General features: G+C 58.4%; 46 protein-coding genes, 1 tRNA gene, 1 pseudogene and 1 riboswitch (1 of these 49 cut by a window edge). Of the genes and pseudogenes, 27 read left to right on the top strand and 21 right to left on the bottom strand.

Features of this window, described 5'->3' with window-relative positions; translation table 11 throughout:
- Positions 1-11 precede the first annotated feature (11 nt).
- From secD to clpA, 5 genes are all read left to right on the top strand, one after another.
- Positions 12-1,841 (top strand): protein translocase subunit SecD, encoded by a 1,830-nt coding sequence (gene secD, locus ACWXTG_RS13645; protein ID WP_480220204.1) that lies wholly within the window; start codon positions 12-14, stop codon positions 1,839-1,841.
- 35 nt (positions 1,842-1,876) lie between these two features.
- The gene (gene secF, locus ACWXTG_RS13640) at positions 1,877-2,812 is read left to right on the top strand and encodes a protein translocase subunit SecF (protein ID WP_309564420.1); all 936 of its coding nucleotides are present in this window, start codon (positions 1,877-1,879) and stop codon (positions 2,810-2,812) included.
- Positions 2,813-2,858: 46 nt separating this feature from the next.
- Positions 2,859-4,124, top strand: coding sequence for an HlyC/CorC family transporter (locus tag ACWXTG_RS13635; protein ID WP_480220203.1), 1,266 nt, complete (start codon positions 2,859-2,861; stop codon positions 4,122-4,124).
- Between the two features lie 108 nt (positions 4,125-4,232).
- Positions 4,233-4,544 (top strand): ATP-dependent Clp protease adapter ClpS, encoded by a 312-nt coding sequence (clpS, locus tag ACWXTG_RS13630; RefSeq protein WP_230343275.1) that lies wholly within the window; start codon positions 4,233-4,235, stop codon positions 4,542-4,544.
- A 20-nt stretch (positions 4,545-4,564) separates the two neighbouring features.
- On the top strand, positions 4,565-6,862 hold the full coding sequence (gene clpA / locus ACWXTG_RS13625; protein WP_480220202.1) for an ATP-dependent Clp protease ATP-binding subunit ClpA: 2,298 nt from the start codon (positions 4,565-4,567) through the stop codon (positions 6,860-6,862).
- A 98-nt stretch (positions 6,863-6,960) separates the two neighbouring features.
- On the opposite strand, the gene ACWXTG_RS13620 is transcribed toward clpA, so the two are convergent.
- From ACWXTG_RS13620 to cysS, 8 genes are all read right to left on the bottom strand, one after another.
- Positions 6,961-7,578, bottom strand: coding sequence for a glutathione S-transferase (locus ACWXTG_RS13620; RefSeq protein WP_480220201.1), 618 nt, complete (start codon positions 7,576-7,578; stop codon positions 6,961-6,963).
- 1 nt (position 7,579) lies between these two features.
- Positions 7,580-8,593 (bottom strand): quinone-dependent dihydroorotate dehydrogenase, encoded by a 1,014-nt coding sequence (locus tag ACWXTG_RS13615; protein ID WP_309564416.1) that lies wholly within the window; start codon positions 8,591-8,593, stop codon positions 7,580-7,582.
- A 122-nt stretch (positions 8,594-8,715) separates the two neighbouring features.
- Positions 8,716-9,054 carry a P-II family nitrogen regulator gene (locus ACWXTG_RS13610; protein WP_480220200.1) on the bottom strand — a complete coding sequence of 113 codons (339 nt, stop codon included), beginning with the start codon at positions 9,052-9,054 and terminating at the stop codon, positions 8,716-8,718.
- A gap of 16 nt (positions 9,055-9,070) precedes the next feature.
- Positions 9,071-12,172 (bottom strand): efflux RND transporter permease subunit, encoded by a 3,102-nt coding sequence (locus ACWXTG_RS13605; protein WP_480220199.1) that lies wholly within the window; start codon positions 12,170-12,172, stop codon positions 9,071-9,073.
- A gap of 3 nt (positions 12,173-12,175) precedes the next feature.
- On the bottom strand, positions 12,176-13,345 hold the full coding sequence (locus ACWXTG_RS13600) for an efflux RND transporter periplasmic adaptor subunit (RefSeq protein ID WP_480220198.1): 1,170 nt from the start codon (positions 13,343-13,345) through the stop codon (positions 12,176-12,178).
- Positions 13,345-14,571, bottom strand: a complete 1,227-nt coding sequence (locus tag ACWXTG_RS13595; RefSeq protein WP_480220197.1) for a TolC family protein — start codon at positions 14,569-14,571, stop codon at positions 13,345-13,347. The genes ACWXTG_RS13600 and ACWXTG_RS13595 overlap by 1 nt, the downstream gene beginning before the upstream one ends.
- A 360-nt stretch (positions 14,572-14,931) precedes the next feature.
- On the bottom strand, positions 14,932-15,216 hold the full coding sequence (locus tag ACWXTG_RS13590; protein WP_480220196.1) for a hypothetical protein: 285 nt from the start codon (positions 15,214-15,216) through the stop codon (positions 14,932-14,934).
- A gap of 147 nt (positions 15,217-15,363) precedes the next feature.
- Entirely contained in the window at positions 15,364-16,731 is a 1,368-nt protein-coding gene (gene cysS, locus ACWXTG_RS13585) for a cysteine--tRNA ligase (protein ID WP_407995672.1), read from the bottom strand.
- A 140-nt stretch (positions 16,732-16,871) separates the two neighbouring features.
- Here cysS and ACWXTG_RS13580 point away from each other — a divergent pair, with 140 nt between their 5' ends.
- The 5 genes from ACWXTG_RS13580 to ACWXTG_RS13560 are packed head-to-tail and all read left to right on the top strand — an operon-like array spanning position 16,872 to position 21,127.
- Positions 16,872-17,945, top strand: a complete 1,074-nt coding sequence (locus ACWXTG_RS13580) for a nuclear transport factor 2 family protein (protein WP_480220195.1) — start codon at positions 16,872-16,874, stop codon at positions 17,943-17,945.
- 11 nt (positions 17,946-17,956) lie between these two features.
- Entirely contained in the window at positions 17,957-19,171 is a 1,215-nt protein-coding gene (locus tag ACWXTG_RS13575; RefSeq protein WP_480220194.1) for a L,D-transpeptidase family protein, read from the top strand.
- A complete protein-coding gene (locus ACWXTG_RS13570; RefSeq protein ID WP_480220193.1) occupies positions 19,168-19,884 on the top strand; it encodes a peptidylprolyl isomerase in 717 nt (238 codons plus the stop codon). The genes ACWXTG_RS13575 and ACWXTG_RS13570 overlap by 4 nt, the downstream gene beginning before the upstream one ends.
- Positions 19,881-20,372: a peptidylprolyl isomerase gene (locus ACWXTG_RS13565; RefSeq protein ID WP_309564406.1), complete on the top strand. Its 492-nt coding sequence runs from the start codon at positions 19,881-19,883 to the stop codon at positions 20,370-20,372. The genes ACWXTG_RS13570 and ACWXTG_RS13565 overlap by 4 nt, the downstream gene beginning before the upstream one ends.
- 8 nt (positions 20,373-20,380) lie before the next feature.
- Positions 20,381-21,127: a UDP-2,3-diacylglucosamine diphosphatase gene (locus tag ACWXTG_RS13560; protein WP_309564405.1), complete on the top strand. Its 747-nt coding sequence runs from the start codon at positions 20,381-20,383 to the stop codon at positions 21,125-21,127.
- Positions 21,128-21,147: 20 nt separating this feature from the next.
- Here ACWXTG_RS13560 and ACWXTG_RS13555 read toward each other — a convergent pair whose 3' ends face one another.
- The 6 genes from ACWXTG_RS13555 to ACWXTG_RS13530 all read right to left on the bottom strand — a co-directional run bounded on the left by ACWXTG_RS13555 (position 21,148) and on the right by ACWXTG_RS13530 (position 26,958).
- Positions 21,148-22,770 carry an HD domain-containing phosphohydrolase gene (locus ACWXTG_RS13555; protein ID WP_309564404.1) on the bottom strand — a complete coding sequence of 541 codons (1,623 nt, stop codon included), beginning with the start codon at positions 22,768-22,770 and terminating at the stop codon, positions 21,148-21,150.
- A 28-nt stretch (positions 22,771-22,798) separates the two neighbouring features.
- The gene (locus ACWXTG_RS13550; protein WP_309564403.1) at positions 22,799-23,503 is read right to left on the bottom strand and encodes an FHA domain-containing protein; all 705 of its coding nucleotides are present in this window, start codon (positions 23,501-23,503) and stop codon (positions 22,799-22,801) included.
- A gap of 222 nt (positions 23,504-23,725) precedes the next feature.
- Positions 23,726-24,208, bottom strand: coding sequence for a transcription antitermination factor NusB (nusB, locus tag ACWXTG_RS13545; RefSeq protein ID WP_309564402.1), 483 nt, complete (start codon positions 24,206-24,208; stop codon positions 23,726-23,728).
- Positions 24,205-24,654 carry a 6,7-dimethyl-8-ribityllumazine synthase gene (gene ribH / locus ACWXTG_RS13540; protein ID WP_309564401.1) on the bottom strand — a complete coding sequence of 150 codons (450 nt, stop codon included), beginning with the start codon at positions 24,652-24,654 and terminating at the stop codon, positions 24,205-24,207. Before ribH ends, nusB begins: the two co-directional genes overlap by 4 nt.
- A 76-nt stretch (positions 24,655-24,730) precedes the next feature.
- Positions 24,731-25,324: a DNA-3-methyladenine glycosylase I gene (locus ACWXTG_RS13535; RefSeq protein WP_309564400.1), complete on the bottom strand. Its 594-nt coding sequence runs from the start codon at positions 25,322-25,324 to the stop codon at positions 24,731-24,733.
- Positions 25,325-25,344: 20 nt separating this feature from the next.
- Positions 25,345-26,958, bottom strand: a complete 1,614-nt coding sequence (locus tag ACWXTG_RS13530) for an OFA family MFS transporter (RefSeq protein ID WP_309564399.1) — start codon at positions 26,956-26,958, stop codon at positions 25,345-25,347.
- A 184-nt stretch (positions 26,959-27,142) separates the two neighbouring features.
- On the opposite strand from ACWXTG_RS13530, the gene phoB reads away from it, so the two are divergent.
- Together phoB and phoR are read left to right on the top strand one after the other, a co-directional pair.
- Positions 27,143-27,829, top strand: a complete 687-nt coding sequence (gene phoB / locus ACWXTG_RS13525) for a phosphate regulon transcriptional regulator PhoB (protein ID WP_309564398.1) — start codon at positions 27,143-27,145, stop codon at positions 27,827-27,829.
- A 37-nt stretch (positions 27,830-27,866) separates the two neighbouring features.
- Positions 27,867-29,198 carry a phosphate regulon sensor histidine kinase PhoR gene (gene phoR, locus ACWXTG_RS13520; protein WP_309564397.1) on the top strand — a complete coding sequence of 444 codons (1,332 nt, stop codon included), beginning with the start codon at positions 27,867-27,869 and terminating at the stop codon, positions 29,196-29,198.
- Here the strand turns inward: phoR and ACWXTG_RS13515 are convergent.
- The gene (locus tag ACWXTG_RS13515; protein WP_309564396.1) at positions 29,185-30,219 is read right to left on the bottom strand and encodes a trypsin; all 1,035 of its coding nucleotides are present in this window, start codon (positions 30,217-30,219) and stop codon (positions 29,185-29,187) included. The two genes, phoR and ACWXTG_RS13515, sit on opposite strands and share 14 nt — an antisense overlap.
- Positions 30,220-30,397: 178 nt before the next feature.
- Complete coding sequence (locus tag ACWXTG_RS13510; protein WP_309564395.1) at positions 30,398-30,724, bottom strand: YnfA family protein; 327 nt, start codon at positions 30,722-30,724, stop codon at positions 30,398-30,400.
- Positions 30,725-30,940: 216 nt separating this feature from the next.
- A riboswitch (cyclic di-GMP riboswitch) is annotated at positions 30,941-31,036 on the top strand.
- A 128-nt stretch (positions 31,037-31,164) separates the two neighbouring features.
- On the opposite strand from ACWXTG_RS13510, the gene ACWXTG_RS13505 reads away from it, so the two are divergent.
- The gene (locus tag ACWXTG_RS13505; protein WP_309564394.1) at positions 31,165-32,889 is read left to right on the top strand and encodes a ShlB/FhaC/HecB family hemolysin secretion/activation protein; all 1,725 of its coding nucleotides are present in this window, start codon (positions 31,165-31,167) and stop codon (positions 32,887-32,889) included.
- 27 nt (positions 32,890-32,916) lie between these two features.
- Positions 32,917-39,042, top strand: a complete 6,126-nt coding sequence (locus tag ACWXTG_RS13500) for a hemagglutinin repeat-containing protein (protein ID WP_309564393.1) — start codon at positions 32,917-32,919, stop codon at positions 39,040-39,042.
- A gap of 145 nt (positions 39,043-39,187) precedes the next feature.
- On the opposite strand, the pseudogene ACWXTG_RS13495 reads toward ACWXTG_RS13500, so the two are convergent.
- Positions 39,188-40,327: pseudogene (locus tag ACWXTG_RS13495) on the bottom strand (IS3 family transposase).
- Between the two features lie 78 nt (positions 40,328-40,405).
- On the opposite strand from ACWXTG_RS13495, the gene ACWXTG_RS13490 reads away from it, so the two are divergent.
- Positions 40,406-41,767: an amidohydrolase gene (locus ACWXTG_RS13490; RefSeq protein ID WP_480220192.1), complete on the top strand. Its 1,362-nt coding sequence runs from the start codon at positions 40,406-40,408 to the stop codon at positions 41,765-41,767.
- A gap of 58 nt (positions 41,768-41,825) precedes the next feature.
- On the opposite strand, the gene ACWXTG_RS13485 is transcribed toward ACWXTG_RS13490, so the two are convergent.
- Positions 41,826-45,656 carry a DUF3683 domain-containing protein gene (locus ACWXTG_RS13485; protein ID WP_480220191.1) on the bottom strand — a complete coding sequence of 1,277 codons (3,831 nt, stop codon included), beginning with the start codon at positions 45,654-45,656 and terminating at the stop codon, positions 41,826-41,828.
- 201 nt (positions 45,657-45,857) lie between these two features.
- On the opposite strand from ACWXTG_RS13485, the gene ACWXTG_RS13480 reads away from it, so the two are divergent.
- From ACWXTG_RS13480 to ACWXTG_RS13470, 3 genes are read left to right on the top strand one after another with little or no spacing between them, the layout of a single operon-like run.
- A complete protein-coding gene (locus ACWXTG_RS13480; protein WP_480220190.1) occupies positions 45,858-46,364 on the top strand; it encodes a peroxiredoxin family protein in 507 nt (168 codons plus the stop codon).
- Position 46,365: 1 nt separating this feature from the next.
- The gene (hemJ, locus tag ACWXTG_RS13475; protein WP_480220189.1) at positions 46,366-46,779 is read left to right on the top strand and encodes a protoporphyrinogen oxidase HemJ; all 414 of its coding nucleotides are present in this window, start codon (positions 46,366-46,368) and stop codon (positions 46,777-46,779) included.
- Positions 46,780-46,792: 13 nt separating this feature from the next.
- A complete protein-coding gene (locus tag ACWXTG_RS13470; RefSeq protein ID WP_480220188.1) occupies positions 46,793-47,587 on the top strand; it encodes a hypothetical protein in 795 nt (264 codons plus the stop codon).
- Between the two features lie 61 nt (positions 47,588-47,648).
- Here ACWXTG_RS13470 and ACWXTG_RS13465 read toward each other — a convergent pair whose 3' ends face one another.
- Entirely contained in the window at positions 47,649-48,143 is a 495-nt protein-coding gene (locus tag ACWXTG_RS13465) for an SRPBCC family protein (RefSeq protein WP_480220187.1), read from the bottom strand.
- Positions 48,144-48,399: 256 nt separating this feature from the next.
- On the opposite strand from ACWXTG_RS13465, the gene ACWXTG_RS13460 reads away from it, so the two are divergent.
- The 5 genes from ACWXTG_RS13460 to ACWXTG_RS13440 all read left to right on the top strand — a co-directional run bounded on the left by ACWXTG_RS13460 (position 48,400) and on the right by ACWXTG_RS13440 (position 52,185).
- Positions 48,400-48,972 carry a TetR/AcrR family transcriptional regulator gene (locus tag ACWXTG_RS13460; protein WP_480220186.1) on the top strand — a complete coding sequence of 191 codons (573 nt, stop codon included), beginning with the start codon at positions 48,400-48,402 and terminating at the stop codon, positions 48,970-48,972.
- Between the two features lie 125 nt (positions 48,973-49,097).
- Complete coding sequence (locus ACWXTG_RS13455) at positions 49,098-50,060, top strand: carbohydrate kinase family protein (protein ID WP_309564385.1); 963 nt, start codon at positions 49,098-49,100, stop codon at positions 50,058-50,060.
- Positions 50,061-50,071: 11 nt separating this feature from the next.
- Complete coding sequence (locus ACWXTG_RS13450; protein ID WP_309564384.1) at positions 50,072-50,524, top strand: outer membrane lipoprotein; 453 nt, start codon at positions 50,072-50,074, stop codon at positions 50,522-50,524.
- A gap of 133 nt (positions 50,525-50,657) precedes the next feature.
- The gene (locus ACWXTG_RS13445) at positions 50,658-51,407 is read left to right on the top strand and encodes a GNAT family N-acetyltransferase (protein WP_480220185.1); all 750 of its coding nucleotides are present in this window, start codon (positions 50,658-50,660) and stop codon (positions 51,405-51,407) included.
- The gene (locus tag ACWXTG_RS13440; RefSeq protein WP_309564382.1) at positions 51,385-52,185 is read left to right on the top strand and encodes a lysophospholipid acyltransferase family protein; all 801 of its coding nucleotides are present in this window, start codon (positions 51,385-51,387) and stop codon (positions 52,183-52,185) included. Before ACWXTG_RS13445 ends, ACWXTG_RS13440 begins: the two co-directional genes overlap by 23 nt.
- Before the next feature lie 19 nt (positions 52,186-52,204).
- Here ACWXTG_RS13440 and ACWXTG_RS13435 read toward each other — a convergent pair whose 3' ends face one another.
- On the bottom strand, positions 52,205-53,038 hold the full coding sequence (locus tag ACWXTG_RS13435; RefSeq protein WP_309564381.1) for a symmetrical bis(5'-nucleosyl)-tetraphosphatase: 834 nt from the start codon (positions 53,036-53,038) through the stop codon (positions 52,205-52,207).
- Between the two features lie 53 nt (positions 53,039-53,091).
- On the bottom strand, positions 53,092-53,367 hold the full coding sequence (locus ACWXTG_RS13430; protein ID WP_309564380.1) for a hypothetical protein: 276 nt from the start codon (positions 53,365-53,367) through the stop codon (positions 53,092-53,094).
- A 120-nt stretch (positions 53,368-53,487) separates the two neighbouring features.
- On the opposite strand from ACWXTG_RS13430, the gene ACWXTG_RS13425 reads away from it, so the two are divergent.
- The 4 genes from ACWXTG_RS13425 to ACWXTG_RS13410 all read left to right on the top strand — a co-directional run.
- Positions 53,488-53,564 (top strand) — tRNA-Arg (locus ACWXTG_RS13425).
- Between the two features lie 526 nt (positions 53,565-54,090).
- The gene (locus ACWXTG_RS13420; protein WP_480220184.1) at positions 54,091-56,058 is read left to right on the top strand and encodes a TonB-dependent receptor; all 1,968 of its coding nucleotides are present in this window, start codon (positions 54,091-54,093) and stop codon (positions 56,056-56,058) included.
- A gap of 42 nt (positions 56,059-56,100) precedes the next feature.
- Positions 56,101-57,246, top strand: coding sequence for a pyridoxal phosphate-dependent aminotransferase (locus tag ACWXTG_RS13415; RefSeq protein WP_480220183.1), 1,146 nt, complete (start codon positions 56,101-56,103; stop codon positions 57,244-57,246).
- Between the two features lie 146 nt (positions 57,247-57,392).
- Positions 57,393-57,671, top strand: partial view of a DUF262 domain-containing protein gene (locus ACWXTG_RS13410; protein ID WP_309564377.1) — the 5' portion only. Its footprint extends 267 nt past the window's final position; 279 of the gene's 546 nt are visible here — the first part of the coding sequence; its start codon is at positions 57,393-57,395; its stop codon lies beyond the right edge, outside the window.

Here is a 57,671-nt window from a genome sequence, read left to right as displayed (position 1 = left end):
CGAGCCGCTTCATGAACCGCTACCCTTTATGGAAGTACCTGATGGTGCTGGTTGTCGTCCTGGTAGGCCTGCTTTATGCAGCCCCTAACCTGTTCGGCGAATCCCCGGCCGTGCAGATCACCGCAGCCAAGGCCAATACCAAGGTGGATGCAGCGCTGCTGGAAAACACGGAGAACATCCTGAAGCAGGAGAACATCCCGTTTGAGGCGCTGTTCCTCGACGTCACCGGCGTCAAGGTCCGCTTCCCCAGCACCGACATCCAACTGCAGGCCAAGGACGCGCTCCAGGCGCGGCTGGGCAAGGATTACGTGATTGCGCTCAACCTGCTTTCACGCTCCCCTGAATGGCTGCGCAGCATAGGCGCGCGCCCGATGTACCTGGGCCTGGACCTGCGCGGCGGCGTGCACTTCCTGCTGCAGGTGGACATGAAGGCGGCGCTCGACCAGGCGGCGGAACGCTATGTCGGCGATTTCCGCAGCGCATTGCGCACCGCCCGGCTCAGCTATCTCGGTGTTTCGCGTGATGGGCAGGCCGTCAATGTCCGTTTCAAGGACATTGCCGAGCTCAACAAGGCGCAACGCGCACTGGAAAAAGATTATCCCGACCTCGCCTTCCGCACTTCCGACCGCGGCGAAGACAAAGTCCTGACCGCCGTATTGAGCGAGCCTGCGAAAAAACGCATCCAGGAATTCGCCATCAAGCAGAACATCCAAACCCTACACAACCGTATCAACGAATTGGGCGTTGCCGAGCCCGTGATCCAGCAGCAAGGCATTGACCGTGTCGTCGTGCAACTGCCTGGCGTACAGGATACCGCCAAGGCCAAGGAAATCCTCGGCCGTACCGCCACGCTGGAAATCCGCATGGTAGACGAGGACAAGAGCAACGCCGTGAGCCTGGAAAACGCCTCCAAGGGCCAAGTGCCGTTCGGCACCGAGTTCTACACCGACCGTAACGGCATCCCCATGCTGGTCAAGAAAAACGTGGTGCTGACCGGCGACTACATCACCGATGCCGGTCCGGGCATGGACCAGCAAGGCGGCGGCGCAGTGGTGCACGTCACCCTGGACGGCCGCGGCGCGCGCATCTTCAAGCAGGCCACGCGTGAAAACGTCGGCAAGCGCATGGCGATCCTGCTGATCGAGAAAGGCCAGGCGGAGGTGATTACCGCTCCCGTGATCCGAGAGGAAATCGGCGGCGGACGCGTACAGATTTCCGGCATGGCGAATACGCAGGAAGCCACCGACGTCGCCCTGCTGCTGCGTGCCGGCGCACTGGCCGCCCCGATGGAGATCATCGAGGAGCGTACCGTCGGCCCCAGCATGGGCGAAGCCAATATCGAGCGCGGCATGCATTCCACCCTGTGGGGCTTTGTGGCGATCTCAGTATTCATGATTGTCTACTACATGCTGTTCGGCACGGTTTCCGTGCTGGCGCTGAGCATCAACCTGCTGTTGCTGGTTGCCCTGCTCTCCATGCTGCAAGCCACGCTTACATTGCCTGGCATCGCGGCGGTCGCGCTGACCCTGGGTATGGCGATCGATGCCAACGTGCTGATCAACGAACGTATCCGCGAGGAACTGCGCAACGGCAATACGCCGCAGGCTTCCATCCATGCGGGTTATGAGCGTGCATTCGGCACCATCCTCGATGCCAATGTCACCACCATGATCGCGGGCCTGGCGCTGTTCATGTTCGGCACCGGCCCGGTCAAGGGCTTTGCCGTCGTGCACGTGCTGGGCATCCTAACCTCGATGTTCTCGGCAGTGCTGGTTTCCCGTGCGGTCATCAACCTGATCTACGGCTATCGCCGCAAGATCAGCAAGCTGTCCATCGGCTAACTATCGATCAACAGGTAAACACTAGAGTAAACATCATGGAATTTTTCAGAATCAAAAAAGATATACCGTTCATGAGCTATGGCCGTCTCACGACGACCATCTCGCTCGTGACCTTCCTGTTGTCGGTATTCTTCCTGGCCACCAAGGGCCTGCACCTGGGCGTAGACTTCACTGGCGGCACGATGATGGAGGTCAGCTACCCGCAAGCGGCCAACCTCGACAGCATCCGCAAGTCGGTCGACGAGATCGGCCTCAAGGATGCCACCGTGCAGAATTTCGGTACCAGCCAGGACGTATTGATCCGCCTGCCGATCAAGCCCGGCCTGTCGACCGCGCAGCTTTCCGAAAAAGTGCTGGCGGCGCTTTCCGCCGACAATCCGGAGGTCAAGCTGCATCGCGTCGAGTTTGTCGGCCCGCAAGTCGGCCAGGAACTGTACGACAAGGGCGCGCTGGCGATGCTGTTCGTCTGCGTCGGCATCATGGCCTACCTGGCCATGCGTTTCGAATGGCGCTTTGCCGTGGCGGCCGTGATCGCCAACATGCACGACGTCATCATCATCCTCGGCTTCTTTGCCTTCTTCCAGTGGGAATTCAACCTCACGGTGCTCGCCGCGGTGCTCGCCGTGCTGGGCTACTCCGTGAACGAGTCCGTGGTGGTGTTCGACCGGGTGCGCGAGAATTTCCGCAAGATGCGCAAGGCCAGCGTGCCTGAGGTGATCAACAATGCGATCACCCGCACCATGTCGCGCACCATCATCACCCACTTTTCGACCGAGCTCATGGTACTGTCGATGCTGTTCTTCGGCGGCGAGGTGCTGCATAACTTCGCCTTGGCCCTCACCATCGGCATCCTATTCGGTATTTACTCCTCGGTACTGGTGGCCAGCCCGATCGCCATGTACCTTGGCGTATCGCGCGAGAACCTGATCGGCGGCGAAAGGAAACCCGAGGCGGAAGAAGCCCTGCCTTGACAAAGCCGGCGCTTCGCGCCGAAACTAGCGGTATCTCATTCCCCGATTGATACCGTTGGACAGTTCCTTACTATGGCAGCTGGGCATTCTTGCCCTGCTGCTATTCGCTTCCGCTTTTTTCTCCATGGCCGAAACCAGCCTGTTGATGCTCAACCGGCACCGGCTCACCATCCTCGCCAAAGAAGGATTACGCAGCGCCGAATTTGCCACCAGGCTGCTCAACGAGCGCGAGCAGTTTCTCGGCGCCATCCTGCTGGGCAATACCCTCGCCAATGCCGCAGCTGCAACGCTTGCCGCCTTCATCAGCATCCGCCTGTTCAACCTCGGCGAGCTGCTGATGCCGGTTTCCACCGTGCTCATTACCTTTGCCATCCTGGTCTTCAGCGAAATCACGCCCAAGGTCATCGCCTCCCGGCATGCCGAGCCTCTCGCCCTGTCGTTCAGCTATGTATTGCTGCCGTTGGTCAAGGCCGGCTACCCGTTGATATGGCTGGCCAACCTGTGCGCCAACAGCCTGCTGCGCCTGTTGGGCATGAAAGTCAGCTTCACCGAGAGCAACCATACCACCAGCATAGAGGAACTGCGCAGCATCTTCAGCGAAACCACCAGCCCCATCCCGCAAAAACACCGCGAGGTATTGCTGAACCTGCTGGATCTGGAGCAGACCACCGTCGATGAAATCATGACCGTGCACACGCAGCTTGAGATCATCGATTTCGAGGCGCCGATGGAGGAAATCCTCGCCCAGATTACCGAGAGCCAGCATTCGCGGCTGCCGGTGCGCAACGGGCCGAACGAGGAAATCATCGGCATGCTGCGCATCCGGGACATCATGAATGTCTTGCGTACCAAGCCCCTCAGCCAGCAGCTGCTGAGCCAGCATATGGAAGCGCCTTACTTCATCCCTTCCGGTACGCCTGTCTATACTCAGATGCAGGAATTCAAGCAGTGCCAGCAACGCATTGCCCTGGTCGTGGACGAGTACGGTGAACTCAAAGGCTTGGTCACACTCGAAGATATCATCAAGGCGATTATTGGCGATTTTGCAAATGTATCCGCGGAACAACGCCTGGCATACCGCAAGGAAGATGGGGGCAGTTGGCTCGTGGATGCAAGCAACAGTCTGCGCGACATCAACAAAAAACTGGGTATCGACCTGCCGCTCGATGGCCCGCGCACCCTGAACGGGTTGATTGTCGAACATTTCGAGGATATCCCGGAGCCTGGCATCGGGCTCAAAATCGGTGACTACAAGCTGGAAATCCTCAAAACCCAGGATCGCGCTGTAAAAACTGTAAGAATTCATCCGTAATAGTCATTACATGGCAAAAATCTTGCATGTAAAACTATGCAGCCGGTAATAACCCTACTCAATTCAGACTTGAAAATTTCTGCATTCGGCTCAAAATAGATCAAACGTATGGCTAGCATCAAACATCAGGACAATATCGTTGAGAAGGTAGGCAACGCAAAAACCAAGCCTCCCTCGATGTACAAAGTCATTCTGCTGAATGATGACTACACGCCCATGGAATTCGTGGTGGATGTCATGCAGCGCTTTTTTCAGAAAAACCGTGAACAAGCGACGCAAATCATGCTCCAAGTACATACCGAGGGCGCGGGCGTATGCGGCGTGTATCCGCACGGCATCGCCGAGACCAAGGTAAACCAAGTCATTAGTTATGCCCGTGAGCACCAGCACCCGCTGCAATGCACCATGGAAGAAGCCTGAAGAAAGCTGAGGAAGCTTAGATGATCGCGCAAGAACTTGAAGTATCCCTACACATGGCATTCATGGATGCCCGGCAGAAACGCCACGAGCTCATCACCGTGGAGCACCTGCTGCTGGCCATGATCGACAACCCGACTGCGGCGGACGTGTTGCGCTCGTGCGGGGCCAACCTTGACAATCTGCGCACCGAGCTCAACAACTATATCGAAGAGCATACGCCTACGGTGGAAGGCAACGAGGAAGTCGACACTCAGCCGACGCTGGGCTTCCAGCGCGTGATCCAACGCGCCATCCTGCATGTGCAGTCTTCCGGCAAGAAGGAAGTCACCGGCGCCAACGTGCTGGTCGCCATCTATGGCGAAAAGGATTCCCATGCGGTCTTCTTCCTGCACCAGCAGGGCATCACGCGCCTGGACGTGGTCAACTATATCTCCCATGGCGTCGCCAAGGTCACCGACGGCAGCAACGCCAAGCGCCCTGAAACCGAGCAGGAGGCCGAAACCGAGGCCTCCCCGTCCAGCGCGCTGGAAAACTACACCCAGAACCTCAATCAGCAGGTGCTGGCAGGCAAAATAGACCCCTTGATCGGCCGCGCCCAGGAACTGGAGCGCGTGATCCAGACCTTGTGCCGCCGCCGCAAGAACAACCCGCTATTGGTCGGCGAGGCCGGCGTCGGCAAGACCGCCATCGCAGAGGGCTTGGCACGCCGCATTGTGGAAGGCAACGTGCCGGAAGTGCTCGAGAACGCCGTGATCTACTCGCTGGACATGGGCGCCTTGCTGGCAGGCACCAAATACCGCGGCGACTTCGAGCAGCGGCTCAAGGCAGTGATGAAGAAGCTGGCTGACCAGCCTGATTCCATCCTGTTCATCGACGAAATCCATACCCTGATCGGCGCGGGCGCTGCCAGCGGCGGCACGCTGGATGCGTCCAACCTGTTGAAGCCGGCGCTTTCCAACGGCTCGCTCAAATGCATAGGCGCGACCACCTACCAGGAATTCCGCGGCATCTTCGAGAAGGACCATGCCTTGTCGCGCCGTTTCCAGAAGGTCGACGTGGTCGAGCCCAGCGTTTCCGAAACCGTGGAAATCCTCAAGGGCCTCAAGTCGCGCTTCGAGAAGCACCACAGCGTGAAATACACCGCCTCTGCCCTGAACACGGCTGCCGAGTTGTCCGCACGCTACATCAACGACCGTCACCTGCCCGACAAGGCCATCGACGTGATTGACGAAGCTGGCGCGGCGCAGCGCATCCTGCCGAAATCCAAGCAGAAGAAGGTGATCGGCAACAAGGAAATCGAGGACATCATCGCCAAGGTGGCGCGCATTCCGCCCAAGAACATCTCCAGCGACGACCGCAACGCGCTGAAGACGCTGGAGCGCGACCTCAAGGCCACCGTCTTCGGCCAGGACAAGGCCATCGAGGCGTTGTCCGCCGCGATCAAGATGGCGCGCAGCGGCCTCGGCAGCCTCAACAAGCCGATCGGCTCCTTCCTGTTCTCCGGCCCTACCGGCGTCGGCAAGACCGAAGTGGCCAAGCAGCTCGCCTATACCCTGGGCGTGGAATTGATCCGCTTCGACATGTCGGAATACATGGAGCGCCATGCCGTGTCGCGCCTGATCGGCGCGCCTCCCGGCTATGTCGGCTTCGAGCAGGGCGGCCTGTTGACGGAAGCCATCAACAAGACGCCATATTGCGTATTGCTGCTGGATGAAATCGAGAAGGCGCACCCGGACATCTTCAATATCCTGCTGCAGGTGATGGACCACGGGACGCTGACCGACAACAACGGCCGCAAGGCGGATTTCCGCAACGTGACCATCATCATGACCACCAATGCAGGCGCGGAAGCGATCAGCAAGACCAGCATCGGCTTCACCCTGGGCAGCAACACCGGCGACGAGATGGGAGACATCAAGCGCCTGTTCAGCCCCGAGTTCCGCAACCGCCTGGACGCGATCGTCTCGTTCGCCCCGCTCTCGGAAGAGATTATCGTGCGCGTGGTCGACAAGTTCCTCATGCAGCTTGAGGACCAATTGCACGAGAAGAAAGTGGAAGCCACGTTCAGCGATGCGCTCAAGGCCTATCTGGGCAAGAAGGGCTTCGACCCGCTCATGGGCGCCCGCCCGATGTCGCGCCTGATCCAGGACACCATCCGCCGTGCCTTGGCGGACGAGTTGCTGTTCGGCAAGCTGTCCAATGGCGGCCATGTGCATGTGGATATCGACAAGGACGACAACATCAAGCTCAGCTTTAACGAGTCGTCGAGCAAGCCCAAGGACAACAAGCCGGCTTTGGAAGCTGATGTCACTGGCTGATGCTCAATATTCAATATTGATGTCGAAAAAACGCCGCAGAAATGCGGCGTTTTTATTTGCATGTCTAACTTTAGATTTTCACTTGGAATGTCCAGCTTCTAACCGGCATAAACCGGATATTTCTGCATGACGGCGGCAAAGCGCGCACTTACCAGCCACGCCTGCAACCAGGCTCGCACCCGGGGATAAGGCGCGGCCTCGAACCAGGACTGATCCACCATGGAAAACTGGCGCACGAACGGGAATATCGCCACATCCGCCAAGCCCGCATGGGCTCCCAGTAAATAGGGCCGCTGCTGCAAGCGCGACTCCAATTGCTGCAGGAACGCTTCGCCCTGCGCACGATACGCCTCGGGCGGCTGTTCGGGAAAACGAATCGCGTATTTATATCGGTCCAACGCGCGTTTGAACGAGCCGTCGTTCTCGGCAATCAAGCTTTCCGCCTGCGCCAGCAGGGCCGGGCTGCCGAGCCAGTCCTCAGGGTCATGCCGTTGCAGCGCCCAGCGCATGATATCCAGGCTTTCATCGATTACGGAACCGTCAGGCAATACCAGCACCGGCACCGTGCCCTTGGGCGACACTTGCAACATATGCGCAGGCTTGGCCTTGAGCGCTATCTCGCGAATGTCCACCGCGATGCCGGCATAATGCAATGCCATGCGGGCGCGCATGGCATAGGGGCAACGCCGGTAGGAATACAGGACGGGCTGCGCCACATCAACCCAGCTTGCGGCAGATTTCGTCAACCAGTACCGGGCCGCGATAGACCAAGCCGCTGTAGACCTGCACCAGGCTGGCGCCTGCCGCGATTTTCTCTTCGGCGTCCTCGCCGCTGAGAATCCCGCCCACGCCGATGATCGGCAATGCGCCGGCAAGATGGACGGAAAGGGATCGGATCACCGCAGTGGAGCGATCGCGCACCGGGGCGCCGGACAAGCCGCCCGCCTCTTCCGCATGCGGCAGGCCCTGCACCGCATCGCGCGCCAGGGTGGTGTTGGTGGCGATCACGCCGTCGAACCGATATTCCATCAGCAATGCGGCAATATCGGCGATCTGCGCCTCGTCCAGGTCAGGTGCGATCTTGAGCGCGATCGGGACATATCGGCCATGCCGGTCGGCCAGCACCTGCTGCTCAAGCTTCAAGGCATGCAGCAACTGGCCCAAGGCCTCTTTCTCCTGCAGGGCGCGCAGGTTCTTGGTATTGGGCGAGGAGATGTTGACCGTGACGTAATGCGCATGGGCGTACACCTTGCGCAGGCAATGCAGGTAATCGTCGACCGCCCTTTCGTTCGGCGTGTCGAAATTCTTACCGATATTGATGCCCAGCACGCCCTTGTACCTGGCGGCAGCCACGTTTCTCAACAAGGCGTCCACCCCGAGGTTGTTGAAGCCGAAACGGTTGATCACCCCCTGCGCCTCGGGAAGGCGGAACATGCGCGGCTTGGGATTGCCGGGCTGGGGACGCGGCGTGATCGTGCCGATCTCGATAAAGCCGAACCCGAGCCCGGCCAGCGCATCGATATAGGCGCCGTTTTTGTCCAGTCCCGCCGCAAGGCCGACCGGGTTGGGGAAATTGATTCCCATCGCCTGGCGCTGCTTGCACTTGGAGGGCCGGGGGTAAAGGTTCAGCAGCCCGGAGCGTTCCAGCCGCTTCAGGTTCTTGAGGGTAAAGTCGTGGGCGCGTTCCGCATCCAGGCGGAACAACCAGGGTTTGGCAATGGAATAAAGCATGAGGGGATTCTACCGGAAAACCCACACCAGCTCACTGGCTATGAAGCCGAAGATCATGCGAATCGATGCCAATAAAAAGGCGCCTTCAAGGCGCCTTTGCGAAGCATCGTCAGATGCGCATTTCAGCAATCCAGCACCAACACCTGTTCGGAAAGCCGGATCATGCGCTCTACGGCGGCAGTGACCCACACGATGCCGTCGCCCACCTGGCCGGTATGCCCGACCTCGACGAGGACTTGCAATATGCCTTCCACCAGTTCATCCGGACAGACGATCTCGATGCGCACCTTGGGACTGTAATCCGTGAGTTCCTCCCGGATGCCGAGCGTAGGGCGCGCCATATGATGGCCGCACCCTTCCACCTTGCTCACCGTCATGCCCGGGAAACCTTTGATATTGCGCAGCCCGGAGCGGATCTTGGGCAGGCGCTGCGGCGGGATAATGGCTTTGATCTCTTTCATGTTCGGCTCCTTGTCATCATGCTTCTACGCGCTGTTCTTCAAACTTGCGATATAGCGTCGGCACCACGACCAGCGTCAGCAGGGTGGAAGTAATCAATCCCCCGATGACCACGATCGCCAGCGGACGTTGGATTTCCGAGCCAGGCCCCGTAGCGAAGAGGAAGGGCACCAAGGCCAGCATCGCCACCGTTGCCGTCATCATCACCGGCCGGAAACGCTGCGTGCACCCCTTGAGGATAGCCTCGTTCTGGCTCAGACCCTCGTCCCGCAGGCTGCGGATATAGGACACTAGCACCACGCCGTTGAGCACGGCGATCCCCCACAGCGCAATGAAGCCGACCGAGGCAGGCACCGAGAGGTATTCCCCGGTCAGGAACAAGGCAATGATGCCGCCAATCGACGCGAACGGCAGCACCATGATGATCATGGTGGCATAACGCACCGAATTGAACAGCAGGAACAACAGGAAGAAGATCGCCCCTATCGTCACCGGAATGATCACCATGAGGTGCCCCATCGCCCGCTCCATGTTCTGGAACTGGCCGCCGAACTCGAGATAGTACCCCTCGGGCAGCTTGAGCTTCTGCGTCAGCACCTGCTGCAACTCGGCCACGAACCCGCCCAGGTCGCGGTCCTTGACGTTGATGCCGACCACCACGCGGCGCTTGGCCAGCTCGCGGCTGATCTGCGCCGGGCCGTCGCGCACCTCGATTTTCGCGAGGTCGCGCAAGGCCACGCGCGAACCGTTGGGCGAGGTGATGAGGATATTGCTGATCGCCTCGATGTTGCCGCGGAAGTTCTCAGGGTAGCGCACCGCCGCGCTGAAGCGGCGCTGCCCTTCGTAGATTTCCGTCGCCACCTTGCCGCCGATCGCGGTCTCGATCACGTCGTGCACGTCCGAGGCATTGATGCCATGGCGCGCGATCGCATGCCGGTCCACGGTGATGTTCAGGTATTGCTGGCCGGAAACCTTCTCCACCTTGATTTCCGTGGCGCCGCGCACGCCGCCGGCAATCCGGGAAATCTCGTCCGCCTTGGCCTTGAGCAGGGTCATGTCCTCGCCGAACACTTTCACAGCCACGTCGGCCCGCACGCCGGTGAGCAGTTCGTCCACGCGGTCGGAAATCGGCTGCGCCATGACAATCTGCACCCCTGGCAGGGACTGCTCCAGCACCTCTCGCATTTTTTCCGCGATATCGTCCTGGGTCCAGCCATCCGGCCATTCTTCACGCGGCTTGAGGCTGATGATCGGCGTCGACTCGTTCTGCGCCTGCGGGTCGGCCGGGCTCTCGCCGCGGCCTACGCCGGATACCGCAGACTTCACGCCCGGCACCTTTTCCATGATCAGCCGCATCGCGTCGCTTTCCATCTTGGTCGATTCCTCGAGCGAGATGTTGGGCACGCGGTTGATCCCCGGCACGATGGAGCCCTCCTTCATTTCCGGGATAAAGGAAGTGCCGAGGAACGGCACCAGCAGGATGGTGCCGATGAACAGGGCGGTGGCGGCAATGATGGTGGTCTTGTCGTGCGACAATGCCCAGTTCAGCATCTTCAGGTAGGGCCGCTTGATCGCCTGGATCAGGCGCGTATCCTCGCCGCTGCCGCCCTTGAGGATGTAGGAGCACAACACCGGGGACAATGTCAGAGAAATCACCAGCGAAATGAACAGCGCGATCGCAATCGTCAACGCCAACGGCGCGAACATCTTGCCTTCCATGCCTTGCAGCGTCATCAACGGCAGGAACACCAGGATGATCACGCCGACGCCGAACAGCACCGGCGTTCCCACCTCGGCGGCGGCTTCCAGCACCACGCGCACCTTGCTTTCGCCAGGACGGTGCCCGAGGTGGTGGAATGCGTTCTCGACCACCACGACCGAGCCGTCGACCATCAGGCCGATCGCGATCGCCAGGCCGCCCAACGACATGAGGTTGGCCGAGATGCCGTAATAGTTCATCGCCATGAAGGTGATCAGCGGCGTGAGAATCAGCGTGCTCACCACGATCAGGCTGGAACGCACATCGCCGAGGAACAGGAACAGGATGATGATGACGAGGATGATGCCCTCGATCAGCACCTTGGTCACCGTGTGCAAGGCGGAATCCACCAGCTCGCTGCGGTCATAGTAAGGCACGATCTGCAATCCGCCGGGCAGCATGCCCTGCTCGTTGATCTCCTTGACTCTGGCCTTGACGCGGCTGACCACTTCCTTGGCGTTGCCGCCGCGCATCATAATGACGATGCCGCCGACGGATTCGGTATAGCCGTTCTTGACCACGGTGCCCACGCGCACCTCATGCCCGACCTGCACTTCCGCCACGTCGCGCATGTAGACCGGGACCCCGTTCTGCTCCTTGAGCACGATATTGCGGATATCGTCGAGATTCTCGATCAGGCCCACGCCGCGGATCAGATATTGCTCCGCATACTGCGGCAACACCCCGCCGCCGCTGTTGGCGTTGTTGCGCGCCAGGGCCATGTAAATGTCTTGCAGCTTCAGGCCGTAGTGGCTCATGCGGTCCGGATTGACCAAGGCTTGGTATTGCTTGACGTAACCGCCCTGGGAATTGATTTCCGCAATGCCCGGGATGCCGCGCAGCAACGGGCGCACCACCCAGTCCTGGATGGAGCGGCGCTCGGTCAGCTCCTCGCGCGACAACGGCTTTTCGCCGTCGGTCGGCTTTTCCAGGGTGAATTGATAGACCTCGCCCAAGCCGGTCGCCACCGGGCCGAGGATGGGCGTCACGCCTTCCGGCATGCGGTCCATCACCTCCATCAGGCGCTCCATCACCAGTTGGCGGGCAAAATACACATCCGTCTTGTCGGTGAACACCAGCGTGATCAACGACAATCCGTTGCGGTTCATCGAGCGCATTTCCTCCAGGCCCGGCAGGCCTGTCATGGCGATTTCCAGCGGTACGGCAATGAAGCGCTCCACCTCTTCCGGGGAACGGCCCGTAGCCTGGGTAGCGATCAGGACCTGGACGTTGGTGACGTCGGGAAACGCATCGACGGAAAGTTTCTTCAGGGCAAAGGCCCCGGCGGCCATCAAGGCCAGCGCCACGACCACGACGATCAGGCGCTGCTTGAGGGCAGCTCTAATGAGGGATTCGATCATGGCCTATTCCAGTTCCTTGCGCTTGCGCTCATTATTGACGTGGAAAGCGCCCTCGATAATGATGGTCTCGCCCTCTTCCAGGCCGGACGACACGGCTGCCATCTCGTTGTACTCGCTGCCCAGCTCCACTTCGCGCAGGCGGAAGCGGTTGGGGCCGATCTCGACATAGACATAGTCCTTGTCGTTCTCGCGCACCACGGCGCGCCTAGGCACTGCCAGTTGCATCGTCGGCTTGGACTGCACGAGCATGGAAACCAGCATGTCCGGCTTGATGGCCTCGTCGCTGTTTTCCAGGTCGGTACGCACCGTCACGGTACGCGTCAGCGGGTTCACCACATCGCCGACGAAAATCAGCTTGCCGGTGAATTTGCGGTTGCTCAGGGCCGGGATCTCGATCTCGACATCTTCCCCTTCCTGCACCAGCTCGACCTGCTGTTCAGGCACTTCAGCCACCGCCCATACGCGCGACAGGTCCGCAACGATGAACAACTCCTCCGCCGGCTGCACCACCTGGCCCAGGTTGACCCTTCGGCTGATCACCGTGCCCGAAAGGCGGGCATCCACGTTGCTGTAGGAACGCAATTGCCCCGAGCTGGCGATTTGCGCGATGGACTTTTCCGACATACCCAGCACCTGCAATTGCTCCTTCGCCGTATATAAGTCGGCCTGGGCAGCGCTCAATTCGGCCTCCCGGCGCTGCAGTTCTGCGGCCCCGATCACGTCGGCCTCGAGCAACTGGCGCGCGCGCTCCACCGCCTTGGTCTGCAACGCGATCTGTTGCGATGCCTTGATGTACAGCAACTGGTTCTGCGCGAGCTCGGTACTGTTCAGCGTTGCAAGCACCTCGCCCTGCTTGACGTCCTGCCCCAGGATCACGTTGATGTCGGTGATGCGCCCGGTGACCGAGGCGCCGATACGCGCCACGCGCTGCTCATCCACCTGGATGCTGCCGGGCACGCGCAAGACTTCCCGGATTTCGGCCTTGCCGGCCGGGGCAATCTTGATCTGGTTCTGCAACAGTTCGGAAAGCTCGACGATGTTGGGGTCTTTGGGCTCATCTGCCGCTTCGTCGGGCGTTGCGGCCGGCTTGCATGCCGAAAGCAGCAAGGCCAGCACGACCAGGCCACTTGTTGCGAAAGTGGAATACGGTTTCAATAGGGAATTGGGGAACATTACGGCTTAACCTCCAGAAGTTCTGTACCAAGCAGGCGCTCTATTTCCAGCATGCTGCTGACATAATCGAATTTTGCGGCAAGGTAATCCTTGCGCACGAGACGGAAAGTGCGCTGGGCATCCATATACTCGAGGATGCCGCGCTCGCCGTAACGATAGGCGGCCTCCGCCACCTTGAGCACCGACTCGGCCTGGCTCAGCAAGCCATTCTCGAAAGCGGCCAGTTGTTGCTGCGCAATCAGGTAGCGCTGATAGGCAGCCTCCATATCCCGGCGCAATCCCAGCTCGCGGTCGTGCAGGGTTGCCTGGGTCTGGCGCACATCGGCGGAAGCCGCCGCAATCGGGCCCTGGCGCCTGTCCCACAATGGCAAGGGAATCGCCACACCGAAGCGCATCTGCCTGAGATCGGGATCCTCTTCGACGCTGGCCTTGAGCGTCAGGCCGGGATTACGCAAGCGCTCTTCCAGCTTGAGTTTGGCCTCGGCGGTTTCAGTCGCCGCCCGTACTTGCGACAATTGCGGGCTGTGCACCACCTGGTCGCGCAACTTCTCCAGCGACGGCAAGCCGTATCCCATGGGCAGCTCGCCTTCCACGTCGTATTCGATCGGGATGCTGGAACCCAGCAAGCCGCGCAAATAGGCCTTGCCTTCGTTTACCCGCACCAAGGCTGACTGGTAATCGCGCTCGGCAGCCAATGCCTCGGTATCGGCCTTGATCAGTTCATACCTGGGCGCCTCGCCGACCTCCACCCGCAACTTGACCCGCTCGCGGATCTGCTGCAACAGGTTACGGTCGCCTTCCACCAGCTTGAGTACGGCCTTGCGCTGGATCACGTCGTAGAATGCATTCTTGACGCGGGAGCGCAGCTCGATCCGGATCAGCTCCGTTCCGGCATCCGCCACCTTGGTCCCCGATTCTGCAGCCGCAATCCTGGCATCGCGCACCCATGGGTACTCCAAAGGTTGGGACAAGCCGACGTTCCAATTGCGGTTATCGCCCTGCCCGCCCGGCGTCAGGTAACGGCTGGGGCCCATCACCGCTTCCACCTGGGGGTTGCTGTACGTCGATGCTGTGGTGACTGCGGCTTGCGCTGCGTCGCGCTGTGCAGCCGCGATACCAAGCGCTGGATTGTATTGCATGGCCGTATCGATCATGTCTGACAGCGTATATGCCGCCAATGCCGACGGCACATGGCCGCATACCAGCATGACAGATAGCACGCGCATAAGAAATGGTCGCAGGCCGACTTGCGGTACTGGCAATGCACCATGCCGGCGCATGCCTGTCTCTATATTTGTTTTCATTTCACTTTTGAACCGATTGATCAACTTTTCCGTATTGATGCATTGCTTATAGCAAACATATGCGGAGCGTACTAGCCTGCCGCGAAAGGCAGGCTCCTGATGCGCATCATTGCCGCAGCTAGGCTCCGCTTTCCTCGGATATCATCGTTTTGCTGGGATATCCTTAGCAAGGCTTGGGCCAGTCTATGCATCAGGAGGTGACGCCGTGATGAATCCGTGATACTGACCAAGGCAGCACTTGCCACTTGAGGACAAGCCGCTCAGGGCGGATTCCAGGCGCAATCAGGCAATAGGAGGACGGGTAATCAGGAAGAGATCGGGTTGGCGGTAAGTCTCGGCCAGAATGGCGAGCTTGAGATCAAAAACAAAGGGAGGGCGAACTAAAGGCATATGCATGACCAGGATGGGCTCGCTGACCTCGCGGTCATTATCCATTTCCACCTGCTGCACATGGGTAAAAGTCGGGTCGTCATACTCCATTGCATACGATTGCTCGGCTTGCTGGGCAAACAAACACAGGCACACAATGGCGCTAAGTAACGCAAATACGCGTTTTGCAAAAGACATGGCTCGATTATAGCCAGAAAATCCAATGCTGAGAACCAGTTTGCGGCATTGCCCCTATATGAAACGCGGCCAACTCGGCGAAGCACTCTGCGGGCCATACAAGTAGTGTTACTGCAAAGCGGCGCAACGGCGCCAGGACTGTGCGCCCTAAACGCGGCGCCAGCTCGTGCCTTGTGCGGTATCCTCAAGGACGATGCCTTGCGCGCTCAACGCATCGCGGATCCGGTCCGCCTCGGCAAAGTTCTTGCCCTTACGGGCAAGCAGCCGCTCCTCGATCAGCCGTTCGATTTCCTCTGCAGCCAGGCCAGCCGAGGCATCCCCTTGCAGAAACTGGTCGGGCTCGCGCTGCAACAAGCCCAATTGCCCGGCAAGCGCCTTGAGCAGGCCGGCCTGCACTACTGAGCCCGTGCGGTTGGCCTCGCTCGCCAGCTCGAACAATACGGCAAATGCTTCCGGCGTATTGAAGTCATCGTCCAGCGCCTGCTTGAATCGTTCCGCATCCGGTTGCTGCCAGTCGATGTCAACCGTCGGCAGCTCAAGGCCGCGCAAGGTATTGTAAAGCCTGGTCAACGCCTGCTTGGCGTCATCCAGGTGGTGGTCGGAATAGTTCAGCGGACTGCGGTAGTGCGCACGCAGAATGAAGAAACGCACCACCTCGGCATCGTACTTTTCAAGCACTTCCCGAATAGTGAAGAAATTGCCGAGCGATTTCGACATTTTCTCGTCATCCACGCGGATAAAGCCGTTGTGCATCCAGTAATTGACGAACGTGCAACCATGCGCGCCTTCGCTCTGCGCAATCTCGTTCTCATGGTGGGGAAACTGCAAGTCCTGCCCGCCGCCGTGGATGTCGAAGTGCTGGCCGAGATGCCGCGCGCCCATCGCGGAGCATTCGATATGCCAGCCCGGACGGCCTGGCCCCCAGGGGGAGTCCCAGCTCGGCTCGCCTGGCTTGGCCGCCTTCCACAAGACGAAATCCATCGGGTCGCGCTTGTGCGCGTCCACTTCCACACGCTCCCCGGCGCGCAAATCCTCGAGCGACTTGCTTGACAGCTTGCCGTAGTTGGCGAAACTGGACACCGCATAATAGACGTCGCCATTATCGGCCGCATAGGCATGCTGATTTTCAATCAGTGCACTGATCATGGCGATCATTTCATGGATATAGTCAGTGGCGCGCGGCTCAAGATCGGGTCGCCAGACGCCAAGCCGTGCTGCATCCTCGTTCATCGCGTCGATGAAGCGGCTGGTGAGCGCAGTGATGGTCTCGCCATTTTCATTCGCGCGCGCGATGATCTTGTCGTCAATATCCGTGATATTGCGCACATAGGTCACGTCGTAACCGGAGCTGCGCAGCCAGCGGTTCACCATGTCGAACACCACCATCACGCGCGCATGCCCCAGGTGGCAGTAGTCGTAGACTGTCATGCCGCAGACATACATGCTGACCTTGCCTGCCACGATCGGGTAAAAAGTCTGCTTTGCGCGCGCAAGCGTGTTATAGATTTTCAGCATAGTTCAGGTTGCGAGGTGTAGGGATTGGAAGATTCGTCATCAAGCAATGTTTGTTGATTATGCCTGCTACGTTGGCAGTAGTGCTTGCATGCGCTTATTGATAGAATTATGACCATAATAATAGCCTGGAATTATAGCATATGCCTATTGCACGCGCGCTGAGCCATAGCCTGCTGATCGCCGCTTTACTGCTCTCGCCGAAGGGATGGGCAAGCGAACTGGACGAAATCAACCAGCTCGCGGAACAAGGTAAAACGGCCCAGGCGCTGCAGCGCCTGAACGGCTACCTGGGCAAGCAGCCCACCGATGCCAAGGCGCTGTTCCTCAAGGGCGTGCTGCTCGCCGAGAGCGACAAGCAGGACGAGGCCATCAAGGTATTCAGCGAGCTCACGGAAAAATACCCGCAATTGCCCGCGCCATACAACAACCTGGCGGTGCTCTACGCCTACCAGGGCAACTATGAAAAAGCCAAGGCCGCGCTCGAGGCTGCCATCCGCACCCACCCGAGCTACGCCACGGCCCACGAGAACCTGGGAGACATCTACGCCCGCATGGCGTCGGAGTCGTATAGCCGCGCCTTGCAACTCGATACCAATAACAGCCGAGCCAAGAGCAAACTCGCCCTCATCAAGGATTTATTGCCGCCGCCCGGCGACATCGCTGCCGCCAAGACGCCATCCAAGGAGGCTGCCAAGCCCAGCCTCGCCGCTGTACCAGCGCCAGCCAAGACCGACACCAAGCCAGTACCCGCGCCTGCCAAGCCTGCGGAAACCAGCAAGCCCGCTGCCGAACCTGTGCCTGCGAACGTCAAGCCCCCCGCGCCGGAAGTGGCGGCTACGCCAACGGCCCCCACAGAACGGAAAAAATCTGATCAGACACAAGCGGTGCTGAATGCCGTAGAATCCTGGGCAAAAGCTTGGTCCAGCCAGAATGTGGAGCAATATCTCGCCAGCTATGCCAAGGATTTCAAGACGCCGAACGGGGAAAGCCGTGCAAGCTGGGAGGCGACACGCAAAACGCGTGTCGGCAAGCCTTCAAGGATCGAAGTCAATTTAACCAACGTGAAAATCAGCATTGAGAATGAACACACTGCGCGCGCCGCATTCCAGCAGTCCTACGAGGCTGATCATTTATCGCAACGCACGCGCAAAGAACTGGTCCTGGTTCAACAGCAAGGCAAGTGGTTGATCCAACAGGAGCTGACAAACCGTTAACCCTATACAGCATGATCAAACGCTTTACCAAACTGTTGTCCACGGCCTTGCTCATCGGGGGCGGCCTGCTGCCCTGGAACGCCACGGCAGACAAATCCAGTCCGCTTCCAGGCAACGTGCTGCCCGCATTCAGCAGCAACCAGGCCGAGCGCCTGCTGGTGCAAAGCCTGCTTGAAATCAACGAAGGCCAGTTGCGCGAGGCCTTGAACACCATTGACCAACTGCTGCAAGCCGTGCCCAACTTCCGCCTCGCCCACCTGGTGCGCGGCGACTTGCTGATGGCTTTTGCGCAACAGTCCACCAAGCTGGGCGATGATAAGAATGCCGCGGTGTCCGACTTTCAGGAAGAGGCCAAGGTCCGGATAGAGCGCCATCTTGCCATCCCGCACGAAGGCAAAATCCCGGACGTCCTCTGGCGCATGGCGCCGGAACAACGCTATGCGATCGTGGTAGATACGGCAAAATCACGGTTATACGTTTACCAGAACCGCGACAGCCAGCCTCATCACTTGGTGGACTACTACATCACCATGGGCAAGAACGGCAGCGAGAAATTTGTGGAAGGGGATAAACGCACGCCGCTGGGGGTTTATACCGCAGGCAAAAAACTGGAGCGCAAGCTGCCCGACTTCTATGGCGAAGCCGCCTACCCCTTGAACTACCCCAACCCGCTGGATAAACAGCAAGGCAAGAAAGGCCACGGCATCTGGCTGCACGGCACGCCCAAGGATGTCTACAGCCGCCCGCCCAAGGCCAGCGACGGCTGCGTCGTGATTGCCAACCCGGACATCAAGGCCCTGACTCCCGTATTGCAGCAAGGCGCAACGCCGGTCATCATCAGCAACAGCCTGCAATGGATCACGCCCGAGGAGGCCAAGCACCGTCAGCAGGCACTGGATCATGCCCTGGAACAATGGCGCCATGACTGGGAAGCGCAGAACACCGAACAATACCTTGCACATTATGCCAAGGACTTCTTTAGCGACAGCGGCAACCTGGAAAACTGGAGCCAGAATAAGCGGCGCATCCAGGCCAGCAAGGCAAAAGTGCAGATCGGTCTATCCAACATCAGCATGTTCCGCTATCCTAATGGCCCAGCGTCCATGGTTTTGGTCAGTTTCGACCAGGACTACAAGAGCGATGCACTCGCCAACCGCATGAAGAAACAGCAGTACTGGGTGTGGGACAATCAGCGCTGGAAGATCATGTATGAAGGTCCCGCATGATGCAGATTTTGACATTGGAGGAAATTCTGATGCGCGCAACCACACGTGCCTTACTCGCCCCGTTCCTGTACCTAGCCATGCTGTGCGCCAGCCTGGCGGCGATTGCCAGCGACAATGCGCCGCAGCAGCTGGAAGTGCAGACCAATCACGGCAGCTTCGTCATCGAGCTATACCCGGACAAGGCGCCTAAAACCGTCGCCAACTTCATCCAGTACGTCACCAGCGACTTCTACACTGGCACCACCTTCCACCGCACCGTGGACCGGTTCATGATCCAGGGCGGCGGCCTCACTGCCGACATGAAGGAGAAACCCACCTTTTCTCCAATCGAGAACGAATCCAACAACGGCCTCAAGAATGAATACGGCTCCGTCGCCATGGCACGTGCATTCGCGCCCAATTCCGCGACTTCGCAATTCTTCATCAACCTGTCGGACAACAAGTTCCTCAACTTCCACAAGCCCGAGGCCGCCTATATCGGTTATTGCGTATTTGGCAAGGTAATCAAGGGCATCGACGTGGTTGAGCGCATAGGCAAGAGCCCGACCAGGGTAGTAGGCGCTCACCTCAACGTGCCGATCGAGCCTGTCGTCATTGAAAAGGTGGCACTGCTGGACCAGCCCATCAACATTGCCGATCGCCTGGACTACAAGAAAGTCAAAACCATCGCGCAGACAGAAGCGCCAACCAAAAGCAAAGGAAAGAAACCTTGATCAAGCTACATACCAATTTCGGTGAAATCACCCTGGAACTCGATGAGGAAAAAGCGCCGATTACCGCTGCCAACTTCATCCAGTACGTAAAAGACGGCTTTTACGACAACACCATCTTCCATCGCGTGATTGACGGCTTCATGATCCAGGGCGGCGGCTTCACCCCGGACATGCAGCAGAAGCCGACCAATGCGGCAATCAAGAATGAAGCCAACAACGGCCTGCAGAACAAGACCTACACCATCGCCATGGCACGTACCCCTGCCCCGGACTCTGCCAGCAGCCAGTTCTTCATCAACGTATCCGACAACGACTTCCTCAACTTCACCGCGCCAACCTCCCAAGGCTGGGGCTATGCCGTGTTCGGCAAAGTGACAGCCGGCACGGAAGTCGTCGACCAGATCAAGAAGGTCAAGACCGGCAGCAAGAACGGCCACCAGGACGTCCCTCTGGAGCCTGTGGTCATCGAACGCGCCGAAATCGTTTAAGCACCAGCATGGGATATGCAGGTCAGGAGAAAACGGCGTTCAGCCTGTTGATTTCCGACCTGCACCTGTGCGATTCCAGACCCGCCATTACCGCCCAGTTTCTTGGCTTCCTGCAGCAGCAGGCTAGCCAGGCTGAGGCGCTTTACATCCTGGGCGATTTTTTCGAATATTGGGCCGGCGACGACGACCTTGCCCAGCACCAGCCCATCATCCAGGCATTGCGTACATTATCCGAGCAAGGCACCCAGCTCTACTTCATGCACGGCAACCGGGATTTCCTGATTGGCAAGGCATTTGCCGCCGCAGCCGGGCTGACATTGCTGCCCGACCCGACACTCGTCACGCTGTACGGCAAACGCGCATTGTTGAGCCATGGCGATGCGCTCTGCACCGATGACGTCGCGTACCAGGCTTTCCGCCGCCAGGTACGCTCCCCTGCCTGGCAGGAGAACTTCCTGCAACAGCCGCTCAGTGAGCGCAAGGACCAGATCAAGGCACTGCGCCAACGCAGCGAGCAGGAGAAGTCCGGCAAGCAGGAAAGCATCATGGATGTGAATGCAGAGGCAGTCGCCGCATTGCTGCGCGAGTACGATTACCCGGAACTATTCATCCACGGGCACACGCATCGTCCCGCATTGCATCCCCTGGAAGTGGACGGCCGCAGGGTGGACCGCTGGGTGCTCGGCGACTGGTACGAACAGGGCAGCTGCCTGGTTGTAGACCGGCAAGGCGTACGCAACCAGCAATTGCCGTAACAAGTTGACGTGATGATCCATCACGGGGCATAGCCCGGTATCGCCGCCTCATCCACTGCGTCGATTTGCCCGGGTTGCAGGTAGCGCCTGGCATAGTGCAAGTAGACCTTCTCCCGGATGAAGATATCGAATAAGTCGGGATCGATATGCTGGTCCAGCTTCATTTCACCCAATATATGCAATGCCTCTGACAAGGTCTTGGCCTTCTTGTAAGGCCGGTCGCCGGAAGTCAATGCTTCGAAGATATCGGCGATGCACATCAAGCGCGCCGGAATGGAAAGCTGCTCCTTGGTCAGGCCTCGCGGATAGCCATGGCCGTCGAGGCGCTCATGGTGGCCGCCGGCATATTCGGGAACGCGCTGCAGCCCTGGGGGATAGGGCAGGGATTCCAGCATGTCGATGGTGACGACGATATGCTGGTTCACCACCTGACGCTCTTCCGGCGTCAACGTGCCGGAACTGATGGTCAGGTTGTACACCTCGTCCTCGGTGAGGAAATTCACTGTCTTGCCTGACTCATCCTCCAACTGGTATTGAGCAATCTTCTTCACCCGCTCCTGATCCTCAGCCGGCATCGACTCGGAACCCACATTCACCCGTTGTAAAAATGCAAGGTCGTCGTCAAGCTGCCTGATCCAGTCGGCATATTGCCGCTCAAGCGCATCCAGCCCTTGCTCGCGCCCCTGGCGGACCGCATCGAGCTGTTGCCGCAGCAGGCGGCATTCCGCCTGTTTTTTCATCAGGGCGAACCGTTGCTCGAGCAGGCCGATACGGTCAAAAATCGTGGACAGCTTGGTCGGCTTGTCCATCAAGGATTCGGGTGTCGCGATCTTGCCGCAGTCGTGCAGCCAGGCAGCAATCCGCAACTCGTCCAGCTCCTTGCCGTTCATGTAAAAGTCCTTGAGCGGCCCTGATGCCGCCCGGTTCACCGCGGCGGCCAGCATCATTGCCAGCTCGGGCACGCGCCGGCAATGGCCGCCGGTATAGGGCGACTTGGCATCGATCGCCCCGGCAATCAGGCGGATGAAGGCCTCGAACAAATTCCGCAAGCCCTCTATCAGCTGGCGGTTGGTCAGCGCAACCGCGGCCTGCGACGCCAGGGATTCCACCAGTTGCTGGCTGGAATCGGAAAAAGGCACGATCTGCCCGGCAGCATCCTTGGCGTTGATCAATTGCAGGACGCCGATGATCTCGCCCTCGTGATTCTTCATGGGCACGGTAAGGAAGGAGCGCGAACGGTAGCCAGTCGTCGCATCGAACTGCCGCGTACCGGAAAAGTCGAACCCCTCTGCGTAATAGGCATCCTCGATATTGACGGTGCAATCGTTGAGCACGGCATACGCCGCCACCATATGGTGATTGGGCTGCCCGCTGGCGAGGTAAAGCGGCAGGGGCTGGAAGGGAATGGGATTGCCGGTAGTGCCGCCCATGGCGATGCCAAGCGAGCTGGTCCGCATGATCTCGAAGCGTAGCGTCTTGTCCTGCGTCACGCTGTAAAGGGTGCCCGCATCCGCATTGGTCAGGCGCTTGGCACTCATCACGATCATTTCCAGCAGCCGCTGGTGGTCGTGCTCGGCAGACAGGGCAATGCCTATTGCGTTCAGGTCTTCCAGCTGCTTGACCAATGCGCCGCGTGCCGTCATTTACCCTCCGTCCGGTTCGACCAAAAAACTACGCCAGCGAGAACAACATCCTGACCCCGGCCAGCTCGATAATATCGCCATCCGCCAATAGTTGCGCCTGCAGCCCTACCGCAGCGCCATTCAGGATCGGGCGGCCGTCGCCCTCGACATGGGAAAGAAAGTAGCCGTTCGGCCGCTTGGTGATGACGGCAACCTGCACCCCGCTCTTGCCCAGCGTCGTCAATGTTTTCCTGATTACCAGCTCCCGCCCAGGGCTGGCGCCGTTCAACACTTTGACCTTGGCGAGCCCGGCAGGTTGCAATCCGGCCGCCCCATTCACCGCCCGCCCATCGGCATGCTGGCCTACAGGCTCCTCGGCGGCGTGCTTTTCCGCCGCCTCCGCCATCATTTCCCTGATGGCCGGCATGACCAGCACCGTTTTCTCGAATCCGCGATCGGCGGCAAGGTCTTCTTCAAGATACTCGATCTGGTGACGCCCAAGGCCTATCCTGTCGCCATCCTGCAGCTGGTGCCGGGTAATGGCACGGCCATTCACCAAGGTGCCGTTGGTGCTGCGGTTGTCCTCGATATAGAACACGCCGTCCTCTGCCAGCACGGCGGCATGCTCGCCGCTGATGGCAAGGTTTTCCAGCCTGATATCGCAGCTGGGCCGCCGCCCGATGGTCAAGCGCTGCTTGTCCAATGGAAACTCAGCCAGAAAATCGCCTTCCAGCGTAAGCACCAATTTCGCCATGAATAAAGCTCCCTTTCAGCTAGGCTGCCGCCCTTGAATCCTTCATCCCCTGAGCCAGCAAGCCTGCTTTGTTTTTTTATGGTTATTATGCTGCACAATCTTTACAAAGCCTGCGCCAGATTACAAGCCTCTCGTCGCCTCAATGAATAATTCACAGCATGACGGCGGATAAAAAAATAGCCAGCACAACGGCTGGCTATTCATGCATCAATACGGGAGAAACTACTTCCTGCCTCGCTGGAACTCATCGGGCCTGGCTTCCGCCGCGATCTTGTCCAGCACGCCGTTGACATACTTGTGGCCGTCAGTGCCGCCATAGAGCTTGGCAAGCTCCACGCCCTCGTTGATGGCGACGCGGTAAGGGATGGTCACGTCATGGATCAATTCGTACGCCGCAATGCAAAGGATGGCATGCTCGATCGGGCTGAGCTCGGATAGCTGGCGATCCAGCGAGCCCACCAGGCGCGCGTCCAGCTCGTCGATGTTCTCCGCCACGCCTTCGAGCAATTGGCGGAAATACTCGTAATCCGCGCGGTCGAAATCAGGGTCGTCGGCCAGCTCGCGGATAATGACCGAGACATCCTTCTGGTTCATCAAGGCCAGGTAGACGCCCTTGAGCACCAGCTCGCGCGACTTGCGGCGGCTGCGCCCGGCCTTCGGGGCCGGCTTTTTCGCCTCTAGCGGCTTCTTGTCTTGATCGCTCATAGTTGCTTCAGCAGGTTGATCATTTCAACCACGACGTCCGCAGCCTCGGCACCCTTGATCGCCATGCGGGCTTCGGCCTGCTCGTCGTTCTCGGTGGTGAGGATGGCGTTGGCGACGGGAATGCCGGTGCTCAGCTGCACATCGGAAATGCCGCGCGCGGACTCGTTGGAAACCACCTCGAAATGGTAGGTCTCGCCACGGATGATGGCGCCCAGCGCGATCAGGCCGTCAAACTGCTCGCTGTCCGCCATCTGCAACAGGATGGCTGGCGTTTCCAGCGCGCCGGGCACGGTGGCGAGCGTGATGTCGTCATCGGCCACGCCCAGCTTCTGCAGCTGTTCGACACAAGCCTGGAGCAAGCCGTCGCCGATGTTGCTGTTGAAACGGGACAGCACGATGCCGATGCGCAAATCCTTGCCATTCAAATCTACTGCGATTTTCTTCATGATTTCGTCCGAACTAGGCGCAGCCGCACTGCGCTATTGAAATGAGCCAGGCAATCCGCTGGCGAATCCCGTCATTTTAACACGCCAGGGGAGACTTAGAGCCGGACAGCAGTTCGGCATGGCGAAAACAATCCACGACGTGATCGTTCACCATGCCGACTGCCTGCATGAAGGCGTAGCAGATGGTGGAGCCGACAAACTTGAAGCCGTGCTTCAGCAAAGTCTTGGACATCTGGTCGGATATCTCGGTCCTGGCAGGCACATCCGCCAGGCTAAGCCGATGGTTGACCTGGGGCTCGCCCTGCACGAACTGCCAGAGGAAGGCGTCCAGGCTACCGTATTTCGCCTGCACCTCCAATGTTGCGCGGGCATTGCCGATGGCGGCATGCACCTTGAGGCGGTTGCGGATGATGCCCGGGTCCGCGAGCAAGGCCTCCACCTTGTCCGCATCGTAGGCCGCGATTCTGGCGATATCGAACTGGTCGAACACCTTGCGGTAATGTTCCCGCTTCTTCAGCACTGTACTCCAGCTCAACCCGGCCTGTGCGCCTTCGAGCACGAGGAACTCGAACAGCAGCCTGTCGTCATGCACGGGCACGCCCCACTCCGTATCATGATAAACGACATCCAGCGCCCCCTTGGCCCACCCGCAACGACAGAGATCAGTCACAACAATTTCCAATGGCAAGATCAATGGAACAAGATAACCGCTTTCTGCAAAGTGTTCCAGATGCCGTATGTGATCGGAATGCCGACCGCGATCCAGACCGCCACGGCCAATACGGCATTGCTCTTGTGCGCGGCCGCCTGCGTCATCTTTTGCGCCTGTTCATGCGAGACCTTCTTTTCCGCCTCCAGCTCGGCCGGGGTCATGTAGTGTTTCTCCGCCACCGGGCGCACCAGCAGGTTGCAGATCAGGCCGACCAGCAGCAGGCCCGCCAGCACGTACATGATCATGTTGTAGGCATGGTCGGCAGGAACGCCCTGGTCAAGCTGGTAATCACGCAAGTAGTTCACAATTACGGGCCCCAACACCCCGGCGGTCGCCCAAGCGGTCAATAATCTGCCGTGAATCGCACCCACATGCTGGGTGCCGAAAATGTCGGCCAGATATGCCGGAATCGTGGAGAAGCCGCCGCCGTACATGGTGAGGATAATGCAGAACAAGCCCGCGAACAGCGCCACGCTCCCTATGCTGCCCGCCCAGGGCGACAGCACGTAGAGCGCGAAGCCCAAGGCAAAAAAGATCACATAGGTCAGCTTGCGGCCGAGGAAATCCGAGCAGGAAGCCCAGCCGATGCGCCCCAGGATATTGAAGAAGGAAAGCAGCCCCGCGAAACCGGCGCCGATGGCCGCCACCTGCAGTTTCTGGTCCCCGCTCAGCTCCGCCAGCTTCAGCGGCACATCGATCAGCCTTCCGCCAAACACCTCCTGCAGCATCGGGGACGCCATGCCGATCACCCCGATCCCGGCGCTGACATTAAGGCACAGCACCCACCACAGCAACCAGAACTGCGGCGTCTTGTGCGCCTGGTTCACATGCACATGGTGCGGCGTAATCATGGCCTTGCCATTGCTGGCTGGAGGGGTCCAGCCTTCGGGCTTCCAGTCATGCGCCGGAACACGGTAGCCCAGCGAGCCTATCATCATGGCGATAAAGTACAGTACGCCCATGGTGGCGAAGGTTTCCCATACGCCGACGGAAGTCTCCGTGGCAAAATAATTCATGAGCGTATTGGCAAGCGGCGCGCCTATCATGGCGCCGCCGCCGAACCCCATGATCGCCATGCCGGTCGCCATGCCGCGCCGGTCCGGGAACCACTTAATCAAGGTCGAGACCGGGGAGATATACCCCAGCCCGAGGCCGATGCCGCCGATCACGCCCGAGCCCAGCCACATCATCCAGAGCTGGTGCGTATACACCCCGATCGCGGAAATCAGCAGACCTCCGCCCCAGCACACGGCGGCAACGGCGCCCGCCTTGCGCGGCCCGGCATGCTCCAGCCAATGTCCGAACACCGCCGCCGACGATCCCAGGAAGACAAAGAACAAGGTATACATCCACCCCAGGTCGCTGATTTTCCAGTCGCAGGTGGTCGTGATCGCCCGCATCCAGAAACTGACTTCCTCCCCGCACGCAAGCGGCTCTGAAATCCCCAATGCCTTGGACAGCGGCAACCAGAACACGCTGAAACCGTAGGCCATACCAATCGACAAATGCACAGCCAGCGCGGCGGGCGGCACCAGCCAACGGTTGTAACCCGGCCCTGCCGTAATACGTTCCTTTGAAAAAAAGCCTGCCATGCCCACCCCTCGGTTTTATTCGAATTTAGAATTGATTTGCAAAGTAACAAAAAGAAACATTTTGTTACAAATCATCATACAAGTCGAATAAAACCGCAATGCTCGAACAGCTTTAATCATGTTCATCAATCTGTCATATTAGCGTCATATATTGCTCGTCATTCAACAAGTGAGGAAACACGACATGCCAGCGAATATTCTGGTAGTAGAAGACGAACCAGCAATCCAGGAATTGCTTGCGCTCAACCTGACGCAAGCAGGCCACAACCCGGTCCGGGCATTGAGCGTGGAGCAGGCACAGATGCTGATCCGCGAAACATTGCCTGACCTGATCCTGCTCGACTGGATGCTGCCTGGCATGAGCGGTATCGAGTTCGCACGCAAGCTGAAGGGTGACGAGCTGACCAAGGCGATTCCCATCATCATGCTGACCGCGCGCGGCGAGGAGGCCGACAAGGTGCGCGGCCTGGAAGTCGGGGCGGATGACTATGTCACCAAGCCTTTCAGCCCGCGAGAGCTCAATGCACGGATCAAGGCCGTACTGCGCCGCCGCGCGCCGCAAATGACCGATGACCCGCTCGAGGTCGGCGGCCTGCGCCTGGACCCGATGACGCACCGCGTTTCCGGCAATGGCAAGACATTGGAATTGGGGCCGACCGAGTTCCGCCTGCTGCATTACTTGATGTCCAACCCGGAGCGCGTGCATTCGCGCACCCAGGTGCTGGACCGCGTATGGGGCGACCGCGTGTTCGTGGAGGACAGGACGGTGGACGTGCATATCCGCCGCCTGCGCCGCGCCCTTTCCGAATCCGGCCACGAAGAGTTTATCCAGACAGTGCGCGGCGTTGGCTATCGTTTCTCTGCACAGTAGCTCATAATAGCGACTGTCTTAAGACAAGAAGCATTTCGTGCAAGATATCCGCTGGAAAGCCTTGTGGCTGGGATTAGCCACCATATTCTCCTGCCTGGTCGTCTGGGCGGCCACAGACGCCATGACGGCGCTATTGGCATTCAGCGCCATCGTGCTGCTGTACCTGGTCAGCCATCTATACTGGCTGCACCAGTTGCTGCAATGGTTCAAGAAGCCGGAGCTGAATACCATGCCCGTGGGCAGCGGCATCTGGGAAGACGTGTTTTCCGCCATCTACTACGAAAAGCGCCGGAGCAATCGCAGCCAGGCGCAAATCAGCTCGGCCCTCGACCGCTTCCGCCATGCTGCCAGCGCCCTGCCCGACGGCGTAGTCCTGCTCAACGGCAATGACCAGATCGAGTGGTGCAACCCGACGGCGGAAAGCCAGCTTGGATTGTCCATGCGGCAGGATGCGGGTCAGCCCATCACCTACCTGGTCCGGCCGATTGACTTCATCCAGTACCTGCAAGAACAGAACTACTCCGAGCCGATCAAGCTCAAGTCCTGGCGCACGACCGGCGCCACGCTGGAAATCCAGCTCGTGCCGTTCGGCAGCAACCAGAAGCTCCTGATTTCGCGCGATATCAGCCAGATGGAAAAGCTGGAAACCATGCGCCGCGACTTCATCGCCAATGTCTCGCACGAGCTGCGCACGCCCTTGACCGTGGTAGGCGGCTTCCTGGAAACGTTGACCGACATGGAAGGCGCCGTGCCGGAAAGCACGCGCGCCTATTTCGGCATGATGCAGGAACAGACCGGCCGCATGCGTCGCCTGATCGAGGACCTGCTCACGCTCTCGCAGCTGGAAAATAGCCCGGAGGCCCCGCAAGAAAGCGAGATCGACCTGGGCACCCTGCTCAACATGCTGCTGCACGAGGGCATTAGCCTCAGCCAGGGCAAGCACGAGATCACCCTCGAACCGGTGGAGCCCGGCCTGTTCATCAAGGGCGCGACCGAAGAACTGCACAGCGCCCTGGGCAACCTGGTCAGCAATGCCGTGCGCTACACCCCGGCCAGCGGCAAGATCAACCTGCGGCTGTTCCTGCGCGGCAAGGATGTGCTGTTCAGCGTGCAGGACACCGGCATCGGCATCGAGCAGCAGCATATCGACCGCCTCACCGAACGCTTCTACCGCGTGGACCGCAGCCGCTCGCGCGAGACGGGCGGCACCGGCCTCGGGCTGTCCATCGTCAAGCATATCCTCACCCGCCACCAGGGGCGCCTGGAAATTGAATCCGAAGCCGGCAAGGGCAGCACGTTCACCGCCGTGCTGCCGCAAAGCCGGTTAGTGCGCAAACCCGCGCCAGAATCGGCAGCTACTGCCGCGTAACAGCCTCTGCTGCGGGCGGCATATCGGCATTCTGCCAGCCACGCCGGTAGACACGGATATCGGCGCCCTTGATGCGCGCGGCGTTGAACAGCTTCCTGGCGCGCATCGAATCCAGCCGGATGCCATAAGCCGCATAGACGAAATCCGCCATCGGCGCGCTGCTCTTGCGGAAAAAGGGCAACTGCGGCGAACTGCCGTAAAAACTTTCCACGAAACTCGTGATGCCCGCCACGCCGTAATGTCCGCCGGCCAGCTCCTCCAGCCAGGGGCCGCCTGAGTCGCCCATGGTCGGCATGGGCAATGCCGGGTCGTAATCCCCCTGTTCATTCAGGCGATTCACAGCCAGCAGCGTTTCCAGCGTCGAGACCGCGCTGGCCTTGCTCTCGAACTGCACCTGGTAGCGCGCATAGAACAACGTGTCCAGGCTGGCATAGGCAGCAGGCACAAAAGCCTCAAAGCCCTCCGTTGCGCGATGCACATACTTGCTTGCACAACGCAGGCTCACCGGCAGGGCGTCTGCCGCGCCATAGCCGTAGCCGCACAACAATAGGGTATGCGCCGGCTCATCAAGCAGGACTGGCGCAATATCGATTTCATCGGGCAACTCGATGTCGAACACCAGGACCGCCAGGTCGTCGATCAGGTTGCCGCGCACCTTGTCGAACTCGGGGAATATGGCCTGCTTGAGCCGGGCCAGCCGGGCCATAGCCAATAAGGAATCGGGCGCGCGCGCGATGGACAATAAAGGCAAGCCGTCGCGCTCATCCAGGCTCCCCTCGCGCAGGCAGTGCGCTGCGGTCAACAGGGTCATCGGCGTCCTGCCCACCACCACGGCGCTACACTCGCTATGGCTCACGCGCCATTCCTGGCGGTAGTCATGCCATTCGCGGTGCTCGAACACCAACTGCACGGCAGGCGCCCGGCTGACAGGATCGCCGTTCATCAACGCCATGGCTGGCAATGCATGCGCCAGCAAGCTCAGCACGATACAAAATCCAGTCACGCCATATGGTCTGCCCAAGAAGACCTCCCTGACACCAACCTGCATTCGGAGCGCTAATAAATCTTATGTGAAACCTAATCCTGGCTAGGCGTTCTGCCGTATTCGATACTACGGTCAAGCAAAGCATGGCAAGAGGGGCAGCAGAGTATTGCCAGCCGCATTTCACTTTACTCCTGAATGAGCAAGGACTGGAAGACTAACGCGGCGCAAACATGATGATCGCCATGCCGATCAAGGCCACCCCCACCCCGACGACGTCCCAGGTGCTGGGCCTGATGCCGTCCACCAGCCACAACCAGCCGAGCGCCACGAATATATACACCCCGCCGTAAGCCGCATACACACGCCCTGCTGCAGTCGGATGCAAGCTCAACAGCCAGGCGAACACCGCCAGGCTGATCGCGGCTGGCAATAGCAACCAGGCAGAGCCGCCTTTCTTGAGCCAAAGGTAAGGCAGGTAGCAGCCCAGGATCTCCGCCAACGCGGTCACGACGAATAACGAGAATGTTTTCAACACGAGCATGCGAGATACCGGCAAGTTTTAAAATGAGGCCATTATAGACAAACTCATGCCGGGTCTTTTGGATAATATCGCCCACCCCGGCATCCAGCCTGGCGATCCACTTGCACTACAGACAAAAGACGACAAAATCGCCAGCAATCCGCCTACAAAACAAAGAGATAAACTCACACCCATACCAGATTGACATTCATTCATCGACAGCATCAGAATAGTCAAAAATGTTAAGGGCAACCTTGGTTGAAAAATCGAGGACGCAAAGTCACCGGTCTAAGGTAGCAGCACTTTGTCTACTATGACAGCGGAACCGCCATATTGAGCACCTCGCCCGCCAAGCTTCATGCCTGGCCCGTTGCGCAAAGGCTGTCTAATCATCTGCCAATGCCGGCCTTGCCACTTAGCAATAAAAATATTCATTGCATATTGTTATAGGGGAATCACGCTTGCTGCCATCTCGTCATGGATTATGGGCCGTATTGGCCTTGCTTTACGCATGCCCGTCCATTGCGGCAATCGAACCGATCGACACCTCCGCGCAGGAACAGCTATTGCAGCAGGAGCGCCTGCGCGTCTTGCGGCAGCAACAGGAAACAGCGCCGGACATGCGCCAGCCTGGCTCGCAGCCGCCAGCCCCGCTTGCCTATCCAACCGAGGAATCCCCCTGCTTCATCATCAGGCAGATCAGCCTTGAAGGCGAGCATGCCGATCTCTTCCAGTTTGCATTGCAGGATGTCTTGCATGGAGATAAAGACCACATCGCCATCGGCCGCTGCCTGGGCGCGCAAGGCATCAACACCGCGATGTCGCATGTGCAGAACGCCATCGTGGCCGAGGGATACGTCACGACACGCATCCTCGCCGGCCCGCAGGCCTTGGGCAATGGCCGCCTCCGCCTCGCCGTGATCCCCGGCAAGGTGCGGCAAATCCGCTTCACCCCGGATTCCAGCCAGCGCATCCGCTACGGCAACGCATTGCCGGTCGCCCCTGGCGACATCCTCAACCTGCGCGCCATCGAGCAAGGCCTGGAAAACCTCAAGCGCTCCCCCACCTCCGACGCCGATATCCAGATCGAACCCGCCGATGGCAATGCGCAACCCGGCGAGAGCGACTTGGTGATCCGCTACCGCCAGGCATTGCCCTTCCGCCTCACCTTCAGCGCGGATGATGGCGGCTTCGACAGCACGGGCAAATACCAGGGCGGCGTCACGCTCTCCGGCGACAACCTGCTGGGCCTGAGCGACTTGTTCTACATCAACCTCAACCAGGACCTGGGCGGCGGCGACAAAGGCAGCCGCGGCTCGCGCGGCAAGACCCTGCATTACTCCATCCCTTATGGTGATTGGCTGTTCAGCGCCACCGGCTCGAGCTACACCTATCACCAGGAAGTCGCCGGCCTCAACCAATCCTACCTCTACAGCGGCCGCACCCAGAATGCCGAATTCAGGCTAAGCCGCATGGTCTACCGCTCCGCCATTAACAAGACGCAGCTTTCCCTGGGGAGCTTCTTCCGCAAATCATTCAACTACGTGGACGACACCGAGGTGGAAGTGCAGCGGCGGCGCACTGCCGGATGGTCGCTGGGCGTCAGCCAGAGCTGGTATCTCGGCCAATCCATATTGGATTACAGCCTCGCCTACCGCCGCGGCACCGGCGCGCAACAGGCATTGAAAGCGCCTGAAGAAGCGTTCGGCGAAGGCACTTCGCGCATGGAAATCATCACCGCCGATATCAGCTTCATGGCCCCGCTTTCCATCCAGGCGCCATGGGGAACACAAGCCCTGCGCTACGCCGCCAACATCCGCGCGCAATCCAACCTCACCCCGCTCACGCCGCAGGACCGCTTCGCCATCGGCAACCGCTACACCGTGCGCGGCTTCGACGGGCAGTTGACCCTGAGCGCCGACCGTGGCTGGTTCATCCGCAACGACCTCAGCGCCATGCTCGGGCAAAGCGGGCAGGCGCTTTATCTCGGGCTCGACTATGGCGAGGTGGGCGGTCAATCCAGCGACACGCTTATCGGAAAACAACTGGCTGGCGCTGTCATCGGCATGCGCGGAGGCTACAAGGGGTTCAGCTACGACCTGTTCCTGGGGCAGCCCGTCAAAAAACCGGATGGATTCGAGACCGCAAAGACGGCAGCCGGATTCAACCTCAACTGGTCGTTCTAGCCGCAAGCACGTTAAAGGGGAATCAAGATGAACAAACACCGTTACCGCCTGGTATTCAACCGTGCCCGAGGCCTCATGATGGCCGTGGCTGAGAACATCGCCGTCCACAACACCGCGGCCAGCCCATCCCCCAATGCCTCGCCCATCGCCAGGCAAGTGCTGGCAAACATCACGCCGTTGCGGCTTTCCCTCATGCTCATGCTGGGTTCCGCCCTAGCCATCATCAATCCAGCCCAAGCCGACATCATCGCCGACCCGTCGGCGCCGGCCGGCCAGCAGCCTATCATCGGCAACACCGCCAACGGCCTGCCGCTGGTCAACATCCAGACGCCCAGCGCCGCCGGGGTGTCGCGCAACACCTACAGCCAGTTTGACGTCAATGCCCAGGGAGCCATCCTCAACAACAGCAACGCCAATGTGCAGACCCAGCTTGGCGGCTGGGTGCAGGGCAACCCCCTGCTCGCAGGCGGCACCGCCCGCGTCATCCTCAACGAAGTCAACAGCAGCAACCCCAGCTTATTGAACGGCTTCATCGAGATCGCCGGCAGCCGCGCCCAGCTCGTCATTGCCAACCCGGCCGGCATCAGCTGCAACGGCTGCGGCTTCATCAACGCCAACCGCGCCACCCTCACCACCGGCACCCCCATCCTCAACGGCGGCAACCTGTTGGGCTACCGCGTGGGCGGCGGCAGCATCAGCTTCTTAGGCCAAGGCATGGATGCCTCCCAGGCCAACTATACGGACATCATCGCGCGGGCGGTGGAAGTGAATGCCGGCATATGGGCCAACGCACTCAATATCACCACCGGAGCCAACCAGGTCGATATCGACAGCAACGGCAAGCAGACGGCGGTTTCCCACACCGCCCCGGCAAGCCCGGCCCCTGCCTTTGCCGTGGACGTGGCAGCCCTGGGCGGCATGTACGCCGGCAAAATCCACCTCATCGGCACCGAAGCCGGGCTGGGCGTACGCAACGCCGGGCATATCGGGGCCAGTGTGGGCGAAGTCGTCGTGACTGCTGACGGACACATCATCAACTCCGGCACGCTGGCAGCGCACACCAATATCGACATCACCACCAATCACAGCTTGCAGAATGCTGGCACCATCAACGCCAATGCCGGGCTGAGCCTGAATGCAGAGAACATTGACAACACCGGGGAAATTGCTTCATCCGGCACCACGCTGTTCAGCCAAGATGCGATTATCAACCGCGGCACCATAGACGGGGATACCACGCATATAACCGCAGACAGACTGGACAACATCGGGCATGGCAGCATCTTCGGTGACCACCTCAGCATCCAGGCCAGCGAGATCAACAACCTCGCGGAAACCGTGGATGGCACCACCACCGCTGCCATCATGGCTGGGCGCACCCGGCTGGACCTGGCAACAGGCAACCTCATTAATCGCGACAATGCCATGCTGTTCAGCGGCGGGGACATCGCCATTGGCGGCGTCCTTGATGCCCCAGGGATAGCCACCGGCAGCGCCGCTTCCGTCATCAACCAGGACGCCACCATTGAAGCGCTGGGCAACATGGTCATCAACGCAAATGAGCTGCAAAACCTCAATACCGGCCTGCAAGTGGGAAGGACAGCGGAAACCACCGCAGGCTACGACAAATTCACCCCGGCAGGCCAGGGGGTCGTCTGGAATAGCGCAGACTACCCCGGCGCCCGGATTGGGAATGTTAATGTTGAATGGCGCGATGCCGGTCCGTACCGCTTCCGCGAATACACCCGCTACCAGGGCACCAGCTACACCTCCCACACCGAAGTGCTCGCCTCCACGCCCGGCAGAATCCTCTCTGGCGGCGACATGCGGATCACAGGCAATGTTTTGAACAGCGATAGCCAGATCATCGCCGGCGCTGCGCTGGACATCAGCGGCGCCACCGTGCAGAACCTTAACACCGAAGGCCAGACCATCGTCCGCCACAGCGGCGGCGCTTGGTATTACGACTGGGATGGCAACGATAACGATTACGACATTGACTATCTGGGCAACCACAGCCCCGGCAACATCGTCACCACCTACAACCTGGACACCACACGCCTTGAAGGCGACGCTGCGCCGCCCGCCAGCGGCACCGTGGTCAGCAGCAACCCGAACACAGTCAACAACAACGCCTTGTTCCAGGCGCTGCCTGATGTTTCAGGAGACTATCTGATAGAAACCAATCCCCGATTCACCAATTATCGCACCTGGCTGAGCTCCGACTACATGGTGCAGCAACTCTCATTCGACCCTGCCATCACGCAAAAGCGCCTGGGGGATGGTTTCTACGAGCAACGTCTGGTGCGTGAGCAGATCGCCGAACTGACCGGCAGGCGCTTCCTTGATGGTTACGCCGACGACGAGGTGCAATACCAGGCCCTCATGAATGCCGGGCTCACCGTGGCAAGCCATATCCAGCTCATTCCCGGCATTGCGCTCTCAGCGGAGCAAATCGCCCAGCTCACCTCCGATATCGTCTGGTTGGTGGAGCAGGAAATCACCCTGCCCGACGGCACCGTCACCAAAGCCCTTGTTCCTCAGGTGTATGTGCGGCTGCAGGATGGCGACCTGAACTCCGCCACCGGCATCATGGCGGGCAACAGCATCAACATCCACGCCACCGATACGATCGCCAACGGCGGCACCATGGCAGGGCGCACCCTGGCCGTGCTCAATGCAGACAACATCCAGAACCTTGGCGGCACCATCAGCGCCGACGTCACGGCATTGCAGGCTGCTGGCGACATCGACAACATTGGCGGCATTATCATGGCAAAAGATGCGCTGGTACTTGAAGCCGGCAATGACATCAACATCGCCAGCACCACGCAGAGCCATGCCCAGACCATAGGCGCCAGCAGTTTCAGCCGCACCAATCTCGACAGGGTGGCCGGCCTCTATGTCGGCAACCCCGATGCCGTCCTCGTCGCCAGCGCAGGCAACGATCTCAACTTAATAGCCGCCAGCATCGTCAACAACGGCAATAACGGCAATAACGGCATCACCTCGCTCCAGGCAGGCAACGACATCAATCTAGGCACGCTGCAAATCGCCGAACGGAACAACAGCGTACGCAATGCCAAAAATCGTGTTTCCTACGGTAGCGCGCAAGATATCGGCACCGCCATCCAGGCCGGCGGCGATATCTCCCTGCAAGCTGGCAATGACGTCAGCATCAAGGCTGGCAACATCAATAGCAAAAGCGGCAGCCTCGGCATCGCCGCAGCCGGAGACATCACCATCGCCGCAGGCGAGGCCAGCAGCAACTTCGACCTGGCCCGCAAGACCAAGCGCAGCAGCGGATTGAGCAGCACCACCAAGACCTACCGCACCATTTCCGAATCCACCGAGGCCATCGGCAGCAGCCTCAGTGCGGATACCGTCAGCCTGCAAGCTGGCGTACCAACCGAAACCGCATTAGCGGCTACGGGAGACATCAACATCACCGGCAGCAACGTCGTTTCCACCAATAGCACCCAACTGCAGGCCAGCGGAGACATCAATATCGCCGCAGCTGAAAACACCAGCTACACCTTCAACCAGAAAACCACCAAGAAATCCGGCTTCTCCGCCAGCGGCTCCAGCATCGGCTACGGCACCAGCAACCTGAGCCAGAAGCAGACCGGCACGACGGTCACGCAGAGCGGCAGCACCGTGGGCAGCGTCGAAGGCGACGTCGCTATCCAGGCAGGCAACACCTACACGCAAACCGCCAGCGATGTGCTCGCGCCACAAGGCGATATCGAGATCAGCGCCCGGCAGGTCAACATCACCGCAGGCAACAACGCCTCCACCCAGACCACCGAGACCAAGTTCAAGCAGAGCGGACTGACGCTGGCGATCACCAGCCCGGTCATTTCGGCCATCCAGACCGCAGAGCAGATGAAACAGGCCGCCAGCAACACTTCGGATGGCCGCATGCAGGCTTTGGCAGCAGGCACGACTGCGCTGGCGGCGAAGAATGCCTTTGATTCCACACAACAGGCATTGAATGCTGCACCGACAGATAGTAGTGTCGCCAATGCCGCCAATCAGGCAGGCGGAGTGAATCTGTCGCTCAGCATTGGTACTTCAAAGAGCAGCAGCACTTCCACGCAATCCAGCAGCACGGCACAAGGCAGCACCGTGATGGCGGGTGGCAATATCGCCATCACGGCTATGGGGGCTGGGGAGCAATCGGACATCAACGTCATCGGCAGCTCGATCAAGGCAGATGGAGATGTAAGTCTTAAAGCGGATGATGAGGTGAACCTGATCGCTGCACGGAATACGCAGACGCTGAACAGCAAGAATAAAAACAGCAGCGCCAGTGTCGGCATCAGCATCGGTTCCAACGGGCTTGCCGTCACCGCCAGCGCATCACAGGGTAAAGGCAAGGCCAACGGCACGGATGTGACGTGGACGGAGAGCGTCATTGAGGCTGGCAACCAGGTCACGCTGGAGAGCGGTACCGATACCAACCTTATAGGCGCACAGGTCAAGGGCAATCAGGTAGTCGCCGATGTCGGCACCTCAGGCCAGGGCGACCTCAACATCCAGAGCTTGCAGGATACCAGCACCTACGACAGCAAACAGAAGAGCATGGGCATCAGCGTGAGCATACCGATTGGCGCAGGGGCTTATGGTGGCTCTATCAGCAGTTCCAGCACCAAGATACAGTCTGACTATGCTTCTGTGAATGAACAGGCAGGTATCTTTGCCGGGGACGAGGGGTTCCAGGTCAGTGTGGCGGGTAATACTAATCTGACAGGGGCAGTGATGGCCTCGACCGACCAGGCGATTCAAGATGGCAAAAACAGCCTGACGACTGAAACACTCACAGTATCGAACATTCAGAACAAAGCGGAGTATGAAGGCAAGGCATCGTCGGCCACCCTTGGCGGTGGTATTCAAGCAGGCTTACCACAACTCTCTGGCGCGGGAATAGGCTCCGATAGTGATAAAGCCAACAGCACCACAGTCAGCGCCATCAGTTCTGGGGTGATTGACATCACTGATGATGCAGGGCAACAACAAAAAACTGGGACAGACGCACTCACCACCGTTGCTTTACTTAACCGAGATGTTGTTGTTGATGAGAACGGCAATGCTGTCGATAGTCATGGCAACTCAACCGCCAATACCATTGCACCGATCTTTGATGCAGAGAAAGTCACCAGAGAGATTCAGGCACAGGTTGAAATTACGCAAGCATTCAATCAAGAAGCCCCTAAAGCGTTAGCTACTTTTGCTTCTAGCAAAACCCAACCTTATCAGGATGCAAAAGATTACGAAGACATCAAAAACAAGCAATCCAATGGTCAAGCACTTTCTGCGTATCAGCTTGAACGTCTAGCACAACTCGAAGGTACTGGCATGACGTCAGATAAAGCTAGCTCTACACTCAATGACCTACAAGCCCAAGCAGATTATGAAAACTGGAATGGCAACGGTAACTACCGCAAGGCAGCTAATATCATCATTGCAGCCATTGGAGGTGGCACTACGGGCACTGTTGCGGCAGTGAGCAAGGAATCTTTATCATGGGCGGCTGACCAGATGCGGCAATTAATGATTGAAGACTCAAAGAAATTTGCAGGGCTTTGTGATGTTCAAGGTAATTGCATCAGCAATGTCTCAGGCAATAGTGTCGGTGTCAATGGGGATAATCTCAAGATTGCAGGGGGGCGGATAGTGCTGGAAAAATGGTGTGAGGCTGCTGGAGCCAATGCATGCCAAGTTGATCCAACCACGAAGAGTGGCTATGCAGAGAACTCAGACGGAACAGTTATTTTTAGACCAAAAGACAATCAAGGTAATGATATTACAGTCAATCAATTCATTGACCAAAACCAATACTTAAGAAGTGAGCTTGGAGGAGTTCAAGGAGCATTAGGCCAAATGAAACAAATGGGTATTCAGTTTGAATATGAAGATGGTTCTTTATTTGACAAATTAGCAGAATCGTTTGCAGGAACGCATGACACATTCAACAGCTTTATATGGTATGACGAACTTGGTAATGGGAAAAATCGAAGCGGAACTCTTTTAGGGACTATTGGAAACGTAACAAATATGACTAATGTTCCGTTAGCTGCTCCATTTGCTTTAAGTGTTTTATTGCCGCCAGAGGTCTGGAATGCAGTAATTTCTATCATTCAATTACAATAAGGGCATGTCATGAAAAAAATATTATTCTTTCTAATTATTACACTTCTTGAGTTAATTCTTAGTGGCTGTATGTCTAACTGTAGTGTTTCTGGGTGTTAACCATACTAAGAAAGATTGCATATCAAAGTGAATCGCCCCGGCTTTTCTAGACACTCTGTAGCCGGTTGAAATACTGATTTTCGAACTCTACCGGAGAAACGTCGTTTGCATAACCATGGCGACGTTTCGGGTTATAAAATATCTCGATGTAGTTGAAGACATCCCGGCGAGCTTCCTCGCGGTCGAGATAGGTTTTGCGGCGGATTCGCTCCCGTTTGAGTAGCTGGAAGAAACTCTCAGCGACAGCGTTGTCATAGCAATTTCCCCGTCGGCTCATGCTGGCCACCAGGCCATGGGCTTTCAGAAAGGCTTGCCAGTTGTGGCTGCTGTACTGGCATCCCTGGTCCGAATGGACGATCACGGGCGCCGTGGGATTTCGCCGCCAGACCGCCATCAGCAAGGCATTGATTGCCAGTTCGCTATCGATCCGCGAGCGCATCGACCATCCGATGACCTGACGCGAGAACAGGTCCAGTACCACGGCCAGATACAACCAGCCTTCGTTGGTTCGGATATAGGTGATGTCTGTCACCCAAACCTGATTGGGCGCTTCGACATCGAATTTCTGCTCCAGCTGATTCTCAGCCACGACCGCGGGCTTGCCGTAGCGACCGGCCCGACGACGGTAGCCCACCTGTGCCCGCAGCCCTTCCTGCCTCATCAAACGATAAACCCGATGTTTGCCGCAGCGCTCGCCCAGATCGCGCAGGTCATGTGCAATCTTGCGATAACCATAGACGCCACCGCTCTCCAACCAGGATTGCTTGATCAGCCCCAGCAGTCGTTGATCATCCTGCTGACGAGGCAACACGGGTTCGGCCTTCCAAGCGTAATAGCCGCTGGGATGAACGGCCATCATGTGGCAGAGCCGGCGCACCGGATACTGCGTTTCATGGGATTGAGTACCTTACCGGGACTCTTTGGCAAAGTACGCTGCGGCCTTTTTTAGGATGTCGCGCTCCTCGCTGACCCGCTTCAGTTCGGCCTTGAGTCGGCGAATTTCTGCCGCCTGGCCTTGCAACTCGCTACGCTCAACCTCGGGCACGCTGTAACGCTTCAGCCACTCGTACAGGGTCGGCAACGTCACGCCCAATCGACTCGCCACTTCTGAGGCGGGATGACCACGATCCGTGACCTGTTTGACCGCTTCAATCTTGAACTCTTCCGGGTAACGCTTGCTGCTCATGACTTCTCCTTTTGCCTAAGTTTAAGGCTTCGGAGCGTCTAATGGTTCCGGGGCGATTCATAACCACGGAGAAAATCAATGCAATTCAAGCTGAACCAGGCTATTGCCGCAGCGTTGCTCGCATTTGCAAGCTCGCAATCCTATGCGCTAGAAAGCGTCAATAAGTCGCTTCTACAATCCATCGACAAAAAGCTGGAAGCAATCCAGCCCGACATAATCGCGCTGCGCCAGGACATCCACCAACACCCGGAGCTGGGCAATCGCGAGGTGCGTACCAGCAAGCTGGTGGCGGAACGGCTGAGCAAGCTGGGATTGGACGTAAAAAGCGGAGTAGGCGTCACTGGCGTGGTGGCAGTGCTCAAGGGAGGCAAACCGGGGCCGGTCATTGCGCTGCGCTCGGAGTTGGACGCGCTGCCGGTCGAGGAAAAGACCGGCCTGCCCTATGCCTCCAAGGAACGTTCGGAGTATAACGGCGAAAACGTCGGCGTCATGCACGCATGCGGCCACGATGCGCACATCGCAATCCTCCTTGGAGTGGCAGAGGCGCTTGCAGCCAATCGTGCCAATTTGGCCGGCACCGTGAAGTTTATCTTCCAGCCTGCAGAAGAAGGCCCGCCTGACGGCGAGGAAGGCGGCGCGGCCCTGATGATCAAGGAGGGCGTTTTGGATAATCCCCGGCCGGGCGCTATTTTCATGCTGCATGTAGGGTCTGGCCCATCTGGCAGCCTAAGGGTCACCAAGGGCCCGACTTCCGCCAGCGCAGATCATTTCGTCTCCAGGATCGTAGGCGTCCAAGCCCATGGCGCTGCGCCATGGAGAGGCATAGACCCTGTGCCGATTGCCGCTGAAGTCATCTTGGCGTTACAGCAGATTCCAAGCCGCCAGACCGACCTAATAGAAAACAGGCCGCCCGTGATCAGCATCGGCCGCGTGGATGGCGGCTCGCGTCATAACATCATTCCTGAATCAATCAGCCTGGACGGCACTGTCAGGGCCAAGTCCAACAGTCAACGTGATGATGTGCTGAAACGCATTGCCCGCATCACGGAACACGTCGCAGCAGCACATGGCGCCAAGGGAGAGTTCATTCTCGACAGCCACCACTGGCCTGCCGGCTACAATGAGCCTGTATTTGTCGACAAGATCAGTCCGCTGCTTGAACAAACTGCAAAAATCAGCGGGACTGACTTCAAAGTCAGCACTACATCAGGCTACACCGGCGAGGACTTCTGGGAGTATGCCAAGATTGTTCCTGCATTGGCATTCGGGCTGGGCGTCACGCCGCCATCCATTCCATTGGACAAGGCTGCCGGCAACCACTCCCCTTATTTCCAAGTGGACGACCAGGCATTGATCGTCGGGCAAAAGGCTTTTGTACGGATCGTGCTGGACTACTTTGCCAAGGGCGGTTACGACCTGCCTCCCCCGCAACAGCACTAGAACAAACACTAAAATAAAAAGCCAGCTGACGCTGGCTTTTTTATGCAGCTCGCTGTCGTTACAGCAACACTTTCTCTATCCCGCCATTGTTGGCCTTTTGCACGTAATCCTGCATCCAGTTTTCGCCCAGCAGGTGCTTAGCCATTTCGACGACGATGTAGTCGGCTTCGATGCCGGTATCCTCGCCGTAGCGTGACAGGCCTTGCAGGCAGGACGGGCAGGAGGTGAGGATTTTCACGTCCTGCTCGGGACGGCCCGGGGTCAGGCCCATTTTCGCCATGCCTTTTTCCAGTTCTTCCTGCTTGCGCATTTTCACCTGGGTGGCGATATCGGGGCGCGCGACGGCGAAGGTGCCGGATTCGCCGCAGCAGCGGTCGTTGAGCGCAACTTCGTTCTCGCCCACCAGCGCCTGCGTCACTTTCATCGGCGCATAGGTCTTCATCGGCGTATGGCAGGGGTCGTGATACATGTAGCGCGTGCCGGTGACGCCCTCGATCTTGAAGTTCTTCTCCATCAGGTATTCGTGGATGTCCAGCAATCGCGCGCCCGGGAAGATGCGCTCGAATTCGTACTTCTGCAGCTGGTCCATGCAGGTGCCGCAGGAGACGATCACGGTCTTGATGTCGAGGTAGTTCAAGGTATTGGCGACGCGGTGGAACTGCACGCGGTTGTCGGCGGTGATCTGCTGGCCCTTGTCGTGGTTGCCGCTGGAGGTCTGCGGATAGCCGCAGCAGAGGTAGCCGGGCGGCAGCACGGTAATCGCGCCGGCCTCGTACAGCATGGCCTGGGTGGCGAGGCCGACGGTGGAGAACAGGCGCTCCGAGCCGCAGCCGGGGAAGTAGAACACCGCGTCCGAATCGTCGGTGGTCTTCTGCGGGTTGCGGATTACCGGCACGATGGTGTCGTCCTCGATGCCGAGCAAGGCGCGCGAGGTCTTGGTCGGCATCGCCTTGGGCATCGGTCGGTTGAGGAAGTGGATCACCTGCGCCTTGATCTCGGGCTTGCCCAGCGTTTGCGGCGGCGCCTTCTTGGTGCCGTTGAGCACGCCCAGCCGCTTGAACAGGCCGTGCGCGACGCGCTGCGCCTTGTAGCCGAAGCCGACCATGGCGGTGCGCATGGCGCGGATGGTGGCCGGATCCTTGATGTTGAGGAAGGTCATCGCCGCCGTGGTGCCGGGGTTGAAATGCTTCTTGCCTTGCTCGCGCAGGAAGTTGCGCATGGCGATGGAGACGTCGCCGAAGTCGATATCGACCGGGCACGGCTTCTCGCAGCGGTGGCACACCGTGCAATGGTCGGAGACGTCGTTGAACTCGTCGAAATGCTTGAGCGAGATACCACGCCGGGTCTGCTCCTCATACAGGAAGGCCTCGATCAGCAGCGAGGTGCCGAGTATCTTGTTGCGCGGGCTGTAAAGCAAATTGGCGCGCGGCACGTGCGTGGTGCACACCGGCTTGCACTTGCCGCAGCGCAGGCAGTCGCTGATGGAGTCGGCAATCTCGCCGATGGCCGATTGCTCCATGATGATGGATTCCTGCTCCAGCAGGCCGAAGGAAGGCGTATAGGCCGAATGCAGGCCGGAGCCCGCCATGAGTTTGCCCTTGTTGAAACGGCCTTCCGGGTCGACCTTGGCCTTGTAGTCGGCGAATTTCGCCACGGTCTTGTCGTCTAGGAACTCCATCTTGGTGATGCCGATGCCGTGCTCGCCCGAGATCACGCCGCCCAGGCCGGTCGCCAGCTTCATGATGCGCGCGACGGCCTCGTGCGCGGTCTGCATCATTTCGTAGTCGTCGGAATTCACCGGGATGTTGGTATGCACGTTGCCGTCGCCCGCGTGCATGTGCAGCGCGACGAAGACGCGGCCTTTCAGGACTTGCTTGTGTATCTCGTCGCAGCGTTCGAGGATGCGGCTGTATTCGCGCCCGGTAAAGATGCGGTGCAGCTCCTTCTTGATGTCCTGCTTCCAGGAGATGCGCACCTGGTGCTCCTGCACGGCGCGGAAGATGTTCTCCACCGCAAGGTCGCTGAAATCCGGCCCGAGCAGGGAAATCGCGCCGTCGAGGTTGTCCAGCACCATTTGCCAGTGCTGGCGCGTGGCGGCGAACAGTTCCAGCGCCATGTTGCGCTTGGCGATCACGCTTTCGGGGTCTGCCTGGGTCTCGTCGTCCTCGTACAATGGCAGGTCGCCTTCGATGAAGGCTTGCAAGGCGTCCAGCAGCTTGAGTTTGTTCTTGATCGAGAGCTCGATATTGATGCGCTCGATGCCGTCGGAATAATCGCCCAGGCGCGGCAGCGGAATCACCACGTCTTCGTTGATCTTGAACGCGTTGGTGTGCTTGGCGATCGCGGCGGTGCGCGCCCGGTCCAGCCAGAATTTCTTGCGCGCCTCGCTAGACACGGCAATGAAGCCTTCGCCGCCGCGCGCGTTGGCAAGACGCACCACCTGCGAAGCCGCTTCGCCTACCCCGGCCTCGTCGTCGCTCGCGATATCGGCGATCAGCACCATCTTGGGACGCTCGCTGCGGTTGGCCTTGGTGGCATAGCCCACCGCGCGCAGGTAGCGCTCGTCCAGATGCTCAAGCCCGGCGAGGATGGTGTTGGGGTGCGCGTCGAGATAATCCTTGACCTCGACGATGGAAGGCACGGCAAGCGCGACGTGGCCGAAAAATTCCAGGCACACGGTGCGCACGTGCTTGGGCATGCGGTGCAGGATGAAGGTCGCCGAGGTAATCAGGCCGTCGCAGCCTTCCTTCTGGATGCCGGGCAGGCCTGAAAGGAACTTGTCCGTGACGTCCTTGCCGAGGCCGACTGTACGGAAGCTGGGGCCGGGAATGTCGAGCAATTCCGGCTCGCCGATGACAGTCTTGCCGTCCTCTTCATAACGCGTGATGCGGAACCGCGCGGTCTCCACGTCGTGGATCTTGCCGAGGTTGTGGTCGAGGCGCTCGATGAACAGCCACTGCGCGTCCGGCGTCACCATGCGCCACGAAGCCAGGTTATCGAGCGCAGTGCCCCAGAGCACGGCCTTCTTGCCGCCCGCGTTCATCGCGACATTGCCGCCTATGCACGAGGCGTCGGCGGAAGTCGGATCGACGGCGAACTCCAGCCCGGCGGCGCTGGCCGCCTCCATCACGCGGCGCGTTACCACGCCCGCGCCGCAATGGATCACCGGCACAGTGCCGTCCATGCCTGGGCCATTAACGCCAGGCAGCTTGGCGTAAGTCACGTCGGAATACTGGTCGAGCTTTTCCGTGTTGATCACCGCGGAAAGCTTGGTGAGCGGCACGGCGCCGCCGGTATAGCCGGTGCCGCCGCCGCGCGGAATGATGGTCAGGCCGAGCTCGATGCAGACGCGCACCAATGCGGCGATCTCCTGTTCTGTATCCGGCGTGATCACGACGAACGGGTATTCGACGCGCCAGTCGGTCGCGTCCGTCACGTGAGAGACGCGCGACAGGCCGTCAAAGCGGATATTATCCTTGCGCGTATGGCGCGACAGCCTGCTCAACGCCTGCTTGCGCATCGCCTCGATATCCTGGAACTCCTGTGCAAACGCTTCAACCGCCTTGCGTGCCGCCACCACCAGCTTGAGCACCTTGGCGTTGCCCGCGCTGCGCTCGTCGATGGCCTTGATGCGGTGCGCCAGCGCGTCGATCAAGGCTTTGCGACGCTTTTTGTTGGCAAGCAGGTCGTCCTGCAAATAAGGGTTGCGCGACACCACCCACAAATCCCCCAGCACCTCGAACAGCATGCGTGCGGAACGGCCGGTCTTGCGCTCAGAGCGCAGATCGTTCAATACGTTCCAGATATCCTCGCCCAGGAAGCGGATGACGATTTCACGGTCGGAGAAGGAGGTGTAGTTGTAGGGGATTTCGCGTAGGCGGGCAGTCATGCTGATCATTACGGCTAAAGGCACAATTATATCATGGGGATAGATACAAAAATAAGCGCAAATGCAGTACTGGCGCGGCTTTCAAGAGAATGAGAATTGTTAGCATGCGCAAGAAAGCCTGTGCATTTCAGATGACAAACCCGGTGAAAAGCACCACAATGCCATCATAGATACATTGATGTTGGAATGGTTGTCTTCACCATGTCGCAGAAATTACGCAAAGTCCTGGTCCCTCTCGCCGTTGTCGGCCTGCTCGCCTTTCTTGGTTTTTCCCTGACGCAAAAGCCGCAAGCGCCCGACATCACCTTCGTTACACTGGAGGGCAAGAGCATTCCCCTGTCTTCCCTGCAGGGCAAGCTGGTATTGGTGAACTTCTGGGCAACCGACTGCCCCGGCTGCATCGCGGAAATGCCCGGATTGATCCAGACCTACAAGCAATACAAGGACAAGGGGTTTGAGGTGATTGCGGTCGCCATGTCATACGACGGCATCCAGCAGGTCATCAACTATTCCCACAACAACGCCCTGCCCTTCCCCGTCAGCCATGACAGCAGCGGCGATGCCGCCGTACAGTTCAGCGATGTCCGCGTCACGCCGACTTCGTTCATCATCGACAAGCAAGGCCGCATCATCCAGAAATTGATCGGCGAGCTGGATTTCGGCTCCCTGCGCAAGCTGCTCGACCAGCATCTTGGAATGGCAGGCTGATATGCTGTGGATCAAGGCTTGGCATATCGTGTTCATGGTGACCTGGTTCGCCGGCCTGTTCTACCTGCCGCGCCTGTTCGTCTACCATGCACAGACCGAAGACAGCATCGGCAGCGAACGCTTCAAGATCATGGAACGCAAGCTGTTCTTCGGCATCATGACGCCGGGAGCGGTGCTCACCATCGCGTTCGGCCTCTGGCTATGGCAAGGTTATGGTTTTTCAGGCGGCTGGCTGCACGCGAAGCTCACATTGGTCGCCCTGCTGGTTGCCTATCATGTGTATTGCGGCAAGCTGCTGTTCGATTTCAAGCACGACCGCAACCGTCACGGCCACGTTTTTTACCGTTGGCTGAACGAATTGCCCGTGCTCTTGCTGGCCGCGGTGGTGATATTGGTGGTCGTCAAACCTTTCTAGCCAGGATATGCCTATGTTCAATCGAAATCACTCATGGTTGATGCAATCCCTCAAGGCAAGCAAAGACAAGCCGCAATCGCGCTTGTTGAAAATTTTCGACCTGACGCTCATGCCCGCACGACCATTGCAGGATATTGAACAAGAGCTGCTGCGGCAAAAGGCCGGCCTGACCCGCTTTCTCAGCAAGCAGGCCAAGGCAGGCGGCGCCCAGCTGCCCGAGGTGCTGGCGCAGCAAATCATCATCATGCTGGAAAATGCATTGCGGGAAGAACTGCAGCACCCGGGCAGCCAGGCGTTACGCCATGCGCGCACGGCCAGCGACGCCTTGATTCACGCCCAATGCGACGGCAGCTGGCGCAAGCTGCGGGACTTCGGCATGAGCGCCAGCTTCATCAGCCTGCTGGGGATCACCTTGTTCATGTCGTGGTACATGCTGCGGGAAACGCCGCCGGTGCACAAATCCTCATCCAGCCACCAATTGTGGAACACGGTGGCTCAAGAGCGGGTCGCCAGCCCGCACCATGTCGCGGAACTTTACACCGCCATCGAGCGCATGCGCCAAGGCAATTGCCAGTTCCCCCAGGCATTGATGCTGGGCGCTTCCGAACGTGGCGTGTTCCTCACCAATATCGTGGCCGGCAATCTTTCCAGCCAGGCCGAGGAAATCACCTTGGCCACCCAATTGTTGAAGAAAGTGAGCTGCGAGTACAGGCCGCTCACCATGCTCTCCGAATCGGAGCAGGCCTATATCAAAGCGCAGCTGACCGTCCCGGTTGTCACCGTGAGGAAACCCATCCAGCAATCGTGAGAATTCAAGAAAACAAGAAAGCCGGTTTCCCGGCTTTTTTGTTTTTTATCAAACCACATGCTTAGTGCAAACTGGCTTTCAATTGCGACAAGCCAGATTGGAATATGCCCGTAATGGTATCCACTCCAGCCTTGTCATCGTCCGGCGCCTTGCGCTTGAAATGGCTCACCCATACCACGCGGCTGCGCGAACCTTCGGCTTTTACCGACAGCGTGGCGCTATATTCGCTCACCGGCAATACGCTTTCCGTAATCTTGTACGAAAGCTTCATCTTCCCGGTATCGCGCGCGGTCAAGGTTTCATGGATCTTGCCGCCGTCCTTTAGGGTCAATATGCGTTTGGCGCCGGGCTTGTCCTCATCGCCGTCGACGATCTCCGTAGAGGCGATTCCCGGATGCCAGCTCATGTCGCCAAAATGGCCGATCTTGGCCCACACCACCTCAGCCGGCGCATCCAGCACAATCGTTTCTTTCACTGAGAGCGGTTTATCCGCCGCAAAAACCGAAGGTGCAACGACCATCAGTCCACCCAATCCCCATGATAAAAGTTTACGCATACATACCTTCCTGTAAATAGCAGACTCGTTTCTTCCTACAAATGCAGCTCTAGCCAATTTACACTTTTTTATACTTTTGTAACAGTTTGTTTACACTTAAACCAAGCAGGATTCAAAAGCAGGACTTATACTCGGGCAGTAGCTGGATAATGCAGATAATGAATCTGTTATCCACCTGCTCTGGCATGAATATGTATATACTACCCAGTATATAAAGATTGCGTACAATACTGTACGTTCAATAAGGAATCGCATTATGTCCGTGCTACGGGAAAAAATACTGCATGTCGCTTCTGACCTGTTTCAGACGCGCGGCATCAACTCCACCGGGGTCGACACGATCGTGGCGGTCGCCGGCACGACCAAGATGACGTTGTACAAGTATTTCCGCAGCAAGGAAGACCTGATCCTGGAAGTCCTGCAGAAAGGCCATTCCGACTTCACCGACTGGCTCAGCCAGAACCTCAGCAAGAACGCCAAGAAGCCTTCCGAGCGCCTGCAAAAGCTGTTCGACTTTATCGAGGAATGGGTCACCGCGCCAGATTTCCGCGGCATGGCCTTCCTCAAGGCATCTGCCGAATTCCCCAATGAGGAAAACCCTGTCCATCGCCTTTCGGCCGAGCAATCGCGCCAGTTCCGCCAATTCCTGGCAGAGCTCGCCGCCGATGCCGGCGCACGCGACCCGGACAGCCTGGCGTTGCAGCTCTCCATCCTGATCGAGGGCGCCATCCAGGCTGAGCAAATCAAGCGTGGCTCCGGGGCAGTGAAATATGCCAAGAAGGCAGCCAAAATCCTGATCGAGAACTCATTGGAGAAACAAGCAGCGTAACTGCACCGTCATCCGCCACCCCACAAGAAGCCCGCAGCCTTGCGGGCTTTTTTCATGCTTGCAGTCGGCCTGCAGGCCCTAGATAATGCGGGTTTATACACGATTGCGATAGATAGGCTCTAGACATGCGGATATTGATTTGCGGCTCCATGGCATTTGACACCATCATGGTTTTTGGCGACCAGTTCAGGAACCATATCCTGCCAGACAAAATCCACATGCTGAACATATGCTTCTTCGTGCCGGAAATGCGCCGCGAGTTTGGCGGCACAGCTGGCAACATTGCCTACAACCTCAAGCTGCTGCAAGGCGACCCGGTCATCATGGCGACAGTGGGCGATGATTTTGCAGGCTATACGAACTGGCTGGAACAACATCGGCTGGAAACCACCCACATCAAGAACATTCCTGGCACCTTCACGGCCCAGGCCTTCATCACCACCGACCAGGACGACAACCAGATTACGGCATTCCACCCTGGCGCCATGAGCGAATGCCACCAGAACAGCGTACATGATGCGCAAGACATCGGCCTCGCCATCATCGCGCCGGACGGCCGCGAAGGCATGTTCCTGCACGCAAAGGAATGCCACGAGAAAGGCATCCCGTTCATGTTCGATCCCGGCCAGGGATTGCCGATGTTCAACGGCGAGGAATTACTGCATTTCATTGATCTTGCCACTTATGTCGCCGTGAACGACTATGAGGCGCAACTATTACAGGACAAGACTGGTCTTACGCTGGAACAGGTAGCGGAAAAGGTCACGGCCTTGATCGTGACCGAAGGGGCTAAAGGCTCTACGATTTATGCCGATGGAAAGCTATACAGAATTCCATGCGTAAAAGCGGAGCAGGTGGTGGACCCTACCGGCTGTGGCGATGCCTACCGCGCCGGCTTGCTTTACGGCATTGCGCAAGGATGGGACTGGACAGTGAGCGGCCGCCTGGCATCCGTGATGGGCGCCATCAAGATCGCCAGCCGCGGGGCGCAAAACCACAAAGTCACGCGCGAAGAGATTCAACATATTTATAGTCAGGTGCTGGTTGACGAAACATTGTCAGAATACGCTGAAGAACAAAACGCTTAAGGAGCAATAGCATGCGCATTACGTCTTTATTGGCAGCAGCAATTATTTTACTTACCCTGGGCGGTTGCATGAGCTCGAACTCAGGCGACGTATATAGCCGCGACGAGGCCCGCAAGACCCAGACCGTGCGCCTGGGCGTGGTGGAAAGCGTGCGCAACGTCAGGCTGGAAGGCACCAAGACGCCCATCGGCGGCGGCGCAGGCGCCGTGGTCGGCGGCATTGCGGGCAGTTCCGTCGGCGGCGGACGCGGACAAGCAATTGCAACCGTGCTCGGCGCCTTGGTGGGCGGCTTGGCGGGCGCCGCTGCAGAAGAAGGCGTGACCCGCAAGGACGGCCTGGAAATTACCGTCAAGCTTGAAAGCGGCAACCTGATTGCCGTGGTGCAGGAAGCGGACGTCCAATTCAACCCCGGCGACAAGGTGCGCCTGGTGGAAAGCGGCGGCGTCACCCGCGTGACCCATTAACTCGCTCTTCCCTCTCATCTCCATCAATGCCGGGCTTGCCCGGCATTTTCATAAAAGCTTAACCTGGATTTAACCGTTCCGTCATTCGGCAATTTTAGAGTGTGGCCTATCTCAATCGTCAGGATAAGCCCTCATGCTTGACCGGCAGTCTTCCCTTGGCGCCAAGAATGGTGCCAATCAGCTATATGTCAGCCTTGCCCGCAACGCCTCTGAAATCGCCGAAGCGCAACGCCTGCGCTACAAGGTATTCGCAGAGGAAATGGGCGCCAACGTCTCCGGCACCGAAGGCCTCGACCAGGATGGCTTTGATGCCTTTTGCGACCACTTGCTGGTCCGCAACCATGAAACCGGCGAAGTCGTCGGCACTTACCGCATCCTGAGCCCCGCCATGGCCAATGAAGCCGGCGGTTATTATTCCGCTGGCGAGTTCGATCTCTCGCGCCTGCGCCACCTCGCCTCCAGCATGGTGGAAGTCGGCCGTGCCTGCGTCCACAAGGATTACCGCATGGGCGGCACCATCACCCTGCTCTGGGCGGGCCTCGCCAATTACATGAAGGTGCACCGCTACGAATACATGATCGGCTGCGGCAGCATCGGCATGGCCGACGGCGGTCACATGGCGGCCAGCTTGTACCACCAACTGCAGCAGGATCACCTCTCGCCCGTGGAATACCGCGTATTCCCGAACTGCCCGCTGCCGCTGGAGGCATTGCGCAAAGACCTGGAAGTCGCCTGCCCGCCGCTGATCAAGGGTTACTTGCGCCTGGGCGCCTATATCTGCGGCGCGCCGGCCTGGGACCCCGACTTCAACACAGCAGACATGCTGGTTATGCTACCATTGTCGCGACTCAACAAACGCTATGCAGCTCACTTTTTCAAATAAGCTGCCGACCACCACCTGCTTGCCCGAAAAAAAGACGTCCCTGCCTATACAGCTATTCCGCCTGACGCGCCTTGGGTTGCACACGCTTTACGGCGTTGCCGTCGCGGCGACCATCCTGCCCCATGTGGGTGCTGCAAGGCGCGACAGGATCATCCGCCGCTGGAGCAGGCAGTTCCTGGGCATTCTCAATATTCAGGTCATTGCCAAGGGCCATGTTCCCAATGAGGATGTACGCGGCACCATGTTTGTCGCCAACCACATCTCCTGGCTGGACATCCATGCGCTCAACAGCATCCGCACTGTGCGTTTCATCGCCAAGTCGGATATCCGCTCGTGGCCGGTGATTGGCTGGCTGGTGGCGCAAGCGAATACGCTGTTCATCGAGCGCGAGAAAAAACAGGATGCCAGCCGCATGGTGGAAACTGCGGCAAAGAGCATCTTGGCTGGAGACTGCTTATGTTACTTTCCCGAAGGCACGACGACGGATGGCACGGAGCTGAGACCGTTTAAGGGCAGTCTCATGCAGGCAGTCATTGATACGGATACGGCAATCCGTCCATTCTCGATCCGCTACCCCAAGATAGACGGCAGCATCAATACGGCGATGGCCTACCATGGCGAGACCACGCTATGGCAATCCCTGCGCATGGTGTTGGCGCAGCCAAGGCCGGTTGTGGAATTGGATTTTGCCGCCCCGATTGCCAGCGCGGGACACGAAAGGCGCGGACTCTGCCTCATGGCAAGGCAGTCGATCGCCGCCAGGTTGAACCTGGACTAAAGGCTGTAGGAAGCTACGATCAGCTGCCCTTGATTGCACGGGCCCCGTCTGCAGGATGGCAAGGCACCTGGAAAGTCCGGCGGTCCTCAAGGCGCAGCGCAGTCAGCTTGCCACCCCACAGGCAACCCGTATCCAGCGCATAAAGATTGTCGCGCTGCTGCAAACCCAGCGCGGACCAATGCCCGAAAATCACCGTAGCATCGGCTGAGCGCCGTTCGGGTATGTCGAACCAGGGCAATTTACCCGCTGGGATATCGGCCAGCTCGCCTTTGAAGTCAAAATCCATTGCACCATCAGGCGTGCAGACACGCAGGCGCGTCATGGCGTTCGTGATCATGCGCAGGCGGTCCATCCCTTGCAAGCCGGGCTCCCAACGCAATGGATAGTTGCCATACATGTGCGCAAGAAAACTCTGGTAGCCGTCACCACGCAAGGCGGTTTCTACCTCGCGCCCCAGCTCCAAGGCCTGATCGGCACGCCACTGCGGCAGCAAACCCGCGTGCACCACCACTAAGTCGCCCTCCGCATGCATCATGGGACGCAAACGCAGCCATTCCAGCAACTCATCCCGGTCAGGCGCATCAAAAATAGCCTGCAAGGTATCGCTACGGTGCGCACGCACATAGCCCTCCGCCACAGCCAATGCATGCAGGTCGTGGTTGCCCAGCACCATGACCAGGCTGGATTCATGCGCCTTGGCCCAACGGAGCGTTTCCAGGGAACCGGAACCGCGATTGATCAAGTCACCGACCAGCCAGAGCTTGTCTTTTAAGGGATCGAACCGGATGACATCCAGCAGGGAAAGAAGGGAGCGATAACAGCCCTGGATATCGCCTATCGCATAGGTGGCCATGGGCTGTTATCTAAGATTGAGGAAACTTCTGAAGAGACAGATAACAGAAGCAGTTATTCGCTCTTTTCTTCATCTGCTGTCGGCGCTTCAGCAGCAGGTTCATCATCAGCGTCATCTTCGTCTTCGCTGGCAGTATCTGCAGGCTTCGCTGCGGCGGCTGTCTCAGGCTTTTGCTCCACTACGGGATCATCAACCAAACCAGACTGAATGCCAAAAAACAAACGCGCAACAAGGAACAGCACCAGCAATGGCGCAAACAAGGCGCCTAATGCCGCAAGAATAAATTGCGTCTTGGTTGTTTTCGGAAAATCGTACTCGTGCGCGCTCATACAAAACCAATCCATACAGGGAAAATGCCAAGGATTATACTCAATAACCCCCGCTAGAGAAAAGGTTATAGCAAGGACAAGCATGTATTCATTTGCTATAATCCGTCTCCTGCTCAAAATGCGCCCGTAGCTCAGTTGGATAGAGTGTTGGTTTCCGAAGCCAAAGGTCACAGGTTCGACTCCTGTCGGGCGCACCATCACCGAATTAGAAGTTAGACTTTTCAAACCCGGCCTTATCGGGAGTTCGCACAAACTCGCCGGTTACGCTCCTGAATATTTCCACACATGGTTTGCATGGCATCGACTGCCGCACCCAATGCCATGAAGATGGCTTGAACATTTCAATTTCATACGGTTTTTCTCTTGAGAGGTTTGTGATGAGCAAAAATGTGGCAGCATATAAATACAAATGAGATGTTTACTTATTTGCACTCAGAATATAAATTGCTCGGTAACTCACCCTAAGTTTTCCTATTCAAGGAGATTAATTTGCTGAGCGTGCCTGTTAATTCACGTTTATCCCCCTTCGCCATTTCACTCATGCTAGCGCTGGCAAGCATTCATTCCCATGCAGCAGCAGAAGAAAAACATGAAGATTCCCCTTTGGAGGAAATAAATATAACAGCCAGTGCGGATGCTTCTGCCGAGGGACTGGTCAAATCCTATGCCGGACGACAGGTAGCAAGAGGTGCTCGTATCGGCTTGCTGGGCAATAAAGAGATCATGGACACTCCGTTTTCCTTCAATGCTTATACCAACGAGCTTATTCAGGATCAGCAGGCAAAGAGCGTGGGCGACGTATTACTCAACGATCCTTCCGTGCGTGTTGCACGCGGCTTCGGCAATTTCCAGGAGTCTTATTACATCCGCGGCTTTATCCTGGGCTCCGACAGCGTGGCATACAATGGCTTGTACGGCTTGCTTCCTCGTCAGTATATTTCTGCCGAACTGTTCGAACGCGTCGAGGTTTTACGCGGCGCTTCCGCGTTCCTGACTGGAACAAATCCTAATGGCGACGGCATCGGCGGCGCCATTTCCCTTTTACCCAAGCGTGCGCCGAACGAGCCCATCAACCGCGTCACCCTGGGCTGGAGTCGTGGCGACCAAGGCTTGGCGTCTGCAGACTTCGCCCGCCGCTTCGGTCCGGATGAACGCATGGGCATCCGCCTTAACGTCACGCAACGACGCGGCGGTACCGGCATAGACGACGAACATGTCGAGCTCGGCCTTGCTTCGATTGGCCTGGACTGGCGTGGCGACCAGACGCGAATTTCCGCTGACCTCGGCTATCAAGACAACAAGCTGCGCGAAACGCGCACTAATGTGACATTGGCAGACAATATCACCACGGTGCCGCGCGCGCCCAAGAGCAGCAAAAACTGGGCACAGCCATGGTCATACTCAAACGAACGCGACCTATTCGGCACCCTGCGGGCCGAACATGACCTCAGCGACAATCTTACGGCATGGTTTGCCGGCGGCTTCCGTGAGAGCGATGAAGCCAATTCGCTTGCCAACCTGGAGGTATCCAATGGCGCTACCGGGGCTGGCTCGGTGTACCGCTTCGACAACACCCGCGAGGATTCGGTCAGGACTGGCGAAATCGGCCTGCGCGGCAAGTTCTCCACCGGTCCGGTAGAACATGAATGGGTATTGAGTTCCAGCTATTACAAGCTGGAGAAAAAGAATGCCTACGTCATGGATTATCTAAATGCCTTGGCCACCAACCTGTATGGCAACGTGAAATACGCCCGACCGGACTATTCGGTTGATGCACTGTATGGCAACTCTCTCTCCAACCCACGCTTGAATGGCACTACCCTGCTGCGCAGCATCGCGATTGGGGATACGCTTTCCTTCCTCGACAAACGTGTGCTGCTCACGCTGGGCTTGCGTCACCAGAAAGTCGATATCAAGAATTACGCTTACAATACACTCTTGATTGATAGCGAGTCAGACCAGAGCCGTACCAGCCCGGTCGTCGGAGCAGTCTACAAGCCCACCAAGGCGGTATCGCTGTATGCCAATTACATCGAAGGCCTCAACACTGGCGAAACTGCTCCACCTCAAGCCAGCAATTTGGGCACCATACTACCCCCCTATGTCGCCCGCCAGCAGGAAATAGGCGTCAAGGTCGACCTAGGCAGGCTGGGCTTTTCCACCGCCTACTTCACCACCGACAAACCTCGAGGCGTACTTGAAGGCGACGATGTATTCCGTACGAAAGGCGAAGACAGGCATCAGGGCATCGAGCTGATGGCGTTCGGGGAAGCAATGCCTGGCTTACGTGTGTTGGGCGGCGTGACCTTCCTAGATACAGAACAGCGGGATACCAATGTCGCTGCTACCGAAGGGCAACGCACCATCGGCATCCCCAACAAGCAAGCCAATCTTGGCGCTGAATGGACGGTGCCTGGCATTAGCGGCCTTTCCCTTGACGCTCGGGTCATTGCCACTGGAAACGTCTATGCCAATGCGGCCAACACTTTATCCGTACCCGGCTGGACGCGCCTTGATATCGGCGCCCGTTACCTGATCGACCTAGGCGACAATTTATTGACGCTGAGGGGCAGAATCGACAATGTGACGGACCGCGACTATTGGGCATCAAGCGGCGGCTATCCAGGATTAGGGTATTTGGTGCTGGGAGCGCCTCGCACCCTGACCATAAGCGCCACTCTGGATTTCTAGCTCGCCTATAAGCCGGCTATCACATTGTCGGATATGCAGTCCATGATCTCGAGCAAGCTGCCCAATGTAGGCACCACGATTTTCACTGTCATGTCGCAGCTGGCAGCCGAGCATAGGGCTGTCAACCTGGGACAGGGCTTTCCTGATTTCGATGTGCCGCAAGCGCTAATGCACGCGCTCGAGCAGGCCGTGCGAAATGGCTTTAACCAGTATGCGCCGATGGCAGGCATCCCCGCCCTGCGACAGGCGATTGCCCGCAAGACCGAGCGCGCTTACGGCTACATGCCCGACGCCGATCGTGACATCACGGTGACCAGTGGCGCCACCGAGGCGATATTCAACGTGGTTCATGCGGTGGTGCGTGCTGGTGACGAGGTGATTGTGCTTGACCCGGCCTACGACAGCTATGAGCCTGCGATCGAGCTGGCTGGAGGAATCGCGGTGCACGTGCCGCTGACTGCTGAAACCTTCGCCCCGGATTGGCAGCGTATTCGCGATGCCGTCACGCCGCGCACGCGCATGCTGGTGATCAATACTCCCAACAATCCTTCAGGTGCGATATTCACTCATGACGATATGCTGGCGCTTGCCTCGCTCATCAACGACACAGGTATCTGGCTGCTGTCCGACGAGGTTTACGAGCATATGGTCTACGATGGCGCCCGGCATGAATCGGTACTGCGCCACGCATCGCTGCGGGAGCGGGCATTTGTGGTATCCAGCTTCGGCAAGACCTACCACTGCACGGGCTGGAAGCTCGGCTATTGCATTGCGCCGCCATCCCTGAGCGCCGAGTTCCGCAAGGTGCACCAATACAATGTGTTCTGCAGCTTCGCGCCGGCGCAGCATGCTTTCGCTCATATCCTGGATGCCCAGCCGGAACACCACGAGCAGCTCGGCGCCTTCTACCAGGCCAAGCGTGACGGGTTCCGCGAACAATTGCTCACCACCAGTCTTTTCCCCCTGCCTGTACCAGGCGGTTATTTCCAGTTGGTGGATTATTCGGCCGTCAGCCAGTTGGACGACGTCGAGTTCTGCCGTTGGCTGACGATTGAAAAAGGCGTCACGGCGATCCCCCTCTCGCCTTTCTATGCCCAGCCACCAGCAGGCCAGCGCCTGGCACGGCTATGCTTTGCCAAGAACCAGGAAACGCTGGATGCGGCCATCGAGCGCTTAAAAGCGCTCTAGCCCGGCAACGCTCCTCGCTCAGCTTCTCCGCCTCAATCGGGATTTCACGATCAATGCCTATGCTGGGCGCTGGAACTATTGCTCGGCAGGATTATCTTATTTTGCAATACCCCTTAATTCCATTTCACAATAAAAGGAGATTGATCATGGCAGACGTGCCTCATCAAAAATCCCCGCTGCTCCCAGATCGGCTCTTGCACGGCACGCCGCACAATCATCCAATCGAGCATATCTTCGGCATGTCTCCACAGCTTCCCTGCCTGGAAAGCGAAAAGACTCTGGTCAACTTCGTGCTGCCGCCTTGGAGCCAGTTCACCGATTGGGACAAGAACCGGCAGGCCCGGTTTATCGAGAATATTTTTCTTGGCGTGCCGATCGGATATTACGTGATCCATGCTCCGCAATGGCGCACAAGCGGCGTCAAG

It is taken from the genome of Methylobacillus sp. DLP286 (assembly GCF_056636515.1).
The sequence above is the reverse complement of the archived record's forward strand: the minus strand, read 5'-3'. Positions and strand labels throughout refer to the sequence as shown.

Bases quoted from the DNA above. Each gene is read 5' to 3' on its own strand.
- ACWXTG_RS13570 (WP_480220193.1), top strand. From the start codon at position 19,168: ATGATGCAGATTTTGACATTGGAGGAAATTCTGATGCGCGCAACCACA.
- ribH (WP_309564401.1), bottom strand. From the start codon at position 24,654: ATGAAGAAAATCGCAGTAGATTTGAATGGCAAGGATTTGCGCATCGGC.
- ACWXTG_RS13480 (WP_480220190.1), top strand. From the start codon at position 45,858: ATGTCGCAGAAATTACGCAAAGTCCTGGTCCCTCTCGCCGTTGTCGGC.
- ACWXTG_RS13430 (WP_309564380.1), bottom strand. From the start codon at position 53,367: ATGAGCGCGCACGAGTACGATTTTCCGAAAACAACCAAGACGCAATTT.
- ACWXTG_RS13445 (WP_480220185.1), top strand. From the start codon at position 50,658: ATGCTTGACCGGCAGTCTTCCCTTGGCGCCAAGAATGGTGCCAATCAG.
- ACWXTG_RS13575 (WP_480220194.1), top strand. From the start codon at position 17,957: ATGATCAAACGCTTTACCAAACTGTTGTCCACGGCCTTGCTCATCGGG.
- cysS (WP_407995672.1), bottom strand. From the start codon at position 16,731: ATGCTGAAAATCTATAACACGCTTGCGCGCGCAAAGCAGACTTTTTAC.
- secF (WP_309564420.1), top strand. From the start codon at position 1,877: ATGGAATTTTTCAGAATCAAAAAAGATATACCGTTCATGAGCTATGGC.
- ACWXTG_RS13550 (WP_309564403.1), bottom strand. From the start codon at position 23,503: ATGGCGAAATTGGTGCTTACGCTGGAAGGCGATTTTCTGGCTGAGTTT.
- ACWXTG_RS13490 (WP_480220192.1), top strand. From the start codon at position 40,406: ATGCAATTCAAGCTGAACCAGGCTATTGCCGCAGCGTTGCTCGCATTT.
- ACWXTG_RS13450 (WP_309564384.1), top strand. From the start codon at position 50,072: ATGCGCATTACGTCTTTATTGGCAGCAGCAATTATTTTACTTACCCTG.
- ACWXTG_RS13590 (WP_480220196.1), bottom strand. From the start codon at position 15,216: ATGTCTTTTGCAAAACGCGTATTTGCGTTACTTAGCGCCATTGTGTGC.
- ACWXTG_RS13485 (WP_480220191.1), bottom strand. From the start codon at position 45,656: ATGACTGCCCGCCTACGCGAAATCCCCTACAACTACACCTCCTTCTCC.
- nusB (WP_309564402.1), bottom strand. From the start codon at position 24,208: ATGAGCGATCAAGACAAGAAGCCGCTAGAGGCGAAAAAGCCGGCCCCG.
- ACWXTG_RS13555 (WP_309564404.1), bottom strand. From the start codon at position 22,770: ATGACGGCACGCGGCGCATTGGTCAAGCAGCTGGAAGACCTGAACGCA.
- ACWXTG_RS13455 (WP_309564385.1), top strand. From the start codon at position 49,098: ATGCGGATATTGATTTGCGGCTCCATGGCATTTGACACCATCATGGTT.
- ACWXTG_RS13560 (WP_309564405.1), top strand. From the start codon at position 20,381: ATGGGATATGCAGGTCAGGAGAAAACGGCGTTCAGCCTGTTGATTTCC.
- ACWXTG_RS13610 (WP_480220200.1), bottom strand. From the start codon at position 9,054: ATGAAAGAGATCAAAGCCATTATCCCGCCGCAGCGCCTGCCCAAGATC.
- ACWXTG_RS13415 (WP_480220183.1), top strand. From the start codon at position 56,101: ATGATCTCGAGCAAGCTGCCCAATGTAGGCACCACGATTTTCACTGTC.
- ACWXTG_RS13500 (WP_309564393.1), top strand. From the start codon at position 32,917: ATGAACAAACACCGTTACCGCCTGGTATTCAACCGTGCCCGAGGCCTC.
- phoB (WP_309564398.1), top strand. From the start codon at position 27,143: ATGCCAGCGAATATTCTGGTAGTAGAAGACGAACCAGCAATCCAGGAA.
- ACWXTG_RS13530 (WP_309564399.1), bottom strand. From the start codon at position 26,958: ATGGCAGGCTTTTTTTCAAAGGAACGTATTACGGCAGGGCCGGGTTAC.
- ACWXTG_RS13595 (WP_480220197.1), bottom strand. From the start codon at position 14,571: ATGCGCGTGCTATCTGTCATGCTGGTATGCGGCCATGTGCCGTCGGCA.
- ACWXTG_RS13470 (WP_480220188.1), top strand. From the start codon at position 46,793: ATGTTCAATCGAAATCACTCATGGTTGATGCAATCCCTCAAGGCAAGC.
- ACWXTG_RS13440 (WP_309564382.1), top strand. From the start codon at position 51,385: ATGCAGCTCACTTTTTCAAATAAGCTGCCGACCACCACCTGCTTGCCC.
- ACWXTG_RS13600 (WP_480220198.1), bottom strand. From the start codon at position 13,345: ATGTTCCCCAATTCCCTATTGAAACCGTATTCCACTTTCGCAACAAGT.
- ACWXTG_RS13460 (WP_480220186.1), top strand. From the start codon at position 48,400: ATGTCCGTGCTACGGGAAAAAATACTGCATGTCGCTTCTGACCTGTTT.
- ACWXTG_RS13435 (WP_309564381.1), bottom strand. From the start codon at position 53,038: ATGGCCACCTATGCGATAGGCGATATCCAGGGCTGTTATCGCTCCCTT.
- ACWXTG_RS13465 (WP_480220187.1), bottom strand. From the start codon at position 48,143: ATGCGTAAACTTTTATCATGGGGATTGGGTGGACTGATGGTCGTTGCA.
- clpA (WP_480220202.1), top strand. From the start codon at position 4,565: ATGATCGCGCAAGAACTTGAAGTATCCCTACACATGGCATTCATGGAT.
- hemJ (WP_480220189.1), top strand. From the start codon at position 46,366: ATGCTGTGGATCAAGGCTTGGCATATCGTGTTCATGGTGACCTGGTTC.
- ACWXTG_RS13510 (WP_309564395.1), bottom strand. From the start codon at position 30,724: ATGCTCGTGTTGAAAACATTCTCGTTATTCGTCGTGACCGCGTTGGCG.
- secD (WP_480220204.1), top strand. From the start codon at position 12: ATGAACCGCTACCCTTTATGGAAGTACCTGATGGTGCTGGTTGTCGTC.
- ACWXTG_RS13615 (WP_309564416.1), bottom strand. From the start codon at position 8,593: ATGCTTTATTCCATTGCCAAACCCTGGTTGTTCCGCCTGGATGCGGAA.
- clpS (WP_230343275.1), top strand. From the start codon at position 4,233: ATGGCTAGCATCAAACATCAGGACAATATCGTTGAGAAGGTAGGCAAC.
- ACWXTG_RS13605 (WP_480220199.1), bottom strand. From the start codon at position 12,172: ATGATCGAATCCCTCATTAGAGCTGCCCTCAAGCAGCGCCTGATCGTC.
- ACWXTG_RS13420 (WP_480220184.1), top strand. From the start codon at position 54,091: ATGGACACTCCGTTTTCCTTCAATGCTTATACCAACGAGCTTATTCAG.
- ACWXTG_RS13580 (WP_480220195.1), top strand. From the start codon at position 16,872: ATGCCTATTGCACGCGCGCTGAGCCATAGCCTGCTGATCGCCGCTTTA.